Source organism: Stenotrophomonas sp. FR012 (genome assembly GCF_047520565.2).
GTDB classification, from domain to species: Bacteria; Pseudomonadota; Gammaproteobacteria; order Xanthomonadales; family Xanthomonadaceae; genus Stenotrophomonas; species Stenotrophomonas sepilia.
Window position 1 is genome coordinate 84244 of record NZ_JAXBQL020000005.1, and the last position, 57095, is coordinate 141338.

The window sequence follows — 57095 nt, forward strand, 5'->3', positions numbered from 1 at the left end:
AACGGCAGGATGGCCGAGGTTGCCGGCCAGCGGCCGGCACTACCTGCATGCGCTCAGCGCGGATCGCGCGAGGCGCGACGGCCGAACCACCAGCCGGCCAGCAGTTGCAACGGCAGCGACGCCAGCAGTGAAATGACGAACCAGAACGGGAAATCCGCACCCGCCGTCCACATGGCGTAGCCACAGCCCAGCGCGACCAGCGACCAGATCGAGAAGCCGTGCGATCGCGGCCAGCAGGGCGCGTAATAGGTGGCAAAGGAAACCCCGGCGATGCCACCGAGCACGCTGAAGGTGAGATCCCAGCCCAGCTGCACGCTGTTGTTGTCCGGCGACAGGCCCAGCAACGGTGGCAGCCAGCTGGCGACGCTGCTGACCAGCGCAAGCGACAGCACACCGCCGATCAGGGCAACGAGGGACAGCAACAGGGTCTTGAGCACGCCAGGCATGCGCGCATTGTACGGCTGCGGCGGAGAACCCGGCATGCCGGCCAGCGGCCGGCACTACCGAAATGTGTGTGGATCCGATCCGATGAATCGGCATGGCCGCCGCGTCCGTGGGAGAGGGGGACGGAGCGACGGCGGCCATGCACAGGCGGTCAGGCGGCGAAGTCGAGCACCACGCGGCCTTCGATGGTGCCCGCATGCATGCGCGCGAACACGTCGTTGATGTTTTCCAGGCGGTCGGTGCTGACCGTGGCCGCGACCTTGCCCTCGGCGGCGAACTGCAGCGATTCCTGCAGGTCCAGGCGGGTACCGACGATCGAGCCGCGCACGGTAATGCCGTTGAGCACCATGCCGAAGATGTCCAGCGGGAAGTTGCCGGGCGGCAGGCCATTGAGCGAGACAGTGCCGCCACGGCGCACCATGCCCAGTGCCTGCTCGAACGCCTTCGGCGATACCGCGGTGACCAGCGCACCGTGGGCGCCGCCGATTTCCTTCCTGAGGAACGCGGCCGGGTCGGTGGTGCGCGCGTTGACGGTGACCTGCGCGCCCAGCTGGCGGGCCAGTGCCAGCTTGGCGTCGTCCACGTCCACTGCGGCCACGTTCAGGCCCATCGCACGGGCGTACTGCACGGCCATGTGGCCCAGGCCACCGATGCCGGAAATCGCCACCCAGTCACCGGGCTTGGTGTCGGTGACCTTCAGGCCCTTGTAGACGGTCACGCCGGCGCACAGCACCGGCGCGATCTCGACGAAGCCCACCTCCTTCGGAAGCAGGCCGACATAGTTGGCATCGGCCAGTGCGTACTCGGCGAAGCCGCCGTTGACCGAGTAGCCGGTATTGCGCTGCGTCTCGCACAGCGTTTCCCAGCCACCCAGGCAGTGTTCGCAATGACCACACGCCGAGTACAACCAGGGGATGCCGACCCTGTCGCCTTCCTTGACGTGCCCTACCCCGCCTCCCACGGCCACGACGTGCCCCACGCCCTCGTGGCCGGGGATGAACGGCGGGTTCGGTTTCACCGGCCAGTCGCCCTCGGCGGCGTGCAGGTCGGTATGGCAGACGCCACAAGCCTCGATCCTGACCAGCACCTCGCCCGCCCCCGGGCGCGGTACCACGACTTCCTCGATGACCAGTGGCTTGCCGAACTCACGGACGACGGCGGCCTTCATGGTTCTGTTCATGCATGCTTCTCCGTAGTGCGCTTGCAGACAGGATGGCGCCGGCCCCATGCCTGCGCCTTGATCCCGATCAATCCATCAGAAGAAGCCGAGCTTCTTCGGCGAATAGCTGACCAGCAGGTTCTTGGTCTGCTGGTAGTGGTCGAGCATCATCCGGTGGTTCTCGCGGCCGATGCCCGACTGCTTGTAGCCACCGAATGCGGCGTGCGCCGGGTAGGCGTGATAGCAGTTGGTCCACACGCGCCCGGCCTGGATGGCACGGCCCATGCGGTAGAGGCGCGCGGCGTCCCGGCTCCACACGCCGGCACCCAGGCCGTACAGCGTGTCGTTGGCGATCTGCAGAGCTTCTTCCTCGGTCTTGAAGGTGGTCACCGCTACCACCGGCCCGAAGATCTCCTCCTGGAAGATGCGCATGCGGTTGTGGCCCCTGAATACGGTGGGTTTCACGTAGTAACCACCGGCCAGGTCGCCACCCAGGGTGTTCTGCTCGCCACCGATCAGCACTTCGGCCCCTTCCTGCTTGCCGATGTCGATGTAGGAGAGGATCTTGTCCAGCTGTTCGGCGGAGGCCTGTGCGCCGATCATGGTGTCCGGGTCCAGCGGATCACCCTGCCTGATCGCGGCCACGCGCCTGAGCACCCGTTCCATGAAACGCTCGTAGATGGATTCCTGTACCAGCGCACGCGACGGGCAGGTGCACACTTCGCCCTGGTTCAGCGCGAACAGCACGAAGCCCTCCACGGCCTTGTCGAGGAAATCATCGTCCTCGGCCATCACGTCGGCGAAGAAGATGTTGGGCGACTTGCCGCCCAGTTCCAGCGTCACCGGAATCAGGTTCTGGCTGGCGTACTGCATGATCAGGCGGCCGGTGCTGGTCTCGCCGGTGAAGGCGATCTTGGCGATGCGTGGGCTGCTGGCCAGCGGCTTGCCTGCTTCCAGGCCAAAGCCGTTGACGATGTTGAGCACGCCCGGGGGCAGCAGGTCACCGATGATCTCCATCAGCACCAAGATCGAGGCCGGGGTCTGCTCGGCCGGCTTGAGCACCACGCAGTTGCCGGCGGCGAGCGCCGGGGCCAGCTTCCAGGCCGCCATCAGCAACGGGAAGTTCCACGGGATGATCTGGCCGACCACACCCAGCGGTTCGTGGAAATGATAGGCCACGGTGTCCTTGTCGATCTCCGACAGGCTGCCTTCCTGCGCGCGCACCACGCCTGCGAAATAGCGGAAGTGGTCGACCATCAGCGGGATGTCGGCGTTGAGGGTTTCGCGGATCGGCTTGCCGTTGTCCCAGGTCTCGGCGCGCGCGATCAGTTCCAGGTTCTGCTCGATGCGGTCAGCGATGCGGTTGAGGAGGTTGGCGCGCTCGGCGGTGGAGCGCCTGCCCCAGTCTTCCTTGGCGGCATGGGCCGCATCCAGCGCGGCCTCGATGTCGTCGGCGTTGGAGCGCGCCACCGAGGTGAGCACCCTGCCGGTGATCGGCGTGATGTTGTCGAAGTACTGGCCGCTGCGCGGTGCCACCCACTGGCCACCGATGTAGTTGTCGTAGCGGGGTTTGAACAGCGTGCCGGGACCGGCCGGGTCGGTTGAGGGCGAGGGCGGGATTGAAGCAACGGCATTCATCGGGGGCACTCCTTGGATGGCCCGGACAACCCGGGACCTGCCCGGCTACCGCAACGAGCGTGCCAATCCCGCTGGTGCTGCGGCGCATCACGCGGCGCGGCGGCATCAGTGTTGGCGGTCCCCTGGCGGAATGCCGCAGCGCACCAGTGGACGTCATGGCACTTGAAGGCGGGATGTGCTTTTAATCGAAACAGTGCCCGCAACAGCTGTCGCAGAATGCGACAAGGAGCGAGAGGGTGTCCCAGCCGATTCTTCCCGAGCGCGTCGGCGGCGCGCGCCGTGCCTTCTTCGAGCGCGGTGCAGTGCCGGCTGGCGTGGTACCCGACGCCATCCTGCAGTCGTGGCGGCGCTGCCAGCGCCAGGGCCTATCGGTGGATGCACGGCCCGACGTGGCGCCGGTGCCCGAACCCTCCCTGCGCGAACTGCGCCAGCGCCGCGAGCGCCTATGGCGGCTGGCCCGGCCCGAGCTGGAAGGCCTGGCCGGCTCGCTGGCCAGCAGTGATGGCATCGTGCTGCTCACCGATGAGGAAGGCTGGGTGCTGGATGCCGAGGGCAGCAACAGCTTCCTGGACCGTGCCGGCCAGGTCGCGCTGATGCCCGGCGTGCGCTGGGACGAAGGCACCGTCGGCACCAATGCCATCGGCACCGCCATCGTCGAAGGCCGCGCCCTGCAGGTACGCGGCGGCGAGCATTTCTTCGCCCCGCACGGCATCCTCACCTGCTCGGCCACACCGATCTTCGATCCCTTCGGCCAGCGCGTGGGCGTGCTCGACATTTCCGGTGACGCGCGCCACGCCCATCTGCATGCGCTGGCGCTGGGTCGCCAGGCCGTGGACCAGATCGAGCACCGTTACTTTGCCGACGGACTGGACGACTGCGAACTGCTGCACCTGCATGCCCAGCCGTTGCTGCTGGGCAGCCCGCGCGAAGCGCTGCTCGGCTTCCGCAACGGCCGCCTGGTGGCTGCCAACCGCGTTGGCCTGGGGCTGTTCGGGCTGGACCGGCACGACATCGGCCACGCCTCCTACGAGGCCCTGTTCGACCAGCCACTCGCGCGGCTGCACGACGACGGCATGCTGCTGGACCGGCAGGGACGCGCGCTGTACGGCCACAGTGAAAGCAAGCGCCGCGCACGCGCCGGCAGCGTCGTGCCCGCACGCGCTCCGCGCGTGGTCCCCGTGGCTCCCGTGCCGGCGGCGCCCGGCACGGTGCTGGCCACGCCGGTGCAGCAGCAGTTGCACCGGGCCGTGCGCGTGCTCGATGCCGGCCTGCCGGTGCTGGTGCAGGGGGAGACGGGCACCGGCAAGGAAGTATTCGCACGCGAGCTGCACCGCCGCAGTACGCGCGCCGGCCAGCCGCTGGTGGCGGTGAACTGCGCGGCCCTGCCAGAGGGGCTGATCGAAGCGGAGTTGTTCGGCTACGAGGAAGGGGCCTTCACCGGCGCGCGCCGGCAGGGCAGTACCGGCCTGCTGAGGCAGGCCCAGGGGGGTGTGCTGTTCCTCGATGAGATCGGCGACATGCCGTTGGCCCTGCAGCCGCGACTGCTGCGCGTACTGCAGGAACGCGAACTGTCACCGCTCGGCGGTGGCCGTCCGGTAAAGCTGGACTTCGCCCTCGTCTGCGCCAGCCACCGCGACCTGCAGCAGGCCGTGGCCGACGGACGCTTCCGCGCGGACCTGTACTACCGCATCGCCGATCATGTGGTGCACCTGCCCACCCTGCGCGAACTGGACGAGCGCGGCGCCCTGCTGCAGGCGCTGTGGGCACCGATGGCCCAAGGCCGCGTACTGCAGGCCGAGGTGCTGGAGCTGCTGCAACGGCAGCGCTGGCCGGGCAACCTGCGGCAGCTGCAGGCCTGCCTGCGCACCCTGGTGGCGTTGAGCGACCCCGGCGAGCCGATCACTGCAGCACACCTGCCGGCGGACCTGATGAGCACGCCGCTGTCGCCGCAGGTGACGGCCGCAGACAGCGCCTGCGCTGTCCGCGGTGGGCTGCGCGATATCGCCGAGGAGGTGATGCGTCAGGCCCTGCAGGCCGCCGACGGCAACATCTCCGCGGCGGCCAAGCAGCTGGGCATCAGCCGCAGCACGCTGTACCGGCGCCTGGGCCGGCCCGCCACGCGCTGAGCGCGCGCGACGGTGCCCGGTGCAATGCAGCAGCGGCCTCAGCCGGCCAGCACCGCGGCCTCGCGGGCCAGGCGTTCGATGGCATCCCAGTCGCGGGTCTGCAGCAGCGCCGGGGTGGTCAGCCACGAACCGCCCACGCACAGCACGTTGGGCAGGTGCAGGAACTGTGGTGCGGTCTGCACGCTGATCCCGCCCGTCGGGCAGAAGCGGACATCGGCGAACGGCCCGTGCCAGGCCGACAGCAGCGCGGCGCCGCCAGCCTGCACGGCAGGGAAGAATTTGAACGTATCCAGGCCGTGCTCCAGGCCCAGGATCAATTCCGACCCGGTGGCCACGCCCGGCAGGTAGGGCAGGTCGGCATCGCGGGCGGCTGCATACAGGGCCGGCGTAGCGCCGGGCGACACGGCGAAACGCGCGCCCGCCACCCGGGCCGCCTGCATCTGCGCGGGCGTGAGGACGGTGCCGGCACCGACCACGGCATCGGGTACCGCCTCCCGCATCGCCCTGATGGCGTCCATCGCCTGCGGCGTGCGCAGCGTGACTTCGATTACCGGCAGGCCACCACGGAACAGCGCCTGTGCGACCTGCACGGCCTCCTCCACCGAGCCGGGGGTATACACCGGAATCACCGGTGCCAGTTTCAGCACCGCGCGCACGCGCGGATCAGCGGCGGACATCGAATCGCTCCTCGCCCATCAGGGCCAGCACGTCAGCTTCGCTGACAGGATTGAAATCACCGGGGATGGAATGCTTCAGGGCCCCGGCGGCCAGGCCGAAGCGCACAGTGGCGTCGGCATCAAGGCCGGACAGGATGCCATGCAGGATGCCGGCCGCGAAGGCATCGCCACCGCCGATGCGATCGACGATGCCCTGCAGCTGGCGCACGGGCGCCTGCGCGCGTGTTCCGTCGCGGCCCAGCAACAGTGCACCCATCGCATGGTGGTCGACGCTTATCACCTGCCGCTGCGTGCACGCCATCCACTGCAGCTGTGGAAACGCTGCGAACGCAGCGACGGCGGCGGCCTCGACGCGGGCGACCGGCTCCTGTTGCGTGAACGGCCGGTCCAGCACCACCTCCATGTCACGGTGGTCGGCGAAGACGATGTCGGCCTGGGCGAACAGCTCGTGCAGCACGGCCTGGGCGTCACCACCCCAGCGCTGCCAGAGCCTGGGGCGGAAGTTGCCGTCAAAGGAAACACGAACCCCGGCCTGCCGCGCCGCGCGTGCGGCATCCAGCGTCGCTGCGGCGACCTCCGGCCCCAGTGCCGGGCTGACCCCGGACAGGTGCAGCCAGTGCGCGCCCTGCAGCAACGCCGGCCAGTCATGGTCGCCCGCAGTGCTGCGCGCGAACGCCGAGTCCGCGCGGTCATAGACCACTTCGCTGGCACGCTGGACCGCCCCGGTGGTGAGGAAATACAGCCCCATCCGAGCGCCCGGCACCTCGTGAACGTGGCGGGTGTCCACGCCGTGCCGGCGCAGTTCTGCCAGCGCGTGGGCACCGAGCGGGTTGCCTGCGACCGCGCCGACCATCGAGACCTGGTGTCCCAGCCGGGACAGCGAGACACCCACGTTGGCTTCCGCTCCGCCCACGTGCACCTGCAACTGCGGAGACTGCAGCAGCAGCTCGCGGCCGGGCGCACCCAGGCGCAGCAGCAGCTCCCCGAAACACACGATACGACCCATCTCCGCTCCTTCGTGCTTGCCGCCAGCGTGGGACACTGCGCGGCATGGTTGTGGACCACGTGGGGGTGTGGCGTTGACTAGCGGTGTCATTCTAGACCGAAGTTGCGCTGCGGATGCTCGGTTCGTATGTCGAAACCATTGTCCTGCAAGCGTCTTGGAGACATTGCGGATCTGTTGCGCTGCAAGATGCCCGATTCGAGGCGTGCTGTTAACGTCGGCTTTGACCAGCGGTGTCATTCCGCTGCACAGCTGCGATACCAGACCTTTGGGAGAGGGGAAAGGCATGCAATCTCGGATCCACGGAAAAAAGACACCGGTTACCTTGCTGGCAATGGGCGTGGCGCTGGCCCTGTCCACCACGGCGGCTGCCCAGCAGCAGGCCGCCACCGATCTGGACACGGTTACCGTCACCGGCTACCGCGCCAGCGTTGAAAAGGCGCTGGACATCAAGCGCGGCGAAGCCGGCGTGGTCGACGCCATCGTTGCCGAGGACATCGGCAAGTTCCCCGACCTGAATCTGGCCGAATCACTGCAGCGCATCCCGGGCGTGGTCATCACCCGCGAGGCCGGCGAAGGCCGCAACATCTCCGTGCGCGGCCTGGGCCCGGATTTCACCCGCGTGCGCATCAACGGCATGGAGGCGCTGACCACCGTCGGCGCCGGTGACCAGAGCGGTGGCACCAACCGCGGCCGTGGCTTCGACTTCAATGTGTTCGCCTCGGACCTGTTCTCGCAGCTGCTGGTGCGCAAGACCGCCTCGGCCGACGTTGAAGAAGGCTCGCTGGGTGCCACGGTCGATCTGCGTACCGCGCGGCCGTTCGACTATGAGGGCTTCACCTTCGCCGCCAGTGGCCAGGCCAGCTACAACGCCATGGTCGAGAAGGCCGACCCGCGGGTCGCGGCGCTGGTATCCAATACCTTCGCCGATGGCACCTTCGGCGCCCTGCTTTCGGTGGCCTACTCCGAGCGCCAGGCGCTGGAGGAAGGCTCCAACACCGGGCGCTGGGCCAACGGCCCGAGCAACGGCAATTTCGCGGCCTCTTCGCCGTTCGCCGCAGCGCGTGGTGCCAACGTGTTCCATCCGCGTTTCCCGCGCTACGTGCAGATGGAGCATGAGCAGAAGCGCCTGGGCGTGACCGGCTCGCTGCAGTGGAAACCCGGCGATGCCACTGAAATCTCGCTCGACGCGCTGTACTCGAAGATCGATGCCACCCGCGATGAAAACTACATCGAGGCGATCTCCTTCAGCCGCGGCACCAGCAGCACGCCGCGCCTGGTCGGCAAGCCGGCCATGGTGGTCCGCAACGGCGTGATCGAGAACAACGCCCTGGTCCAGGGCGAGTTCGACAATGTCGACATCCGTTCCGAAAGCCGCCATGACGAATGGAGTACCGAGTTCAAGCAGATCGCACTGAACGGCCAGCATCGCTTCGGAGATGATTTCACCCTGTCCGGCAAGATCGGCATCTCGCGCTCCAGGCATGAGAACCCCGTGCAGACCACGGTGATCATGGACAAGTATGACGTCGATGGTTACAGCTACGACTATCGTGGCAACAACCGCGCGCCGGTCCTCAACTATGGCATCGACCCGACCAACCCCAACGGCTGGGAGCTGGCGGAAATCCGACTGCGGCCGCAGTACGTGGACAATGACTTCGATACCGGCCAGATCGACTTCAACTGGAATCTCGGCCCGGGCTTCCGCCTGAAGGGCGGCGTGCTGGCCAAGGACTACACGTTCAGCACCACCGAGCTGCGCCGTGCCAGCGAGCTGGCCGTACCCGGCTTTGCCGATGGCACGAAGGTCGTGCCGGCGGGCATGACCACGCCCGCAGGGCTGAAGGGCATCAACGGCAGCCCCGCCAGCTGGGTCGTCCCCGACCTCGGGGCGATTGCCGAGCAGTTCGACATCTACAGCAACAGCGGCAGCTTCGCGGTGGCGCCGCGTGCCAACAATGTGCGCAGCGTGGAAGAAAAGGACCGCGGTGCCTACTTGATGGGCGAGTTCTCCACCGAACTGGGCGGCCTGCCCCTGTCGGGCAACGTGGGCGTGCGGTACGTGCGCACCAAGCAGTCCTCCACCGGCCTGTCCACGCTGGCCAACGGCACGGTGCAGACCACGGCCAACCGCACCTATGACGACACCCTGCCCTCGTTCAACCTGGTGGCGGAAGTCACGCCGGACTTCCTGATCCGGCTCGGCGCGGCCAAGGTGATGAGCCGGCCGGGACTGGGCAGCCTGACGCCCGGTGCGACCGTGGCTGTGGCCGGCGGCGCGCGCACCATCTCCAGCGGCAATCCTGACCTGGATCCGATCCGCGCGACCAATGTCGATCTCGGCTTCGAATGGTACTTCGCCGAGGGTGCGATGGCCGGCATCGGCCTGTTCTACAAGGACATCGAGAGCTTCATCCAGACCACCCGCGAAGTGCGTCCCTACAGCGACAGCGGCCTGCCCGCCTCGCTGCTGGAAGGCACCGGAGCCTCGGCCAGCGATGACTTCACCTACAGCAAGCCGGTCAACACGCCCGGTGGCGAACTGCACGGCGTGGAAGTCAACTACACGCAGCCTTTCACCTTCCTGCCCGGCAAGTGGGCCAACCTCGGCATACAGCTGAACTACACCTGGGTGGAATCGAAGATCCAGTACCTCAACTCGGCAGGTCAGCCGGTCATGAAGACCGATCTCACCGGCCTGTCGAAGTCATCGTGGAACGCGACGCTGTTCTACGAAGGGGAGCGGTTTGCCGGCCGCATCTCGGCGACCAACCGCGATGACTACCTGACCCAGGCCCCTGGCCAGGAGACCGGCTTCAATCTGGATGGCTACCACGGCATGACCGGCACCACGGTGTTCGATGCCTCCGTCCGCTACAAGATCAGCGACCAGCTGGAACTGAGCCTGGAAGGCATCAACCTGACCAACGAGGCGTCCGACGAGTGGGTCTACTCGCCGCTGACCGGCCGACTGCCGTTGCAGTACACCGAAACCGGCCGCCAGTTCCTGCTGGGCGTGCGCTACAAGTTCTGAGCAACGCCGGCGGCGCGTGCCGATACGCGCCGCGGTTCGCCATGACCGCTGCTGCGCCGCAAGGTGCCGCTGCGGCGTGGCCTTGCTACGGTCCGGCGGCCCGCCGCCGGCCGTCGCCCGTTGAAAGGAAATGTCTCCATGCCGCACCGCACGACCGTGTTCCGCTGCCTGCTGCTGGCAGTCGCCCTGGCCGCAGGCCCCGCGACGGCCGCCGCCGATGTCCCCACCCTGCTCTTCCATGTGGATGCCAATCACGGCCTGCAGGCCGTGACCGCTCACGGTGAGGCCGTAGCGAACTTTCGCGACAAGGTGGCGGCGGTCGACGACGGCAAGCATGGCAAGGCCATCCAATGGGAAGACGACGGCGTGCTTGCCTGGGATGCGCCGGGCAACATCCTGGCCCAGCGCGGCACGCTGGCCTTCGACTGGCGTTCACGCTACGCGGTGGGTGAAGCGCCGTTCGTGATCTTCCGCGTCGGCTACGCCGACCACAGCAGCTGGGACATGGCCTGGCTGCGCATCGACTGGAACGGGCACGGCTTCGATGCCTTCGTCACCGACGCCAACCTGGCACGCACCCGCGTGTCGTTCCGCATGGATGCACTGCCGCGTCCCGACCAGTGGTTGCACCTGGCCTTCGCCTGGGACGAGGACCAGGGCGTGCGCCTGTTCATCGATGGCCGCGAAGTCGCGCGCGCGCAGGCCACCGGCGATTACGATGCCGCGCTGGACCAGCTTGGCCTGGCCGGTCGGGTGATGGCGCCGTACCAGGTGCAGAGCCGCTACAACTTCCTGCGTGGCAGCGATTTCCAGCACATCCGGGTCTACGACCGCATGCTGGATGTGCCAGCGGTGGCAGCGCTGGCTCGCGGGCGCGAACCGGCCAGCGCCGTGGGGGTTGCCGATAGCACGCGCGCCTGGCGCCACCGCTTCGGCTGGGATGGGGCTGCACCCCCAGCGGTGGCGGCGGGCGGCGCCCGCATCCGCAAGATCGAATTTGCCGACACCCGTGACCTGAAGGCGTGGATGTGGAAGGCCACCGATGGCATCGCCGAAACCACCTGGCCGGGCGTCTACAACCGCTCGTGCCTGCCCGGCCGCAATGACTACTTCCAGCTTCCGGACTGGAACACCTATGTGGAAGGCGGCCAGCACCTGGACCTGACCCTGCCGGCCACCGAAACGGTGAATCGGGTGGAGATCCGTGGTGCGGCCTTCGGCACCCTCTCCCACGGGCCCGACGCCGAACATGCCACCGACGTGCTGGTCACGCGCCCGCGCGGCGTGGTGCGCAGCGTCGACAACATTGCCGCACAGCGCGGCGGCGTGCTGCGCTTCAGCAACGTCGAGCAGGAAACACCGATCCAGGAAATCTGGGCCTACCACGTGAGCGAGGGCGGCGAGCCGGAAGGCACGGTGAAGCAGACTTACATCATCGACAGCCACGCGCTGCCCGACTACACCAACCTGGACGCATTGCGCCGCTACATCGATGGACGTTTCCCGGCCGCCGAACGCAGCACGGTGATGGCGCTGCCGAAGGGCGCCGGTTCCCGCCGCCGGGATGCCGGCACCCTGCCTGCGCATCCGCGGCCCATCGTGCACGTGCTGATCCCTTCCGGGGTGGGCGATGCACCCGCCAACCAGCCGCTGATCCGCAGCTGGGCCTACAGCTGGGAGAACATGCACGACGGCCTGGACGGCGTGGCCATCGACCTTCCTGCGCTCAACCTGCCGCCCACCCACGATGGGCTGATCCCGCTGAACATCCGCATCAAGGATCCGATCTGGCCGGCGCGCGACATGATCGACGTATCGGTGTCGGTGCCACCAGGGCAGAAACGCACGCTGTGGCTGGACCTGCGCGATCGCATCCTCACCCCGGACAGCCTGTGGCTGAGCATCGCCTCGGCCGCACCGGGCTTCGATGCCGATGCCCTCGACGGTGCGCAGGTCCGGCTGGTGTTCAAGCCGCGTGCCGACGCGCTGAGGGAGCACGTGGCCGACCGCTTCAACCAGGTCCGCGACAACTGGGGTTTCCTGGTGGAGGAGCACACCACGTCCAAGCGCCAGCGACTGTACGCGCGCGTGTATGCGGACCTGAGCGACCTGCTGCGGGTGGACCCGGACCATGAACTCGGCCGCCTGTACTGGAACTACATCAGCTACAACAGCCAGGGCCGCCCGCCCTACACGGCGCCTGCCGTGCCCAGGGGCGTGCCGGCGTGGGCATTCAACCAGGTGCAGGACCTGGCGCAGGTGCGGCAGTTCGTCGACTGGTGGATCGATGAACGGCAGGTGGCCTACGGGGATTTCGGCGGTGGCATCTCCGACGATTCCGACCTGACCCAGCAGTGGCCGGGGCTGGCCCTGATGGGTGTGCAGCCGGACCGATTGAACGCCTCGCTGACCGCGCTGTCCGATGCGGTGTACCGCAACGGCATGTTCAGCAACGGCTTGAGCACCATCGAGACCGACGAGCTGCATTCCTATGAGGAAGGCATCAACACCAACAGCGCCATGCTCTACCTCAACTGGGGCGATCCGCTGACGCTGGAACGCCTGATGGAAACGGTGAAGGCCTTCGACGAGCGCATCATCCTGCGCAACCCGCAGGGCCACCTGCTGTTTTCCAGCAACTGGTTCGGTGGCAACAAGGTCTACCGCGAACCGAACTGGCAGTGGCAGAAGCCGTATTCTTTCCCGGTGCTGCACCCGGCGTTCCTGCTGGGCCAGTACAACGCCGATCCCACCGGCCGCGCGCTGGTGATCGGCCTGGCCGATGGCTATCTGGCCCACGCAGGCAAGGACGACAAGGGACGCTTCACCCTGCCCAACGAGATCAACTGGGCCAGCGGTGCCACCCGCGGCGGCGAGTTGAACAACGGCTCCGGCAGCGGTGACACGATGCACACCTTCTGGGCGGCGTGGCGCTGGAGCGGCGATGCGAAGTACCTGCAGGCACTGGACTACCGCGTGGCCCGTGGCGGCCCGGGCGCACTGGCCAACCTGGGCGAGAACGTCGTGGACGTACTGGGCCGGCAACAGGACTGGTACCCGCTGCTGCGCGCCGAGGCCGACGCGGGAAAAACCGGTTTCGCCAGCCTGATGGCGTGGCAGGCCAGCGGCGACAGGTCATACATCGCCGCCCTGCATGCCGACGGCCTGCAGGCGAAAGTGCAGCGCGCATACATGAACACCGAGGGCCACTGGTGGTCCGACCGCGTGGAAGCGCCCAGTGAATTCCTGCAGCGCGCACGCCTGGGTGGCATTGCGCTGAAGCGCAACCAGAGTTGGCCCGGCCATACCGTCAGCTGGCGCTTCGACCGCGAGGGAGCGGCCGAACAGGTCGCCCTGCTGGTGCATGCGCCGTCGCGTGAACGTTTCACCGTTACCAGCTACAACCTGGGCACGCGCACCATCGGCGCCGACATGACCGGCTGGAACGTGGCCAGCGGGACCTGGCGGATACGCAGCGGCGTGGATGCCGATGGCGATGGCCACATCGACGGCACGCCCGCCGAACGCCGCGTGCAGCTGGAAACCAGCGCTTCGGTAGCGCTGCAGTTCCGTCCCGGGCGTACCGAGGTGTTCGAGTTCGAACGCGTGTCCGAGGGAACACCGGTGGAAACACGGCCGGACCTGGGCGTGGGTCGCGGCGACGTACGCATCGACGGCAGCCAGCTGCAGGTGACCGTGCACAGCCTGGGGCATGTCGGCACCGGCGTGGGCGTAGCAATGCTGGAAGACGCGCGCGGTCGCGAGATCGCCCGCACGGACGTGCCGGCGCTGGGGGCACCGAGTGACCTGCAGCCGAAGACCGTGCAGGTCTGGTTGCCATTGCCGGCCGGCGACCGCAGCGGCCTGCGCGTGCGCGTGGCGTTGGCCGACGGTGGCGAGGAAGTGACCCGGCTCAACAACGTGGTCGGCGTGCCACGATGATGCCTGCATTACGCCCGGCTTGATCCGGCGCGGGTCAGGACGCCTCGGTCTCCAGCCGCTTCATCCGGCGCTGGTACCAGCCATCATCCAACGGCTCGAACACCGCGCTGCGTTCCATCACGCCCTCGTAGACGTGCAGCGACACGGCCACGTCTGCGTCGCTGGCGTTGCACAGCGTGTGGTACTCGTGCGGCGGAATCAGGCTGCCGGCGCTACCGCGGTGGCCGTACAGCGTGGGCTGGGCGGCAAAGCGATGACGTTCGCCATCCTGTTCAATCAGCGCATAGGGAGTGACGATCAGTTCGCCCTGCCAGACACCCTCCACGCACCACATGGCATCGTGGTCATGCAGGGGCGTGCCCTGGCCTGGGCCCCAGCACATGGCGATGACGCTGTAGCCCAGGGTCGGGCTGCGGTGCAGTTCACGGCGTGCGTAATGCCCTTCGACCGGGCGCCGCACGCAGGGGGGCAGCTGGATGGACGGATCGACGATGGCCTCGCGCAGCACCCGCTGCAGCGCACCGGTGATGGCCTCCGGCGTACCCAGCATCACCGCGGCATCGATCGCAGCGAACAGCCGCTCCCGGCCGGTGAATGACGGTGGCAAGGACATCGTTCCCATGTCCCGACTCTAGCCGAGAGGGGTTAACAGAATGTTTGCACCGCGGTGTCATCACTGCGTACCGCGCTGCACGAACGGTACTTTCGCGTACAGCGCACGTTCGCCGGCACGAGGATCGTCCACCACGCCGCTCTGGCGATCGAACAGCATGGTCTGCCGCCGGGGCAGCGCGTAGGGTGGCCATTGCGGCATTCCGCGATGATTGGGGTCGCCGTTGCGCGCGAAGGCGATCAGTGCGTCGCTCATTGCCGCCGCCAGCGTATGCGCATCCGCGCCGCCACCAGTGCGTGCGCCGGGCAGGCCGGCGTTGTCGAACACCAGTGGGATGTCCAGCGTGTGGAAGGCGCGCAGCCGGCCTTGCTCCACCGGTGAGCCCCAGTCCAGCTGGTAGGCCCAGGTGGGCGCGGCCCCACTGGGCTGGCGCGCACGCGCTTCCAGTTCCTCCACTGCGCCGCGCCAGGAACGGCCTGCGGTAGTGGCCGCGAAGAACACCTCCGAAGGCGTGTAATGCGGGTACAGGCGCCGGTACTCGGCGATCACCGTCTGCGGCAGCAGATCCACGAACTGCTGGCGTTGCAGCTGTGCCGGCAGCGTGTCCCAGGTCAAGGTGAAGTTGGCCGGATCGTTGCCGAGGAAGGCGCGGGTCTCGTCGCGCGTATTGCCGATCACCATCGGAATGCTGGCCGACTGCCGCGGTGCCTGCGGCCAGAACGGATGCACCGGAAGGGAGACTTCGTCCAGTACCGGCCCGAAGTACAGCGATGTGCTTTCCACCCGCGATGGATCGCGGGCACGGGTGGCTGCAAGCAGATCGGCGGCCGGGAGCCGCAGCAGGGCAGACAGGTCCTTTGCACCCACTGCCTCCATTGCAATGGCGGCGCGCTGTGCGGCGGCACGCGGGCCGGCCGCGGTGACCTGCTGCCCGCTCATCGTCCACGCGCGCTGGAACAGGCCGCGTGCCGCGGGCATCGCCATCAGCGTGGCGATCTTGGCGCCGCCCCCGGACTGGCCGAACACGGTGATGTTTCCAGCGTCACCGCCGAAGATCGCCGCGTGTTCGCGTACCCACTGCAGCGCCTGTACCAGGTCGAGCTGGCCGACATTCCCCGACGCGGCGTAGCGTGCGTCGCCAAGTGCGCCCAGGTACAGGTAACCGAAGGTGTTCAGCCGATGATTGAGGGTCACTACCACCACATCGCCGCGGCGGCACAGCGCACTGCCGTCGTACAGCGGATCGCTGCCGGAGCCGTTGTTGAACCCACCCCCGTGCATGTAGACCAGCACCGGGCGGCGGCCGCCATCCCCCAGTGCGGGGGTCCAGACGTTGAGGAACAGGCAGTCTTCGCTGCCGGGGCCTTCCGCGCCGCCCTGCGGTGCGGCCGCGCCATAGTCCAGTGCGTCGGCGATCCCGTTCCATGCCGCTTCCCGGCGTGGTGGCTGGAAGCGATGGGTGCCGGTATCGGCGCCGTAGCGCATGCCGCGGAATACCAGCACGCCTTGTTCATGCTGGCCGCGCACGCGCCCCCCGCGCACGCGGACGATCGGCAGGCGTTCGTCGCGTGCACCGGGCAACGCCGCTGCCGGCAGTGCCACCAGCGTGGCCGTGGCCAACGCCCAGCGCGCGCTGTCGCGCAGGAAACGGCGGCGCTGCAGATCGTCGGGTGCTCCCGTCATCGGCTGCCCTCCGCACCCTTTCCTGCTGTCAGCCATGCCTGTGCCAGCGCTGGCCACTGCGCCAGGGTGGAGCCGGGCTGCAGGCGCATGCCGAAGCCGTGGCCACCATGGGCGAACACATGCAGTTCGTGCTCGACACCTGCCCTGGCCAGCGCCTGCGCCATCACCTCGCTGTTGTGCACGCTGACCACGCGATCGTCGTTGGCATGGATCAGCATGGTCGGTGGCATGTCCGCGCGCACGTGCTCCTGCACCGAGTACTGGGCCGCCAATGCGGGGTCAGGGTGCTCGCCCAGCAATCGCCCGCGCGAACCGCTGTGCGCATGCGCGCCCATGTCGATGACCGGGTAGACCAGCACCGCCCGTGCCGGGCGCGCGCTCAGCTGATCGATCGCATCGCGTGCGGGATAGACCGGAGCATCGAAGCCGGTGGCCAGCCGCGCAGCCACGTGGCCGCCGGCGGAAAAGCCCATGACCGCCACATTGTCAGCCTCCAGGCCGCGGCGTGCGGCCTGGTCGCGCACGACCCGCAGCGCACGCTGGGCATCGGCCAGCGCCGCCTGGCGGTCCCTGCCCGGCTGCGGCAGGCGGTAGCGAAGCACGAACAGGGTGAAGCCTGCCCGCTGCGCCCAGTCCGGCACCAGCGCGCTGCCCTCCTTGTCGATTACCACCCGCTGGTAGCCGCCGCCCGGAATGACCAGCACCGCCTGCCCGTTCGGACGTGGCGGCGCGTGCACGATCATGTATGGCGCATCGATCCCGTCCACGAACCGGTCCGGATGGGCCGGATCGGGGCTGCGCTCAACCACCCGCGCCTTCCGTGCCGGAGCGCTCTGGCCCGGTACCTGGCCGTCCGGCCACAGCGGCAGGCGTTCGCCCGCCACCTCCCCGGCAAGCCGCTGGCCGTCGCGCAGCGGGACGTCGGCGGCACGTGCCGGGGCAAGCGTCAACAGAACGCACAGGAACAGCACAAGAGGGGGCAAACGCATGGCGGACCGGGCTCCAGCGAAGGGTGGGCAGCGTGCCGCAAGCGCCCCGGAAGCGGGTGTGATGCGCTGCGGCTTGCGCGATGACACCGGTTTACCATATACACCTCCTGCAGACGCTGTCGATGGGCAGTGCAACAACGCAGAGGGAGACCGTTCTTGAGCAACGAACACGGCACACAGGGGCAGAGGCCGGCGCCGGACGGTGCAGCCGCCATCGCCCGCGCCTTCACCGATGCACGCCGCGCAGGCAAGGCCCTGCCCGCGTTCCCCGGAGATATCCCCGGCGATCTGGTGGCTGCCTACCACGTGCAGGACCAGGCCATCGGTCTGTGGAGCGATACGGTGGTCGGCTGGAAGGTGGGTTACATCGCTGCCGAGCGCCGCGACGGTTCCGGCGATGAGCGCCTGCTGGGGCCGATCTTCAAACGTCAGCTCTGGAATGATACCGGTGGAACAAGCGACATCCCGGTCTTCGTCGGGGGCTTCGGCGCAGTGGAAGCAGAGTACGTGCTGGAGCTGTTGGAGGACGCGCCGGCCGGACAGCTGCACTGGTCCCCGGAACAGGCCGAAGCGCTGCCTGCGCGCCTCTACATCGGCGTGGAAGTGGCCAGCAGTCCGCTCGCCACCATCAACGAACTCGGTCCGCGCGTGGTGGTGGCCGACTTTGGCAACAACAATGGCCTGGTGCTGGGCCCGGAGATCGTCGACTGGACCGCACGCGACGAAAACTCGCTGCGTGCCGAGACACTGATCGAAGGTGAGGTGGTCGGCACCGGTGGCGCCACCCGCCTGCCCGGTGGCCTGCGGGCGGCCTATGCCTTTGCGCTGTCCCGTTCGGCCCTGCGTGGCCGGCCGCTGCGCAAGGGCGACCTGATCGCCACCGGCAATGCCACCGGCATCCACGATATCGAGGCAGGACAAACGGCGCTGGTGCGCTTTGCCGGCTTCGGTGACATTGCCTGCCGGGCCGTGCCCGCGGGATGACCGCGGGGCTGCCCTGGTGAACACGCGCGGGAGGGCGCAGATGATCACACGACGTAACTTCCTGGCCGGTGGCGCTGCTGCCCTGGCCACCCCGATGCTCGCCGCCTGTGGCCGCGGGCCGGGCAGCGATATGGCCGGTGGCGCGCTGTTGACCGCCACCGACGTGCATGTGGCCGACTACCCTACCGTCAGCGCGGTGAAGTGGATCGGCGAAACGCTGCAGCGCGAAACCAACGGCCGCCTGCGCCTGCGCCAGTACCACTCCGGCCAGCTGGGCCGCGAATCCGAGGCGATCGACATGGCGCGCTTCGGTGCCATCGATATCACCCGCGTCTATGCCGGTGCGCTGAACAATGCCTTTCCGCTGACCCAGGCGCTGTGCCTGCCCTACGTGTTCACGTCGGTGGCGCACCAGCGTGCCGTGTTGGATGACGGCGTGGCCGAAGCCGTGCTGCGCGGCTTCCAGGGCCGCGGCCTGGTCGGCCTGGCGATCTACGATTCCGGTGCACGCTGCTTCTACAACACCAAGCACCCCATCGTTTCGCCCAAGGACCTGCACGGCCTGAAGCTGCGCGTCGCCTCATCGGACATCTTCATCCAGCTGATGCGCCTGCTCGGCGCCAACCCGACGCCGATGTCGCTGGGCGACACGTTCTCCGGCATGGAAACCCACATGATAGATGGCGCCGAGAACAACATGCGCAGCTTCCATTCCAGCCGCCATTTCGAAGCGGCGCACTACTGGTCGCAGAGCGACCATTCGTACGCGCCGGACGTGTTGCTGATGTCGCGTGCCAGCTTCGAACGCCTGTCGCCTGACGACCGCCAGCTGCTGCTGCAGACCGCGCGCGCATCGGTGAAGGTGATGCGCGAGCAGTGGGATGCGTCGGAGGACGCCGCACGCCGCGCCGTGCTGGCCTATGGGGTGAAAGCCAACGAGGTGGACATGCCCGCCTTCCGCACCGCCGCCCAGCCGCTGCTGCAGCAGTACCTGCAGCAGCCGGAGATCGCCGCGCTGGTCGACCGCATCCGCGCCGCCTGAGGACACTGCCATGACCGAGACGACGACGCCCGCCACCGGGCCTGGCCAGCGCCTGCTGGACCGCATCGCCGACATCGCCATCTACGGCGCCGTTGCTGCCCTGCTGGGGCTGGTGGTGGTGCAGGGCTGGCAGGTGTTCGCGCGCTACGTGATCAACGATTCGCCCAGCTGGACCGAGCCGGTCACGCTGCTGCTGCTGGCCACGGCGATGAGCCTGGGTGCCGCCTGCGGTGTGCACACCAACCGCCACTTCGGCTTCTTCCTGCTGCACGCCTGCATGGGCCCCGGCCTGCGCCGTGCGGTGGACGTGCTGGTGCAGCTGGTTGTGGCGGTGCTGGGAGGCTTCATCGCCTTCTGGTCGGGTGATCTGCTGCTCGACGGCCTGGACATCAAGACCGCCGGCGCCGATCTGCCGCAGAGCATCAACTACCTGCCACTGGCGGTGGGCGGCGGGCTGATGCTGCTGTTCGCGCTGAACCGTGCGTGGAACGCGCTGCAGGCCCGCGCCACCGGCGCCGAAGACGCTGAAGGAGATCGTTGATCCATGGGTATCACCATCCTGTTCTCCGTGTTTGCCGTGTTGCTGCTGCTCGGCGTGCCGGTGGCTTACGCGCTGGCCGCAGCCGCGCTGGCCACCCTGCTCTACCTGGATATTCCCAGCATCGTGCTGGTGCAGCAGATCTCGGCCGGTACCGGCTCGGCCTCGCTGATCGCCATTCCGTTGTTCATCTTCGCGGGCGAGATCATGATGCGCGGCGGCATCTCGGAGCGCCTGATCGCCCTGGCCTCGTCGCTGGTTGGCCGCTTGCGCGGTGGCCTCGGCCAGGTCTCGATCCTGTCCTCGCTGTTCTTCGGTGGCGTGTCCGGCTCGGCCATCGCCGATGTCTCGGCGGTGGGCGGCACGATGATCCCGCAGATGGTCAAGCGCGGCTATGACCGCGACTTCGCGGTGAACGTCAGCATCACCGCCGCGCTGGTGGCGCTGCTGGTGCCGCCGTCGCACAACCTGATCCTGTTCTCGGCCGCTGCTGGCGGGGGCCTGTCCATCGCCGACCTGTTCGCCGCCGGCATTGTCCCCGCGCTGCTGATGACGCTGGCGCTGATGGTCACCGGCTATGCGGTGGCGCGCCGCCGCGGCTATGGCGTGGAGGTCTTTCCCGGCTGGCGCGCCGTGGCCCTGCGCATCGTCTCCGCCCTGCCCGGCCTGGGCTTGGTCGCGCTGATCTTCATCGGCATCCGTGCCGGCATCTTCACCGCGGTGGAAAGCGCAGCCATCGCCGTGGTTTACGCCTTGCTGGTGACCACCGTGCTGTACCGGCAACTGCGCTGGCGCGAGTTCTTCGACACCGTCATCCATGCCGCGCGCAGCACGGGCGTGATCCTGTTCGTGATTGCCACCGCCGCCGTGTTTGGCTGGCTGCTGGCCTACCTGCAGGTGCCCGCGGCCGCCGTCGAGTTCCTGCAGTCGTTCGCGCACAGCCAGTTCATGGTGCTGCTGATGATCGTGGTGATGCTGCTGCTGCTGGGCACCTTCATGGACCTGGCGCCGATGATCCTGATCTGCACGCCGATCTTCCTGCCGGTGGCCCGCGCCTACGGCATCGATCCGATCCACTTCGGCCTGGTGCTGGTGCTCACCGGTGGCCTGGGTCTGGTCACGCCCCCGGTAGGCTCGGTGCTGTTCATCGGCACGGCCATCGGCAAGATCAGCGTGGGCCAGAGCATGCGCACCATCTGGCCGTTCTGGTTCGCCGCGCTCGCCGTGCTGCTGGTCGTGGCCTTCTTCCCCTCACTGTCGCTGTGGCTGCCCGCCGCGCTGCGCGGCTGAGCCACAAGGAGACTGCCATGCGTGCACTGCGTATCGCCGCCACCGCCACTCTGCTCGTGCTGTTGCTGCCGGCACGGCCTGCACCCGCGGCGGAGGCCGCGCGCGCCCCGGCGCAGTGGGCGCGGGGGCTGGAACACCAGCGCCAGGCGGACCGTGGCGATGGCACGTTCCTCAATCCGGTGCTGGCCGGCGACCATCCGGATCCCTCGGTGCTCAAGGACGGAGACGATTACTACCTCACGCTGTCGTCGTTCGACGCCTATCCCGGCCTGCCGATCTGGCACTCGCGCGACCTGGTGAACTGGCAGCCGCTGGGCCATGCGATCACCCGCAACGTGGGGGCGATCTGGGCGCCGGACATCGTCAAGCACCGGGGGCGCTACTTCATCTACTTCCCGGCCCGCACCGGCGAGCGCCGCAGCAACTTCGTGGTCTGGGCCGATGACATCAAGGGCCCGTGGAGCGCGCCGATCGACATCGGCCTGGGCGGCTACATCGATCCCGGCCATGCAGTGGGTGAAGACGGCAAGCGCTACCTGTTCCTCAGTGGCGGTGATTACGTGCAGCTGGCCGACGACGGGTTGAGCGTGGTCGGTACGCCGAAACACGTCTATGACGGCTGGCGCTACCCGCAGGACTGGGACGTTGAGGCCTACGCGCAGGAAGGCCCGAAGATCCACGTCCGCGACGGCTGGTACTACATGACCACGGCAGTGGGTGGCACCGCCGGTCCGCCGACCGGGCACATGGTGATTACGGCGCGCTCGCGTTCGATCCACGGACCATGGCAGAACGCGCCCAACAACCCGATCACGCGCACGCAGTCGGCGGCCGAGCCCTGGTGGTCACGCGGCCACGCGACGGTGATCGAAGGGACCGATGGGCGCTGGTGGATGATGTACCACGGGTACGAGAACGGCTTCTGGACGCTGGGTCGGCAGGCCCTGCTCGAACCGATCGAATGGACCGCTGACGGCTGGTTCCGGGCCAACGGCGGCGACCTCGGCCAGCCACTGCGCAAGCCGGCAGGACAGGCGCTGTCGCCTCATGGCATGGCGCTGTCGGATGATTTCCGCGGCAGCACGCTTGGCCCACAGTGGGCGTTCTTCAACCCGGCGCAGGACGAGTACCGCCGGCTGGGTTTCAGTGGCAACGGCCTGGTCCTGCAGGGCAAGGGCAGCACGCCGCGCGATGCCTCGCCGCTGACCACCATCGCCGGCGACCGGGCCTACCAGTTCGAGGTGGAGATGGAGATCGCCCCCGGTGCCGTGGGTGGCGCGCTGCTGTTCTACAGCGACCGGCTGTACGTGGGCGTGGGCAGCAACGGCGAGTCGTTCATCATGCATCGCTACGGCGAGGAGCGCCCTGCCAGGCCGGCGCCGGGCCGCGGCGGCCGGCTGTGGTTGCGGGTGACCAACAACCGCCACATCGTCACCTTCCACTCCAGCACCGACGGGCACACTTGGCAGAAGTATCCGGTTCAGATGGAAGTGTCCGGATACCATCACAATGTCGCGGGCAGGTTCCTGGCGCTGAAGCCGGCGCTGTATGCGGCCGGCGACGGTGCGGTAACCTTCCGCAACTTCCGCTACCGCGCGCTGGACTGAGCGCGGAGCCGGAATCCCCAGACTTACCGGGTTCAAAACATGTCAGTGCGCAACAAGAACGATGCCGCTACGCCGGCATTGGCGAAGGGCAAGGTAGCCACCATCAACGACATCGCGCGACTGTCGGGTGTATCCAAGAAAACGGTTTCAAGAATCATCAACAACTCGCCACTGGTGCGCAAGGACACTCGCGACAAGGTGGAAGCGCTGATGCGTGAAGTGGGCTATACGCCCGATCCACTGGCCCGCGGGCTGGCGTTCCGCCGCTCCTTCCTGATCGGCATGGTCTACGACAACCCCACCGCGCAGTACATCGTGGACATGCAGTACGGCGCGCTGGATGCATTGCGTGGATCCAGCTTCGAGCTGGTGGTGCATCCCTGTGATAGCCGCAGCCCCGGCTACATCGAAGGCGTGCGTCGCTTCGTGCAGCAGCAGAAGCTGCACGGCGTGATCCTGGTGCCGCGTGCCTCGGAAGACCAGGCGCTGGCGGACATGCTGGATGAGATCGGCTGCCGGTTTACCCGCGTGGCAGCGCTGCCGCTGGACGAAAGCTCGCAGATGGTGGTCACCCATGACCGCGATGGTGCGGCCGAAGCCGCCGACTACCTGCTCTCGCTCGGCCACCGTGACATTGCCCTGGTGACCGGTCCCAGCGCCTACCGTTCGGCCCATGAACGTACCGCCGGCTTCATCGACGCACTGTTGCAACGCGGTATCGAGCTGCCGAAGGACCGCATCATCGAGGCCGGCTACACCTTCGAATCCGGTGTAGCCGCTGCCGAGAAACTGCTGCTGGGCAAGCGCCGCCCGACCGCCATCTTCACCGGCAACGATGAAATGGCTGCCGGTATCTACAAGGTGGCGCTGCGAGCGGGCATCAACATTCCGCGCCAGCTGTCCATCGTCGGCTATGACGACAGCCCGCTGGCCTCGCGCCTGTGGCCCTCGCTGACCTCGGTGCGCCGGCACACGCGCGATACCGGGCGCACCGCCGCGGCGATGCTGATCCAGCCCGAAGGCCAGGCCGCGCTGCCCATTGCCAGCGTGCGGCCGCACCTGATCGTCCGCGATTCCTGCCAGCCGCCGGAGGATTGATCCCCCAGGGATCAATCCTGCAGGTCATGACCTCTGGTCGTAACACGCCCCTGCCCCATCCACCCGATCCACCGCGCCTGCGGGCCATCCGGCATCGTGCGACGCAAAATGACACCGGTTTCCTGTCTGGCTAGAATCGACCGTGAACCGCGCCGGGGCCGACCCGTCGGCCCGCCCCCCGCTCTGGAGACGCCATGTACAGCAAGACCCATTACGCCACCCATCCCGATGCCATCCACGGTGCCAGCAACGACCAGCTGCGTGACCTGTACCTGCTCGATGGCCTGTTCAACGCCGGTGCGGTGACCCTCAAGTACACCCACTACGAGCGCTTCGTGATTGGTGGCGCCGCCCCGGTGGACGCACCGCTTGCGCTGCCGACCCAGACCGAACCCGCTTCGGCCGCAGGCCACCCATTCCTGGAGCGCCGGGAACTGGGCGTGATCAACGTCGGCAGCGGCACCGGTACGGTCACCGTGGATGGCACCGTCTACACGCTGGGTCCGAAGGACGGTCTGTACGTGGCCATGGGCAGCAAGGAGGTCGTATTCGCCTCGCAGGACGCCGCCAACCCCGCCCAGTTCTATCTGGCCTCGACCCCGGCCCATGCCCGCTTCGAAACCAAGCAGCTGTCCATCAAGGACGCCGTTGCACTGGACCGCGGCGCGCTGGAAACCAGCAACGAGCGCACCATCTACCAGTACATCGTGCCAGCCACCTGCCAGTCCTCGCAGCTGCTGCTGGGCCTGACCGTGCTCAAGCCGGGCAGCGTATGGAACACCATGCCGCCGCACCTGCACGACCGTCGCAGCGAGGTCTACTTCTACTTCGACCTGGGCGACAGCGACCGCGTCTACCACTTCATGGGCGAACCGGACGCGCAGCGCCACATCGTGATCCAGAACAACGAAGCGGTCGTGTCGCCGCCGTGGTCGATCCACATGGGTGCCGGTACCAGCAACTACGCCTTCATCTGGGCGATGGGTGGCGAGAACCTGGACTACACCGACATGCACGTGCTGGACATCTGCCAGCTCAAGTAAGCCCGCCTGGCCGCCGCGCACCGTGTGCCGGCGGCCGTAGCGCTGACCCCGCTCGCCCCAATCAAGGAACGCATACGCAATGGCTAATCCCTTCAGCCTGGAAGGCAAGGTCGCTCTGGTAACCGGTGGCAACACCGGTCTGGGCCAGGGCATCGCCGTGGCACTGGCCGCCGCTGGCGCCGACGTCGCCGTGGCCGGCATCGCCCCGCCCACCGACACCATCGAAAAGATCACCGCGCTGGGCCGCCGCTGCCTGGCCATCGAAGCCAACCTGATCAGCATCGAGCCGGTGGCGCGTGTGGTCCGCGAGACCATCGAAGGGCTGGGCGGGTTGGACATCCTGGTCAACAACGCCGGCCTGATCCGACGCGCCGATGCGGTGGACTTCAGCGAGCAGGACTGGGACGACGTGATGAACGTCAACCTCAAGTCCGCGTTCTTCATTTCGCAGGCCGCCGGCCGCCACTTCATCGAACAGGGCCACGGCAAGATCATCAACATCGCTTCGATGCTGTCCTTCCAGGGCGGTATCCGCGTGCCGTCGTACACCGCCAGCAAGAGCGGCATCGCCGGGATCACCCGGCTGCTGGCCAACGAGTGGGCGGGCAAGGGCATCAACATCAATGCCATCGCCCCGGGCTACATGGCTACCGACAATACCGCCCAGCTGCGCGCCGATGAAGCGCGCAACAAGGCGATCCTGGAGCGCATCCCGGCCGGCCGCTGGGGTACGCCGGATGACCTGGCCGGTGCGGCCGTGTTCCTGGCCTCGTCCGCGTCGGATTACATCAACGGTGCCGTGCTGCCGGTCGATGGTGGCTGGCTGGCGCGCTGACGGCAAGGCGACGAACGGTGGGTGCGGACCTTGGTCCGCACCGCTTTCCCAAAGCAGCCGAGCACGGCTCGGCTCTACAAGGGCCTGGTCATGCGCAAGCTGTTGCTGCTGTTGCTGCTGTCGTGCACCACCGCACAGGCGGCGCCCGTGCGGGTCTTCATTGCCGGCGACTCCACTGCGGCCGCATACGGCCCCGAGCGCGCGCCGCAGGCCGGCTGGGGCCAGGCGCTGCAGAGCTACCTGGACCCGGCGCGCTTGGAGGTGCACAACCACGCCAAGGGCGGGCGCAGCACGCGCAGTTTCATCGACGAAGGGCGCCTGGATGCCATCGCCGCCGAGCTGCGCCAAGGCGACGTGCTGCTGATCCAGTTCGGCCACAACGATGCGAAGTTCGAAGACCGCACGCGTTATACCGACCCGGACAGCGACTATCCGCGCCTGCTGATGCGCTACGTACAGGTCGCGCGCGGAAAGGGCGCCACGCCGGTGCTGGTCACGCCGGTGGCGCGGCTGCTGTACGACTTCGGTTCACTGCTGGACACGCATGGCCGCTACACACAGTCGATGAAGGCGCTGGCCGCGCGCGAGCAGATTGCGCTGATCGATCTGAATGATCGCAGCATGCGCTGGATCCGCGCGCTGGGTGAGGAGGGCGCGCGACCCTACTTCCTGTTCGTGCCCGAACAGAACAAGGCCGACGGCACCCATTTCAGCGTGGCCGGCGCCCATGCGGTGGCCTGCCTGGTATTGCGCGAGGCGGTGCCGCTGCTACCCGCGCTGCAGCCGGCGCTGGTGCGGGACATCGACTGCGACGTGATGGATGCAGGGCAGGGCGCCGGTGCGACGGGAGATTCGCAGGTCGTGCACGAAGGCACGATTGCGCGCATGCAGCCCGGCCCGCACGGCGGCGGCGGGCCCACCACCGCGTATCCGTTCTTTGCCGGCGCGGCGGACCTGCCCTTCGTGCTGCGCAAGCGCGTGCTGCACAAGGGCGCGGGTATCGGCCTGCATCCGCAGCACAAGGATGAGATCTACTACATCGTCAGTGGGCAGGGCAGCTACGTGCTGGACGGCAGGCAGTACGACGTGCACGCCGGGCACGCGCTGCTGACCCGCAAGGGCAGCCGCCATGCGCTGCAGCAGGTGGGTGACGAGGACCTGGTGCTGCTGCTGGCGTACCCGCGCTGATCCTGTAGAGCCGAGCCTGCGCTCGGCTGTCTTGCATCCGGTTGATCGCAGCCGAGCATGGGCTCGGCTCTACGGGCTGCTACAGCCGCTCTGCACCGAAGTGCAGCAGGCCCAGCCGGGCAAGGTCTTCCGGGCGTTCGAAATAGGCTTCCTCGAACGCCTCCAGCGCTTGCTGTTCGTCTTCGCTCAGCGCGTCGTACAGGTCAGCCAGTTCTTCGATCGCCGGGTCGTCCTCCAGCCGATCCAGCAGCCCGCGCATGCCGGCCAGGATCGCGTGCGTCTGCACTGCGCCCATCGCCTGCAGCGCGCGCAGCGCCAGCTGGCAGGTCGGGTCGCCCCAGTTGCACAGGAACTGCATGAAGCCGCCGTTGTTGATGTCCGCTTCCATGCGCCACAGCGCTACCAGCTGCTGGTCCTCATCGGACAGCGCATCCAGCGTCCATCCGGCGTCCTTCAGCCGCGCCATCGCCGCGTCGTAGCGGTCTTCCCAGACCTGGTTGGGGATATCGACCACGCCCGCCTCGCGTGCCGGCAGCAGTGCCGGCCAGTTCACGCCCAGGCCATCGGCGGTGGCGACCCACTGCGCGCGTTGCCCGGCATCGGCTTCGAACAGCGCGGGTGCCCAGCGCAGCGGCTGTCGGGTGCGCCGGCCATCGGCCAGGGCCAGCAGGATGAAGTCGTCGTCGAAAGCGACGTCGGTCACGCGCAGGGCGGCAAACACATCGGTCATGCCGTGCAGGATACCCGCAGGCCAGCGCGTCTCACACGTCGCCGCCGTCGGCCCAGCCTTCGCCGGTGCCCTTCTGGAACACGCGGTCATCGCCCTGCACTTCACCGGCCGGCAGATGCGCCTGGTTGGCCAGTGCCGCGTAGATCGGGGTGAAGTCCGGCGAGGTCGCCTGCATGAGCTGTTCGAAGCTGTCGATGACGAAGTAGGTCTTCTGGAAGGTGTCGATGCGGTACTTCGTGCGCATGATGCGCTGCAGGTCGAAGCCGATGCGGTTGGGCGCGGCCGATTCCAGCGAGTACAGCGACTCGCCCTTCGACGACACGATGCCCGCACCGTAGATGCGCAGGCCCTCGGGCGTGTCGATCAGGCCGAACTCCACGGTGTACCAGTACAGGCGGGTCAGGTTCTGCAGCGCATCCGGACCGATCGCATGCGCTTTGACGCCGCCGCGGCCGTACGCCTCCATGTAGTCGGCGAACACCGGGTTCATCAGCAGCGGCACGTGGCCGAACAGATCGTGGAACAGGTCCGGCTCGGCGATGTAGTCGATCTGGTCCGGGCGACGGATCCACCAGGTCACCGGGAAACGGCGGTTGGCCAGATGGTCGAAGAAATCCAGTTCCGGCAACAAGCCTTCGACGCCGACCAGGGTCCACCCGGTGGCCGCGCCCAGTACTTCGTTGAGCTGGTCGAATCGCGGAATCATGTGCGCGTTCATGCCCATCTCGTCCTGCGCATCCAGGAACTCCTGGCAGGCGCGGCCGACCAGCAGCTCGCGCTGGCGCTGGTACAGCGTGCTCCAGGTCGCGTGGTCGTCGGCGCTGTAAGTGTCCCATGGCTGCTCGACGAGCGCGGTGGTATATACCGGCACGTAGCCCTTGTCGGTCTGCTGGTGTTCGACGCGGCGGGGCTGGGCGAGGTCCATGCGGCACTCCTGGATGGGATACCCATGATGCTAGGGCAGGGGACGCGCAACAGGGTTGCAAAAGTTGCGCCGATTGGCCTTGTTGGCGCAATATCCTTGCGTACTCACCATGTTGCGGGGCAACAATGGCCGGAGAAGTCCAGTTCGATCGCACGGATATACGCCTGCTGGCCGAAATCCAGCGGGATGGGCGCGCCACCAACGCCGAGCTGGCGGCGCGGGTGAATCTCTCTCCTTCGGCCTGCCTGCGGCGGTTGCAGCGGCTGGAAAGCGAGGGCGTGATCGTCGGCTATGGCGCGCGGCTGGAGCCACGGCAGCTGCGGCTGGGCCTGCAGGCCTTCGTGCGCGTGCAGCTGGAAAAGCACGACCAGGCCGCCATCGGCCACTTCGTGGACAGCGTGCAGGCGTGGGACGAGGTGGTGGCCTGCCACGCGCTGACGGGTGACATGGACTACCTGCTGCACGTCTACGTGCGCGACCTGGAGCACTTCTCGCGCTTCCTGCTGGATCGGCTGCTCAATGCCGGTGGCGTGGCCGATGCCAATTCCAGCTTCGTGCTGCGCACGGTGAAGGGCTTCCAGGCGTTGCCGCTGTCGCAGCTGGAGTCCTGAGCAACCACCGGGCGGGCCCGGTGGCCTGGCTTCAATGGATCAGCACTTGTCCTTGCGGCCCATCAGCTTGCCCAGGCGCGAGGCTTCCTCGCACTTCGGCGCGGCCACCGGTGCCGGTGCGGCAGCTGCGGCGCGCGCGCGCTGCAGCTGCTGGATCCTGGCGCGGATCTGCGGCATCGCTGCCATCGCAGCCTTTTCGCCTTCCAGGATCGCGGTGCCACGCTGGCTGAAATCGGCGGCACCGATGTCCAGTACCTTCGGGCGGATGACGATGTCGGCGCGCGCCAGTTCCTGCTCGCCCAGGCGCTGGCCCATGATCGAGATGGACTGGTTGACGATGCCCAGCATGTCGGTCGGCGCCTTGCCGCTGGCCTTGCTGGAGATGTCCACGGCGATCACGAAGTCGGCGCCGAGCTGGCGTGCGGCATCCACCGGCACCGGGCTGACCACGCCACCATCGATGTAGTTGCGGCCGCCGATCTTCACCGGCTCGAACACACCGGGAATGCTGCTCGACGCGCGCACTGCCTGGCCGACGTTGCCGCGCACGAAGATTGCGCGCTCGCCGGTTTCGAGCTGGGTGGCGACGGCGGCGAACGGCTTCTTCAGGCGCTCGGCGGGACGGTTGGCGACCTGCTCGTTGACGTAGTCCTGCAGCTTCTGGCCCTGCACCAGGCCACCGGAGAACAGGCGCACATCGCGGATGCTGGCTTCGTCCAGCGCGACGGCCTTGCTCTGCATCTGGAAGGCATCCATGCCGCTGGCATACAGGGCGCCGACCACGCTGCCGGCGCTGGTGCCGGCGACCACGGCTGGCTCGAAGCCGTTGGCCTCCAGCATCTTGATCACGCCGATATGGGCAAAGCCTTTGGCCGCGCCGCCGCCCAGGGCGATGCCGATCTTCACCGGCTTGGCCTGCGGGACCACGGTCGGCGCAGGCGGTGGCGTGGGGCGGACCGGATCGCCACCGCAGCCGGCCAGCAGGCCGATCAGGGCGACGGACAGCAGCATGCGGGGGCGGAACAGGCTCATCGGCAGTGCGCGCGCGGCGCCGGATTCAGGAAAGGGCGCCAGCATACCGAAGCCGCGGCGGGGCGGGCAGGGTGGGAAATATCGCCCATTCATAAAGGTAGTGCCGGCCGCTGGCCGGCAACCATAGGGAAACTGGCAACGGTCCACGGGGCTGCCGGCCAGCGGCCGGCACTACCGGGATGCGCGCCAAGGTCCATGAGGTTGCCGGCCAGCGGCCGGCACGACCGGAGGCGGTCAGAAGCGGTTATCGCCATCCAGCATCCGGCCCAGGCCGCCCAGCACCGAGCCTTCGCCGCGGCCTTGGCCGCCGCCCTGCGGTGCGGCCATCCACATGCGGCCGGCCAGGCGTGAGAACGGCAGCGACTGCAGCCAGACCTTGCCGGGGCCGGTCAACGTGGCCAGGAACACCCCTTCGCCGCCGAACAGCATGCTCTTGATGCCGGCCACCCGACGCACGTCCATGTCCACCGTCGGGTGGTAGGCCACCACGCAGCCGGTATCCACGTCCAGGCGTTCGCCGGCGGCCAGCTCGCGCTCCACCACGCAGCCGCCGGCGTGGATGAACACCCAGCCGTCGCCCTCCAGTTTCTGCATGATGAAACCCTCGCCCCCGAACAGGCCGGTCATGATCTTGCGCTGGAACTGCACGCCGATCTGCACGCCGCGCGCGCCGGCCAGGAAACTGTCCTTCTGGCAGATCAGGCGGCCGCCGTGCTGGTCCAGCTTCATCGCCAGCACCGTCCCAGGGTAGGGCGCAGCGAAGGCGACCTTGCCCTTGCCATGGCCGCTCTGGGTGTAGACGGTGGCGAACAGGCTTTCGCCGGTCAGTACGCGCTTGCCGGCAGCCATCACCTTGCCCATGAAGCCGCCGCCCTGGTCGCCATCGGCGGCGCCGAACACGGTATCCATCTGCACCGTGGCGTCCTTGAACATCAGCGCGCCGGCCTCGGCAATGGCGCTCTCGCCGGGATCAAGCTCGATTTCCACGAACTGCATTTCATGGCCGACGATGCGGAATTCGATGTCGTCGGCGCGGCCGCTGGCGGCGGCGGGGACCGGGGGTGGGGTGTGGGGCATGCCCGGGGCCGCGGATTGCAGTTCAGGCACTTCGGCAATCGAGGTCCATCCGCTCATGCCCTGGCACCAGGCCAGCGCGCGCGGGTTGGCCTGCGCGTAACGGCGCGCGGCCGGGTCATCGAGCGGTCCGATTCGGTCGGCCTGGGCCGAGGCATGGAAGTACCACTGGGTCATTGCGGCGGCTCCGCGGCGCTGGAAAATCCCGAGTCTAGCGAGCGCCCCGGGGGCAGGGCGACGGGGCCATGAACGGCCGGCATTTGCGGGGCAGGTGCTGTATTGCAACAATTATCTGGTAGCGCCGTTTTACCACCCCTCCAAACACAGCCTACCGCCATGTCCCCGACCCGCACTTCCCGTGGCCGCCTTCCGGTCGCGCGCCCTCTCGTTGCCGCTCTTTCCGCCCTGCTGCCGCTGGTAGCAGCCGCCCAGGAAACCCCTGCCGCCAAGGATCCGGTTGCCCTCGACACCCTGCAGGTAACCGCGCAGCGCCGTGTCGAGAACGCCAAGGACGTACCGGTCGCAGTCAGCGCGATCCAGGGCGAGAAGCTGGATGTGCTCGGTTCGGCCGGCGATGACATCCGCTTCCTGGCCGCACGCGTGCCGAGCCTCAACATCGAGTCGTCCTACGGTCGTGCCTTCCCGCGCTTCTACATCCGCGGCCTGGGCAACACCGATTTCGATCTCAATGCCTCGCAGCCGGTGTCGCTGGTATACGACGACGTCGTGCAGGAAAGCCCGCTGCTGAAGGGCTTCCCGCTGTTCGACCTGGCCAACGTGGAAGTGCTGCGTGGCCCGCAGGGCACCCTGTTCGGCCGCAACACGCCGGCCGGCGTGGTCAAGTTCGACTCGGCGCGCCCGTCGCAGGATGCCGATGGCTACCTCCGCGTCGGCTATGGCAGCTACAACAGCTGGAACGTGCAGGGCGCCTACGGCGGCCCGCTGACCGACCGCTGGTCGGCGCGCGTCTCGGCGATCTACCAGCGCCGCGACGACTGGGTCGACAACACCCGTGTGGGCGCGCCCAACAGCGGCTTCGAAGGCTACGACGAAGCCGCCGGCCGCGTGCAGTTCCTGTACGAAGGCGATGACTTCGAAGCGCTGTTCAACCTGCACAAGCGCAAGCTCAACGGCACCGCCCGCCTGTTCCGCGCCAACATCATCCAGAAGGGTGGCAATTCGCTGGTCGAGAACTTCGACCGCGACAAGGTGGCCAACGACGGCGTCAACTTCTCCGACCTGGAGACCTGGGGTGGCAGCGCGCGCCTGCAGTGGAACCTCGGCTCGGTGACCCTGCACTCGATCACCGGCTACGAGACCGCCGAATCGCTCAACCGCGGTGACATCGACGGTGGCTACGGTGCGGCCTTCCTCGGTGCCGGCAACTACGGCCCGGGCCTGATTCCGTTCTCCTCGGAGTCGGCTGATGGCCTGCCGCACCATCGCCAGTGGACGCAGGAATTCCGCGTCGAGTCCAACGAGTGGGGCCGCTTCGACTGGCAGGCCGGCGTCTTCTACTTCGATGAAGACGTGACCATCAACAACTTCAACTACGACTCGCTGGCCCCGGGCAATCCGCAGACCGGCCACGTGGTGCAGAACCAGCGCAACAAGGCCTGGGCAGTGTTCGCCTCGGGTGACTTCGACGTCACCGACCGCTTCAAGCTGCGTGCCGGCGTGCGCTACACCCAGGACAAGAAGGACTTCAGCGCCAGCGTGCTGCAGGCGGTTCCGTTCGGCACCCCGGTCAGTGGCCCGTACCTGGCCAACACCGACGTCAACGACGTCAGCTGGGACCTGAGCGGCGTCTACAAGCTCACCGACGAAATCAACGCCTACGCCCGCGTGGCCAAGGGCTTCCGCGCGCCATCGATCCAGGGCCGCCTGGCCTTTGCGCCGGGTCTGTCGCAGGCCAATTCGGAGAAGGTCATCTCGTACGAGGCCGGCATCAAGGCCGACCTGTTCGAGCGCCGCGCGCGCCTGGGCCTGAGCGTGTTCCGCTACGACGTCGATGGCCAGCAGCTGATCGCCGTGGGCGGCTCCAACAACACCGCCACCCTGCTCAACGCCGACAAGACCATCGGCCAGGGCGTCGAGCTGGACCTGGAGGCCTACCTGGCCGACAACGTCCTGCTGACCTTTGGCAGCAGCTACAACGACACCGAGATCAAGGACAAGAACCTGGCGGTGGCGATCTGCGGCGGCGGCTGCACCATCACCGACCCGACCACGGTGATCAACGGCCAGACCTACGCGCTGGTGAACGGCAACCCGCTGCCGCAGGCGCCGAAGTGGATCCACAACGCGACCCTGCGCGTGGGCTTCCCGCTCAGCGATGGCAGCGAGCTGTACGCCTACACCGACTGGGCCTACCGCAGCGCGGTGAACTTCTTCATCTACGAGTCGCCGGAATTCCGCGGCCGTAGTTCGCTGGAAGGCGGCCTGCGCCTGGGCTACAACTGGGAGTATGGCCAGTACGACGTGGCGGTGTTCGGCCGCAACCTGACCAACCAGACCCGCGTGGTCGGTGCGATCGACTTCAACAACCTGACCGGCTTCCTCAACGAGCCGCGCACCTGGGGCGTGGAGTTCACCGCGAAGTTCTGATGCGGTCGCTGCGGTAGTGCAATGAAGAAGGGCCGGCGCACTGCCGGCCCTTCTGCTTCGCACCCACCGGTAGTGCCGGCCGCTGGCCGGCAATGACCGATCGCGCAGGCGCCTACAGCGCGCTCTGCGGGCGCACCTTCAGTACCGCGTTCTCGGTGGTGCAGTCGCGGCTGGAGTGCAGGCCGGCCGTGCGCGCGGCAGCGATCTCCTTGCGTGCGGCCAGCAGGTCCTTGTTGAACGCGGCGTTGTCGTGCAGGCGGGCCACGGCGGCGGCACCCATGAAGCGGCCTTCGAGGATGTCGCTCTGCCAGTGCACGTTGCATACCAGGCGGCTCTCGCCGTAGTTGCGGCCGCGGGCCTGGATGGCATCGGCGCGGTCCGGCACGATCTCCGACAGGATCAGTGCCCAGGCCCAGCCGATCGAGGTGTGGCCGGATGGATAGGAACCATTCTTGCGCAGGCCATCCTCGTCCTTCGGCGAGCAGGTCGGCTCACCGTTGACCATGAACGGGCGCGGGCGCTGGTAGTGGTTCTTGGCTGCCTTGGTAGCGGCGCTGGCGTCGATCCGGCTGCGCTCCAGCAGTCGATACAGCGCCGGAGTCTTCACCGCATCGACGTCGATGTCGGCGGCGCAGGAGAAGTGGTTTGCACCTTCGGGGAAGCCGAGTTCCGCATCGATGCCGGCCTGGGCGAAACGCGGGCTGCCTCGCAGCGCGCGGGCTTCACGGCTGACCTGTTCGTCCAGGGCGAGGGCGGCCGAACCGGCCACCGGCGGTGCCGGCACCAGATCGAGGCTGGCCGGAACAGCGCTCTTGTCCAGATAGCCCACGGCCTTGGTGGTGATGTTGGCTTCGACGGCGGTCGGCTTGGTGGCCGTGGCAGCACAGCCGGCCAGGGCCACGGCAACGGCGAGGCCGAGCAGCGGGCGGGCAGGGTGGGAAATCAGCGACATGGACGGGCTCCGGAGGAAAAACATCGCGTCATGATCGCAGCCCGTGCGCGGCACCGCAGTGGCCATCGGTCATACGGCCAGACCCGGCATGGTCATCACAGGAGATGAAGAACGTCATCGAAGGGTGCCAGTCTGCTGAATCCGGGCGCAGCGCACGGACTTTCACGCGGCCGCACCGTGAGCATCGGCACATCGGCAGTCACCAGGGGCCGTCCAGTTCCAGCCGGGTCGGGGGGATCCGAAGACAGAGGGAGAGAAGCGATGCGCAGCACCGCAACAGGAAGTACCGTCCTGGCCCTGCTTCTGGGGCTGGCAGCAGCACCGGCGCAGGCCGCCGACGTGGTCGGCGTGGCCTTCGTGCATGGCACCGGCGCGCAGACCAATGCCACCCAGGACTACTGGCAGCCGGCGATCATCGACACCGTGCGCCAGGGCCTGCCGAACAGCAGCAACTATGTGGTCATCAACTGTGACTTCACCCAGTACATGTGGAAACCGGAGGCCGCCGGCTGCCTGGCCAACCAGCTGACCAGTTTCATCGACAGCCGTGGCATCACCCAGCTGGTGGTGATTACCCATTCCAACGGCGGCAACGTGATGCGCTGGATCCTGTCCAATCCGACCTACGACAGCCGCTATCCGAAGATCATCCGCACGGTGCGCAAGGTCAACGCACTGGCACCGTCTTCGGCGGGCACGCCACTGGCCGATGCGGTGCTCAACGGCAATACCTTCGAAACGTCGCTGGGCTGGCTGCTGGGCTACAAGAACGACGCGGTACGCCAGCAGCAGGTGGCCAGCATGGCCACCTACAACGCGCAGAACCTGTACGGCACGGCCGGTCGCCCGGCGCTGCCCAGGCCGTTCCGCGCGGTGGTCGGCAGTGACGTGGAATCGGCGGTGTGGGACAACAACAGCTACTGCGGTGGCTATGCCGCCAACGTCGGCCTGGAGTTCACCCAGAACTGGTTGTCGTCCTGCTCCGATGGCTTCCTGGAGTGCAGCAGCCAGAAGGCGGCCGGCACCACCTGGTTCACCGACAAAGCGCGCACCCAGGGCGCAGAACCGCTCAGCCACAACCAGAGCCGGCGCGAGTGCTTCGGCCTCGGCACCCTGCTGCGCAACGACCTGACCCAGTGAGGGAGATGACCATGACGACCCATTCCACCCTGCTGGCCAGTGCGGTGCTGGCAGTACTGTCCCTTTCCGCCGCGCAGGCCGCGCAGCCTCTGCAGGCGGCCCGCGCGGGCGATCAGGTGCCTGCCGCATTGGTGGCCGCGCCGCTGCCTGCCGATGAAAGCGAACACGCGCCATTGTCGTTTGCCTGGGCGCTGGACCCGGCGCAGCCGCTGCAGGCGGCCACGCCATATGCCTCGGTCAGCCGCAGTTACTGGCAGCAGGTCGATGGCACGCAGCTGCAGCGCGGCCTGGACCTGCCGCTGACGGCGCCCGATGCGGTGATCCAGCTGAGTCCGGCCGCAGGAGCCCGCGCGCTGCCGGCCAATACCCTGCAGGTGCGCGACCCGGCTGGCCGCAGCAGCGTGGCCCGCAGTGTCGATGCGCGCGCGCTTCAGGATGCCGGCATGCCGGTGAGTGATGGCAGCAGCATGCTGCGCACCGGCGCGACCAGTGCCGCCGGTGCGTACACCCTGCAGAGCACGCAGGCGCAGGGCCGCTATGTGGTGCAGGTGCTGGAGCCGAACAGCCCGCTGCGGTTGGAAGTCCAGGCCAACCAAGCGCAGGTGCTGGCCGGTGGCAACGTGCAGCTGCAGGCACGCCTGCTGGAAGACGGCGCCACCACCGCGCAGCTGGCATCGCGTCGTGGCGGCCTGGGGGGTGAAGCCCTGCTGGTCGCACCGGATGGCCGCAGCTGGCCGCAGCGCCTGCTGCGCACCACCGATGGCAGCCTGCGCGCGCAGGTGCGGATCCCGACCGACATCGGCACCGTGCAGGGGCTGTGGGAGCTGCAGGTGTTCGCCCAGGCCGATGGCGTGCTGCGCGATGGCAAGGTGGCCTTCGCGGTGGCACGGCCGACCGCGCGTTTCAGTGGCCAGGCAGCACCGGACCCGTCCAGCCGCCAGGTGGCGCTGCCGCTGCAGGTGGCTGCGGCAGGCCGCTACGAGGCACGCGGCACGCTGTATGCCACGGCCCGCGATGGCCGGATGAAGCCGGTCGCGCAGGCACATGCAGCCGCGTGGTTCGATGGCCCAGGCGCCGGCCAGCTGGTGCTGCCGTTCGGCGAGGCCGCGTTGCCGGCCGGTTTTGGCGCACCGTACGAGCTGCGCGACCTGCAGCTGCAGGACCAGAGCCGGATGGCACCGATCGAGTCGCGCGCGCTGCCGTTGCGGTTCTGAGGTTGCGTGCAGCGGGCCGGGGTCCGGCCCGCTGCTCCTGTGTAGAGGCGAGCCCATGCTCGGCGGCCGTTTGCCGTGATCAGGAGCAGCCGAGCATCGGCTCGGCTCTACAACGGCATGCCGATCACCCCGCGTATGCGGTCAGCCGGCCTTCCTGCTCGCAGACGGTGATCGCGCCGCCGAACACCGCCGACAGCGGTTCGTTGCGCAGCAGCTCGGCGCGGGTGCCGTCGGCCAGCACGCGGCCATCGCGCAGCAGTACCACGCGCTCGATCTCGGGAATGATCTCTTCGATGTGGTGGGTCACCAGCACCAGGGTGATGCCCTGCTGCGCCAGCACCCGCATGGTCGCCACCAGCTGCTCGCGGGCGACCAGGTCCAGCCCGGTGGAGGGTTCGTCCAGCAGCAGTGCCTGCGGCCGGTTGACCAGCGCGCGGGCGATCAGCACGCGGCGGGTCTCGCCAGCGGACAACTCGGCGTAGGCGCGGTCGCGCAGGGACAGGGCGCCGGTCATCGCCAGTGTCTCGCCCACACGTGCGCGCATATCGGCGGTCACTTCGCGGAAGGCCGGCACCACGTAGCTGGCGAAGAAGCCGGACAGCACTGCCTGTTCCACGGTCAGGCCCGGCATGTCGGCCAGATTGCTGCTGAGATCGCCGGTGACGATGCCGAGCTGCGATCGCAGCCGGTCCACCTGCCAGCGGTTCTGCCCCAGCACCCTTACCGCCACGGAGCCGTCGACCTGCGCCAGCGGGTACAGCTCGCGGGTGATCAGCTTGATGAAGGTCGACTTGCCGCAGCCGTTGGGGCCGAGCAGGGCGGTGTGCTGGCCCTGCGCGATGCGCAGGCTGAGCCCGTGCAGCACCTTCACCTGGCCGCGCACCACGGTGGCGCGGTCCAGTTCGATCAAGGGGGGCAGCTCCGCAACGGGCGGGGCGGCAGTCATGGTGCTGGCGCGTGGATCAAGGCTCGACAACTCAGGTCCCCAACTGTGAACGGTGCCACGGATGGCGATGCGATACATCGCCGCAGGGATGCAGTTTGCAACGCAAGCGCCCATCATGTCTGCCATCCCCGCGTCGATCCGGAGAGCTGCCATGTCTGATGCCCTGATGTCCCTGTTGACCGGTGGTGTGCTCGGCCTGGGAGGGTGGGCCATGCTGGCGGTGTTGCTGGTCTTCACCCAGATCACCATCTTCTCGGTAACCCTGTACCTGCACCGCAGCCAGGCCCATCGCGGGGTCGATTTCCATCCGGCGCTGGCGCACGTGTTCCGCTTCTGGCTGTGGCTGACCACGTCGATGATCACCCGCGAGTGGGTGGCCATCCATCGCAAGCACCACGCCAAGGTGGAGACCGAGGACGATCCGCACAGCCCGGTCACCCGCGGCATCGGCAAGGTGTTCTGGCATGGCGTGGAGCTGTACCGCGAAGCGCGCGGCATGCGCGCGGACATCGAGCAGTACGGGCGCGGCACGCCGGACGACGCGATCGAGCGCCACCTGTATACCCCGCACGCCACGCTGGGGCCGGTAGTGCTGCTGGCGATCAACAGTGTGCTGTTCGGCCTGTCCGGCGTGGCGCTGTGGGCGATCCAGATGGCGTGGATCCCGTTCTGGGCGGCGGGCGTAGTCAATGGCCTGGGCCACTGGTGGGGGTACCGCAACTACGAGTCGGCCGATACCTCCACCAATCTCACGCCGTGGGGGTTCTGGATCGGTGGCGAGGAGCTGCACAACAACCACCATGCCTTCCCCAGTTCGGCGCGCTTCGCGATGCGGCGCTGGGAGTTCGATATCGGCTGGAGTGCGATCCGCCTGCTGCAGGCGCTGCGCCTGGCCAGGGTGCTGCGGGTGGCGCCGGCCATGGACGTGCGCCCGAACATCGCCGTGCCCGATGCCGAAACGCTGAAGGCGCTGCTGTCGCACCGCTTCCAGGCGATGACCGATTACCAGCGCAACGTGTTCATGCCGGCCCTGCGCGAGGAGGCCGCGCAGGCCGGGGCCAAGCTGCGCCGCCTGCTGCCACGCCGGTTGCGCCGTGGCCTGGTCAACGATGGCCGCTGGCTGAAGCCGGACAGCCGCGCCCAGCTCAGCGCATGGGTGGCGCAGCGGCCGCGCATCCGCACCCTGGTCGAGTACCGCGGGCGATTGGCTGCGCTGCTGGAAGCCCGTGGCCACGACGCCGCCGAGCGCCTGCATCAGCTGCAGGCGTGGTGCCGCGAGGCCGAGGAAAGCGGTATCGCGGCGTTGCAGGCCTACGCCGCACGCTTGAAGGGCTACAGCCTGGTGGGCGCGTGAGGGCAGGGTACGGGCTTCTGCTGGCGGCGCTGCTGCCGGGTGCGGCGCTGGCCCAGGTCACCGACACCGCCAGCTATCTGCAGCGGATGGACAGCGATGGCGACGGCAGGGTCAGCGAGGCCGAGTACGTACAGTGGATGCTGTATGCCTTCGATCGCATGGACCGCAACGGTGATGGCGTGCTGAGCGCCGACGAGCTGCCCGGCGGCAAGGGCAGGGCAATCAGCCGCGAGCAGCAGCGGCAGGTGATCGTGCAGCGCTTTCACAAGCAGGATGCCAACGGTGATGGCTTCCTGGATGCCCGCGAGCTGTCCGCGCCGCCGCGTTGAGCGGGCGTAGAATCGCCCCATGCCTGAACTGCCCGAAGTCGAAACCACCCGCCGCGGCCTGGCGCCGCACCTGCAGGGCCGCCGTGTGCATGGCGTGATCCTGCGCCGCGCCGATCTGCGCTGGCCGATTCCGCCGGAAGTGGCCGAGCTGCTGCCGGGGCAACGCATCGAGGACATCCGCCGGCGAGCCAAGTACCTGCTGCTGGATACCGCCATCGGCAGCGCCGTACTGCACCTGGGCATGTCCGGCAGCCTGCGCGTGCTGCCCGGTGATACCCCGCTGCGGGCGCATGACCACGTCGACATCAGCCTGGACAACGGCCGCCTGCTGCGCTTCAACGACCCGCGCCGCTTCGGCAGCCTGCTCTGGCAGCCGGCTGGGGAGATCCACCCGCTGCTGCAGGGGCTGGGCCCGGAGCCCCTGGACGACGCGTTCGACGGCGACTACCTGTTCGCCCGCAGCCGGGGCCGCAGCGCGCCGGTGAAGACCTTCCTGATGGACCAGGCGGTGGTGGTGGGCGTGGGCAACATCTACGCCGCCGAGAGCCTGTTCAAGGCCGGCATCAGTCCGTTGCGCGAGGCAGGAAAGATCTCGCGAGAACGCTACCAGCGGCTGGCCGACGCGGTGAAGGAGATCCTGGGCTACGCCATCACCCGCGGCGGCACCACCCTGCGCGATTTCATCAGCCCCGACGGTGCGCCGGGCTACTTCGAGCAGGAGCTGCTGGTGTACGGCCGCGACGGGCTGCCGTGCCCGAACTGCGGGCGCGCGCTGAAGCACGCCACCATCGGCCAGCGCGCCAGCGTCTGGTGCAGCCACTGCCAGCGCTGAGCCGGCGACCAGCGGCAGCTGAACGGGCAGGGCGCGTCTCCGCTGCCCGTTAACGTTTGTCTGCCTATGATGGCCGACCTTCCTCCCTGTGCCTGACGCGCCTGCATGCAACGACGCGACTTCATCCGCAATGCCTCCCTCGCCCTGGCTGCATTCGGCCTTCCGTCCCTGCCCGCGTGCGCGGCCAGCAGGAGCGGCCAGATGGGCCTGCGCCGCCTCGGCCAACCGCAGCCGTTCGACTTCGCCACCCTGAAGGGCCAGGCGCGCGCGCTGGCACAGGCACCCTACAAGAGCCACAAGCGGGTGCTGCCGGGCCGCCTGGAAGGCTTGGACTGGGACCAGTACCAGTCGATTGGCTACCGCCAGGACCATGCGCTGTGGGCCGACCAGCCCGGCAAGTTCCAGGCCAAGTTCTTCCACCTGGGCCTGTACTTCCATTCGCCGGTGCGCATGTTCGACGTGGTCGACGGCAAGGCGCAGGAACTGGCGTATGACGGCGCGGCGTTCAACTACGGCAAGAGCGGCATCAAGGATGGCGAGCTGCCGGCCGATCTGGGCTTCGCCGGGTTCCGCCTGAACACCCGCAAGGACACCGACCGCGACTTCGCCGCCTTCCTGGGCGCCAGCTACTTCCGCGCGGTCGGCAAGGAAGGCCAGTACGGCCAGTCCGCGCGTGGCCTGGCGATCGACACCGGCATGGGCAAGCCGGAGGAATTCCCGGATTTCATCGCCTACTACCTGGAACAGCCGTCGGCTGATTCGGAGACGATCGTGGTCTATGGCCTGCTGGATTCGCCCAGCGTGGCCGGTGCCTATCGCTTCGCGATCACCAACGGTGACGTGCTGCTGATGGACATCGACAGCGCGCTGTACCCGCGCAAGGCGATCGAGCGGTTGGGCATCGCCCCGTGCACCAGCATGTACCAGGTGGGCGAGAACGACCGCCGCATGGGCTGGGACTGGCGCCCGGAGATCCACGATACCGATGGCCTGTCGCTGTGGACCGGTGCCGGCGAATGGATCTGGCGCCCGCTGCTGAACCCGCGCAACCTGCGCTTCAACATGTTCGTGGACCGCAACCCGCGCGGCTTCGGCCTGCTGCAACGCGACCGCAACTTCGACCATTACCAGGACGACGGCGTGTTCTACGAGAAGCGCCCGTGCCTGTGGGTGGAGCCGAAGGGCGAATGGGGCGAGGGCTCGGTGCAGCTGGTGGAGATTCCCACCGTGGACGAGACGTTCGACAACATCGTGGCGTTCTGGAACCCGAAGGAAAAGCCGCAGCCGGGCCAGGAGCTGCTGGTCGGCTACCGCTTGTACTGGGGCGCCGAACCGCCGGCGCGCCCGCCGCTGGCGCACTGCGTGGCCAGCCGCACCGGCCTGGGCGGTGTGGTCGGCAAGAAGCGTGAGTACTTCAGCTGGCGCTTCGCGGTGGACTTCGAAGGTGGCGAACTGGCCAGGCTGATCGACAAGGCCGAGGTCGAAGCGGTGGTGGAAGCCAGCCGTGGCCGGGTCGAGATCGTGTCGGCGCGCCCGCTGCGCGAGATCAACGGCTATCGCGCGATGTTCGACCTGGTGCCGCCGGAAGGCAGTACCGAGCAGATCGACATCCGCCTGTTCCTGCGCAGTGGTGGCAAGACCCTCACCGAGACCTGGCTGTACCAGTACACCCCGCCGCCGGCCGGTGCGCCGGAGCGCACGCTGTACTAAGTGGGGATTGGGTTTGCAGGGCTTGCAGCCCTGCACCTGCAGAGGCCAGAGCCGAAGCAACGGCAGAAGCTGGTTTCCTGTAGGAAGGCGGGGTGGGTCCGGTTGAGGGGGACGGCGCAAGTACGTCCATGTAGCCTCGGTCGCGCCATCCATGGCGCTCACGCCCCCGCAACCGGACCCACCCCGCCTTCGACAGATCTCCGCGATCTGTCGGAACAGCTCATGGGGTCAGATCCGTTTTCCGAAGGAAAACGGATCTGACCCCGGAATTTCATTCGATATCTGACAGATGTGTCGACCAAGGTCGACACCCACCAACAGCTGCGGGATTGTGTCAGAGGTGGGGCGGTGTCGGAGTGCGGGGTGTCAGCCGCATGGATGCGGCTGCCAAGCTTACAGGGACGTACTTGCAGCGTCCCCGCACTCCGACACCGCCCCGCCATTCCACGGAATGCCCGCCGTTGCCGTTGCTTCGGCTTGAAGCAGGTGCAGGGCTGCAAGCCCTGCAAAAGAACACCCCTTACAGCGGCAGGGGCGCCTGCGCCGGATCGATCCGGCCTTCGCCGCGGGTGATCTTCTTGAACTCCGCGCGGCTGACCGACACGTAGCGCTCGTTGCCACCGATCTCCACCTGCGGGCCGTCCTGCACGGCGTGGCCATGCTCGTCCACGCGCACGGTCATCGTCGCCTTCTTGCCGCTGTGGCAGATGGTCTTGATCTCCTGCATCTCGTCGGCCCAGGCCAGCAGGTACTGGCTGCCTTCGAACAGCTCGCCGCGGAAGTCGGTACGCAGGCCGTAGCACAGCACCGGAATGCGCAGCTGGTCGACGACCTCGCTGAGCTGCCAGACCTGGGCGCGGGTCAGGAACTGCGCCTCGTCCACCAGCACGCAGCCCATCGGGCCGTTGGCTGCCAGATCCTGCTCCACCCAGCGCTGCAGGTCGGTATCGCGGTCGAAGGCCATGCCGTCAGCGCGCAGTCCGATCCGCGAGGCAACCACGCCGGCGCCGGCACGATCGTCCAGGCGTGGGGTCAGGATCGCCACCCGCATGCCGCGCTCGCGGTAGTTGTGCGCGCTCTGCAGCAGGGTGGTGGTCTTGCCGGCGTTCATCGCCGAGTAGTAGAAGTAGAGCTTGGCCATCGGCCAATTCTAGTCGCCACCCGGCCCGCCGTCGCGGATCGGCCGTGGCCGGGCGATCACGTGCCGGCTGTCGCGTACCTCGGTGCCAGCAGCGCCGAGGCAACGATGGCCTGGCAGGCGTGGCTCATCGCCCCGATCTGGCCAGCTCCTCGTCCTGCCATTGCCGGTAGGCCACCGGGTCCCAGTAGCGCGCCAACTGGTGCTTTTCCGGTTGCAGCACACGGGCCCCCGCATCGCCACGGCCCTGGCTGCGCATGGCGCCGTTCCAGCCGGCGCGGCTGCCGGTCTGCCGCATGCTGCCGGCCCGCAGTTCACGTTCCAGCCGCGGCGTCGCGGCCGGGTCGCCGAACTCGGCATACAGCGCGCGGCCCTCGCGTACCGCGCGCTCGCGCTCGTCGGCGGACAGCGCCTCCCAGAAGCGTTCGCGCTGTACCACCAGCCACTCGGTGCCGCGCTCGGCCGCCAGGTCCATCCATGCATAGCCCAGGGCGCGGTCGACCGGACCGCCCTGCCCGTTCCAGAGCATGTCGGCCAGCGCTGCCTGTGAGAGCTTGTCGCCGTAGCGCGCGGCATTGCGGAAGTCGTTGCGGGCCTCTTCGTGGCGGCCCCGCTCGCGGGCCTGCATGCCGAGCCCACGGAAGCGCAGGTCCGGATGGTAGACGAGGAACTCGTGCGACTGCAGCACGATCGTTTCATAGGCGTCGGCAGGCGGTGCCGGGCTGGACCCGGCCGCAGGCACGGCCAGCAGGCCCAGCAGGGTAGCCACCAGCGGGCGGGCGATGATGTTCAAGGACATGGACCACGCTCCTGTGTTCCGGAGTCGACTCAATACCTTAGGGCCAGGCGTCATGCAAGTCAGGTCGGCCCGCCGGCACCCCGCTACAATCCTGTCCCCATGCACGGTCTCAATCCCCCCCAAGCCGCCGCCGTCCTGCACATCGAAGGCCCCTTGCTGGTGCTCGCCGGCGCCGGCAGCGGCAAGACGCGGGTGATCGTGGAGAAGATCGCCCACCTGATCGGCAGTGGCCGCTATCCGGCGCGCCGCATCGCGGCGATCACCTTCACCAACAAATCGGCCAAGGAAATGCGCGAGCGCGTGGCCAAGCGCCTGCGCGAGCAGGACGCCGACGAGGTGACCATCTGCACCTTCCATGCGCTGGGCCTGAAGTTCCTGCAGATCGAACATGCCGCCGTGGGCCTGAAGCGCGGCTTCTCGATCTTCGATGCCGATGATGCCGCCGCGCAGATCAAGGACCTGATGCACGGCGCCAAGCCCGATGACATCGAGGACATGAAGAACCTGGTGTCGCGCGCGAAGAACGCCGGGCTGTCGCCCGAGCAGGCGATGGCCGCCGCACGCAGCAACCGCGAGAAGGAAGCGGCCAGCGTCTACGAGCGCTACCAGCTGCGGCTGACCGCGTTCAATGCGGTCGATTTCGATGACCTGATCCGCCTGCCGGTGCAGATCCTGGAAGAGAACCCCGAGATCGCCCTGGCCTGGCGCGAGCGCATCGGCTACCTGCTGGTGGACGAATGCCAGGACACCAACGACGCGCAATACCGCCTGCTCAAGCAGCTGGCTGGTGAGAAGGGCAATTTCACCTGCGTGGGAGACGATGACCAGTCGATCTACGCCTGGCGTGGCGCCAACCCGGAGAACCTGCAGCAGATGGGGCGTGACTACCCCACGCTGGAAATCATCAAGCTGGAGCAGAACTACCGCTGCTCCAACCGCGTGCTGCGTGCAGCCAATGCGCTGATCGCCAACAACCCGCACGAACACCTGAAGAAGCTGTGGAGCGACCAGGCCGACGGTGAGCGCATCCGCGTGTGGGAGTGCCGCAACAGTGAGCACGAAGCGGAAAAGGTCGCCGCCGAAATCGCCTTCGTGGCGCAGTCGCGCAACGTGCCGTGGAGTGATTTCTGCATCCTGTTCCGTGGCAACTTCCAGTCGCGGCCGCTGGAAAAGGCGATGCAGCTGCTGCGCATCCCCTACCACCTGACCGGCGGCACGATGTTCCTGGAACGCCAGGAAGTGAAGGACACGCTGGCCTGGCTGCGGCTGCTGGTGAACCCGGACGATGACACCGCGTTCATGCGGGCGGTGCAGTCGCCCAAGCGCGATGTGGGTGCCGGTACGCTGGCCAGGCTGGCCGAGCTGGCGCAGGAAAAGGACATGCCGATGGCGCATGTGGCCGAGACCATCGGCGCCCTGCAGCAGTTGCCGCCGCGCGCGGCCAACAGCCTGGCGCGCTTCACCGACATCCTGCGCGACCTGCGGGCGCAGATGCGCCAGGTGACGTCCGGCGACATGATCCGCAAGGTGGCCAAGGAATCGGGGTTGCTGAGCGAGCTGCGCCAGCAGGCCAAGGAAGAGGCCAGCTACCAGCGCCGGGCGAACAACATCGAGGAACTGGCGCAGTGGTTCGAGGGCGGCCCGCGCGGTGCCACCGCCGCCGACCTGGCCGGCCAGCTGGCGCTGCTCTCGCGCAGCGACAAGGACGAGGGCGGCAACCAGGTGCGCATGATGACCCTGCACGCTTCCAAGGGCCTGGAGTTCCCGTACGTGTTCATCGTCGGCTGCGAGGACGGCGTGTTGCCGCACCAGGTCAGCCTGGATGAGGGCAACCTGCAGGAAGAACGTCGCCTGCTGTACGTGGGCATCACCCGCGCCAAGATCCAGCTGTGGATGAGTTACAGCAAGCTCACGCGCAAGTTCGGCGAGCATGTGCGGCTGAAGCCGAGCCGGTTCTTCGATGAGATCCCGGCCGAGGAGATCCAGCGCGACGGTGCCGATCCGGTGGCCGATGCAGCGCGGAAGAAGGAACGGGCGAGCGCGGGGTTGGCGGCGATCGAGGCGTTGTTCGACTGATCGGCGAACGGCGCGGCCCCTCGTGGTTGGCGCCGTTCGCAATGCACTCGTGGGGGGCCGGGCGGGTGGGCCGGTCGCGACACGCCGTAAACCCATCCATGGGGGCTCGGCCGCGGCATCCATGCCGCGGACGGTCCCGCCCAGCCCACCCGCCCGGCCCCTGACAGTTTCCGTGCGCGCCAGCCACGGAAAGAAAAAAGAAAATCAAAAGCAGCAGCCGGGGTTGAGGCAGAATCGGGGTTTCGGCTGGAGGTCTGCCTGTGCAACCGATCGAGAGTGAACGTCTGCGCCTGCGTGCGATCGAGCCTGATCGCGATGCGGTGCCGATGCTGGCGCTGTTGAATGATCCGGGCTTCTTGCGTTTCATCGGCGACCGCAACGTACGCAGCGAGGAGCAGGCGCGGGAGTACATCGCGCTGCGGGTGCTGCACAGCTATGCGTTGAACGGGTTCGGCATGTATGCCATCGAGCGCTTGTCCGATGGCGCGTGGCTGGGCAATGCCGGGCTGGTGCGGCGTGATGGCCTGCCGGGGCCGGACATCGGCTATGCGGTGCTCTCGGAATTTGCCGGGCAGGGCTACGCCGGTGAGGCGGCGCGTGCGGTGTTCGCGCATGCACGCGGAGCGCTGAGCTTGCGGGATCTGTATGGCATTACCGATCTGGACAACGTGGTGTCCGGGAAGATCCTGCTGGGCTTGGGCATGCAGGAGCGCGGAGTGATCCAGCTGCCGGGCGTGGACAGCCCGAGCCGGCTGTATGCCACGCCGGGAGCGGCGGAGGTCTGATCCCTGATGATCGTAGGTGCCGGCCGCTGGCCGGCATCCAGGCATCACCGGGTTGCCGGCCAGCGGCCGGCACTACCGGATGTGGACCTCAACCGCGCAGTTCTGCCAGCTGCGCCTGCAGCTCGGCCACGGCCGTTTCCAGCTGGGCCACGCGCTCGGCCAGGCCCGGATCGGCCGCATCGCTGCTGCCACCGCCACTGCTGGCGTACTTGGCCGCCAGCGCGGCACCATCCACTTCACCGCACAGCAGGTGCATGTAGCGGTCTTCGCGCTGGCCGCTGGCGCGCGGCAGCACCACCAGCAGCGCGCGCTGCTGCAGGCGCTCGATGGCGTGGCGGGCTTCGTCGATATCCGCGAACCGGTACAGACGCTCGCTGCGCGACACCAGCTCGCCCAGGGTCTGTGGGCCGCGCAGCAACAGCAGCGCCAGCAGCACGGTCTGCTGCCGGGTCAGGTCCAGCGCGGCCTGCAGGCGGTGCTCGTAGCGGTCGGCGCGCGAGGAGAAGTGCTGGCGAGCCAGGCCCAGTGCTTCCAGCTGGCGCAGCGCGTGCTGCACGCTGCCGGCGTCGACGTTCATCACCGGCTCCCGGGCGGTCTTCTGGTTGGCGGCCGACTGGGCCGCATTGACCGTCAGCGGGTAGGTGTCCGGTGTGGTTGCCTCCTTCTCCACCAGGCAGCCCAGCAGGCGGGCCTGCACCGCATCGAGCAGGGGGACGTCAGGGGTCTGGGTGGAATCGGTCATGGCGGCCTCCGGAAGAGCAGCGGGTCAACCACCAAGCATAGCCGTCCCAGGGCCGGCTTTGCCGGTAAAATGCGCCGGTATATCTGATTGCCGGTGAATCCATGCGTCGTCCTGTTTCCCTGTCCCTGACCCTGCTCGCCACCGCGGCGCTGGGCCTGTCCGCCTGCAAGCGCGTGGACGCGCCTGCCGCTGAAGCCGCGGCGCCGCAGGCCCCGGCGTCCGCCGCCAAGGCCGATGGCGCGCGTGATGCCACCGCCAACGACAACCTCAACGCCGTGCTGTGGATGCAGCGTGCGCAGGAGTACAGGGCGATCACCGAGCAGACCTACCGCGCCGCCGCCGACCACCTGGACGTGGCGCTGAAGGAAGCCCATTGGGATGCTCTGGTGCCGGAAGAACGCGGCAACGAGGCCAAGGGCCTGAAGCCGGCCGTGGTGCTGGACGTGGACGAGACAGTGCTGGACAACTCGCCCTACCAGGCGCGCCTGGTGCGCGACGGCAAGGAATACGACGAGCTGAGCTGGGACCAGTGGGTGGCCGAAAAGAAGGCCAAGGCGATCCCGGGCGTGGTTGATTTCGCCAAGGCGGCCAACGCCAAGGGCGTGACCCTGCTGTACATCTCCAACCGTGCTGTGCACCTGAAGGACGCGACCCTGGCCAACCTGCGCGAGCAGGGCCTGCCGGTGGCCGATGACAGCGTGTTCCTGGGCCTGGGCACCGTGGTCGAAGGCTGCGAGCAGGCTGGCAGCGAGAAGAACTGCCGCCGCCGCCTGGCCGGGCAGAAGTACCGCGTGCTGATGCAGTTCGGCGACCAGCTGGGTGACTTCGTGGAAGTGACCGCCAACACCAACGAAGGCCGTGACGCCCTGCTGCAGCAGTACCACGACTGGTTCGGCGAGCGCTGGTGGATGCTGCCGAACCCGACCTACGGCGGCTTCGAGCCGGCGCAGTTCAACAACGATTACAGCCAGTCGCGCCAGGCCCGCCACGACGCCAAGCGCGCCGCGCTGGACTACGCACCATGAGCCGCGCACCGCTGCCGCTGCGCGATGACGAGCGCCTGATCTTCGCGCTGGACGTGCCTGACCGCGCGCAGGCGCTGGCGTGGGTCGACCGCCTGGGCGACAGCGTGGCGTTCTACAAGATCGGCATGGAACTGCTCGCCTCCGGCGAGTACTTCCAGGTGCTCGATGAGCTGGCCCGCCGCGACAAGCGCGTGTTCGTCGACCTGAAGTTCTTCGACATTCCGGCCACCGCTGCGGCGGTGATCAAGCGCCTGTCGCAGTGGCCGGTCAGCTACGCCACCATCCATGGTTGGCACCCGGCCATGATGGAGGCGTGCGCGGCCGCCAACAGCGGCGACATGCGCCTGCTGGCAGTGACCGTGCTGACCTCGATGGGGCGCCCCGACCTCGCACAGATGGGCATCGACCGCGAACCGGTGGACGTGGTGGTCGAGCGCGCGCTGGCTGCCCAGGCCGCCGGCATCGATGGCGTGATCGCTTCGGGCCAGGAAGCCGGCCCGATCCGCGCTGCCACCGGCAGCGGATTCTCGATCGTCTGCCCTGGCATCCGCCCCGGTGGCCCGGTCGGCGATGACCAGAAGCGTACCGTTGGCGTAGCGCAGGCCTTTGCCGATGGCGCCGATGCCATCGTGGTCGGTCGCCCGATCCGCCTGGCCGCCGATCCGCAGGCCGCAGCGCGGGCGATCCAGCAGGAAATCGCGTCGGCTCTGGCTGCACGCTGAGCCCACCACCGACGCCGGTCACGCTGGCACCACGAACGCCATCCCGATCCATGCGGGATGGCGTTCGCATTTGTGGGGCTGCATCTGTCGCACGCAGCGCCAGCCACGAGAACTGTGCGCACGTTCGCGCTGCGGGCCTCTCCACTGCTCCCCAATCGATGCACCGGTACGGACCGCGGCCGCACCGGTTCCAACCATCGACAGAGGAGTACAGGGAAATGTATCGCAGCACCTCTTTGTTCATCGGCCTGCTGTTGGCCGCGTCTGCCGTACCCGCCATCGCTGCGCCGCAGCTGCGCGATGCGCCGCGCATCATCGGCGGCGAAGCGGCGCCGGCCGACGAGTACCCGTTCATGGTCAGCATCCAGGGCATCTTCGACGGCGATTCGGACCACGACCGCCACTTCTGCGGGGGCACCCTCATCTCGCCCTCGTGGGTGCTGACGGCCGCGCACTGCATGCAGCGCGAAGCGCCTGGTGGCATCGCCGTTGTCGGCAAGGTCACGACCCTGTCCACCGACGCCGCGCCACGACCGTCCAACGTCAAGGCGATCCACGTCCATCCGGCATTCAACAGCGGCAATTCGCTGGAGCACGACGTCGCCCTGATCCAGCTCAGCGCACCGCTGGACGGCGCACAGCCGGTGGCACTGCGGCTGCGGCCCGACGCCAGCTATCTCAAGCCGGGCCGTGAATTCACGGTGATCGGCTGGGGAGACACCGACATCGGCGATGGCCGGGTCTATCCGACTCAGCTGCAGACCGCGCAGGTGCCGTTCGTTTCCTTCACCGAATGCCAGCAGGCCTACGGCGGTGAACTGTCACGTGGAAAGGTCATCTGCGCCGGCCGCGAGGGCATCGACAGCTGCCAGGGGGATTCCGGAGGCCCCCTGCTGCTGCGCCTGCGTGAAGGCTGGACCCAGTTCGGTGTCGTCAGCTGGGGCGAGGGCTGTGCGCTGGCCGGCTATCCGGGGATTTATGCCCGAATCGCCGAAAAACACGCCGTAGATTTCATCGAAGCGGTTTGGCAACGCGATTGATACAATAAAATCAAATACATACATGGCATTACGTGAAGTGTTGCCTTAACTTGAACGGCAGCGTAGGATCGCCGCCATCCGGTCCTCGGGCCGGACATGTGCCACAACACTGTCCTCCGGCCCCGCGCCGGCTTGAAGAGCCTGTGATCCCCGTGATCCGGGCTCTTTTTTTATCCCGGTGGCGGCGCTGGGGTCAGATCCCTTCTGCCGCAGCAGAGGAGATCTGACCCCCCTCGGCTGGAAACCGTGACGTCCCGGCTTGCCGCTGTCACGTCGCAGGCCGCAAGATGCGGGCCGGTCCGGGGAGTCCGAGTGCATGAGCGTGGCGGTGCGAGGAAAGTCTGCGCGTGGATGGGGGCTGGCGGCCATGCTGCTGCTGGCCGTGGCGGGGTGTCGCGAGTCTGCCAACGATCCGGCCAGGCCGGCGGCCGAGCCGGTGGCTGCAGTACAGGCGATGGCGTTGCGCCTGGCCGAAGATGATCTGGTCGGCTACGCAAAGCTGTCGGTGCCGCCGGGCCAGTACCAGCGCCTGCAGCAGGCGTGGGTGGAGGGCCACAGCCAGTGGCCGCTGACCGAGCTGCCACTGGGCGACCAGCTGCTGCCGATGCTGGCCGCACTGCGCAAGCCCGGTGCCAGCGCCGAACTGCAGCGCAGCTTCGATCGCCAGCTGGCTGGCCAGGCCGGCGCCGTGCGCCAGGCCGCACAGTCGATGGGCAACTTCGGCGTGCAGTACCTGCGCCACCAGAAGGGCTACACGCCCAGCCAGCAGGCCCACTACATCGCCCTGGTCGAGACCCTGGCGGGGTGGGCGCAGGCTGCCCCGATCAGCGACCGCGCACGTGCCCGCAGCACCATCGCCGCGCTGGTCGGCGCCGCCAGCAAGGTCGGCTTCGATGACGAAGCCGGCCTGCAGGCGGCCGGCATGGAAGGCAGCCTGCAGCAGCTGGCGCCGTTCATCCACACCCTCAAGGCGGTGCTCGGCAGTTACGGGCTGGGCGTGGACGACGCGCTGCGCAGCGTGCGCGGCGAGCTGCTCTCGGTAGAGGGCGACAATGCGCTGGTGCGCCTGCACTACGACCTGGCCGGTCGCGAGATGACCCTGCAGCTGCCACTGAGCCGGCGCGAGGGCGACTGGTACCTGACCCGCACCCTGGCCGATACCGATGCGCTGCTGCGCAAGGCCGATGCGGCCCGCGCGGCTGCGTCGCCAGCACCGGCTGAAGCCCCCGCCGAGGGTGGGGAAGCGGCAACACCGCCGGCTAAGCCATAATGGCGCCGATGTCGAAACAGAACCCGCTGCCGTTCCCCGGCGAAGAATCCCAGTCGACGCCCGCCGATACGGTGCCGGCGTCCCCCTCGACCGGTACCGGCCCGAACCCGGTACCGCCGCCCGCGCACGCGCGTCCGGCTGGCCGCCGCCCGCTGTGGGCGCGGTTGCTGGGCCGCCTGATCGAGCCGTGGCTGTCGCTGAAGATCGAGCCGGAAGACCCGGGCCAGTACAACGATGGCCGCCCGGTCATGTACGTGCTGGAAGACTACGGCCTGTCCAACGCGCTGATCCTGGACAAGGCCTGCCGCCAGGCCGGCCTGCCGTCGCCGCTGGTGCCGCTGGCCGGTGATCCGACCGGCCGCAAGCGCGCCTATCTGGCGCTGTCGCGGCGCAGCTCCAGCAACTCGCTGATTCCCGAGCAGCGCGGCGCCAAGACCCACTCCGATTCGCTGGCCAAGGTCCTGCAGGCGCACCGCGTGCGCGATGACCTGGATGTGCACCTGGTGCCGGTGTCGATCTTCGTCGGCCGCGCGCCGGACAAGCAGAGCGGCTGGTTCGCGGTGTTGTTCTCGGAAAACTGGGCGCTGGTGGGCCGCTTCCGCCGCCTGCTGGGGCTGCTGCTGAACGGGCGCAATACCATCGTGCGCTTCGCCCCGCCGATCTCGCTGCGCAGCACCGTCGACGAAGGCCTGGAGCCGGAGCGCACGGTGCGCAAGCTGCAGCGCGTGCTGCGCACCCATTTCCGCCGCATCCGTGAATCGGTGATCGGCCCGGACCTGTCGACCCGGCGCCTGCTGGTGGACCAGGTGCTGGCCGCCGAGCCGGTCCGCGAAGCGATCGCCGCACAGGCCAAGCGCGACAACTCGAAGCCGGCCGATGCCTGGAAGAAGGCGCACGCCTACGCCTGGGAAATCGCTGCGGACTATTCCAGCCCGGTGGTGCGCTCGGCCAGCTTCATGCTCAGCCACGTGTGGAACCGCATCTATGCGGGCGTGCTGGTGCACCACCTGGACAAGTTCAAGGCCGCCGCGCCGGGCCACGAAGTGGTCTACGTGCCCAGCCACCGCAGCCACATGGACTACCTGCTGCTGTCCTACCTGCTGTACGACCGTGGCATCGTGCCGCCGCACATCGTGGCCGGCATCAACCTGAACCTGCCGGTGGTCGGCACCCTGCTGCGCAAGGGCGGTGCTTTCTTCATCCGCCGTTCGATCCGTGGCAATGCGCTGTACTCTGCGGTGCTCAGTGAGTACGTCGCGCAGCTGGTGGCCGGTGGCTATTCGCTGGAGTACTTCGTCGAAGGCGGCCGCTCGCGTACCGGGCGCCTGCTGCAGCCCAAGGGCGGCATGATCTCGATGACGCTGCGTGCATTCCTGCGCCAGCCGCGCAAGCCGGTCCTGTTCCAGCCCATCTACATCGGCTACGAGAAGCTGATGGAGGGCGGCAGCTACCTGGACGAACTGTCCGGCCGGCCGAAGGAAAAGGAGTCGATCTGGTCGCTGCTGTGGGGCATCCCCAAGGTGCTCAAGCAGAACTACGGCCAGGTGGTGGTGAATTTCGGCGAGCCGATCGCGCTGAACGATGTGCTGGCCGAGAAGGCCCCGGAGTGGAAGGGCGAGGCGGTGCCCGAGGACGAGAAGCCGGCCTGGCTGTCGACCACGGTGGATACGCTGGCCGAACGCATCCAGGTACGCATCAACGGCGCTGCCGACGTCAACCCGATCAACCTGCTGGCGCTGGCCCTGCTGTCCACGCCGAAGCACGCGATGGGCGAGGCCGACCTGATCGCGCAGATCGAGCTGTGCAAGACGCTGCTGGTCGAGATGCCGTACTCGGACCGGGTGACGGTGACCCCGCACTCGCCGGAGCGGATCATCGCCCATGCCGAGGAGATCAACGTCCTCACCCGCATCAAGCATCCGCTCGGCGATGTGCTCAGCGTCAGCGGCGACACCGCGGTGCTGCTGAGCTACTTCCGCAACAACGTGGTGCACCTGTTCACCGCATCGTCGTGGGTGGCCTGCTGCTTCCAGAACAACCGCCGCATGAGCCGTACCGGCCTGGTCCAGCTGGGCCGCACGGTGTACCCGTTCCTGCAGGCCGAGCTGTTCCTGCCGTGGAGCGAGGACGAGTTTGCGCAGCGCATTGACCGCACCATCGACGTGTTCGTGCGCGAAGGCCTGCTGCAGAACGTCAACGATGACGACGGCGGCATCCTGGCGCGCAACACCGGGCAGACCGACGAGGTGTTCCGCCTGCGGGCGATCGGCCATTCGCTGCAGCAGGCGTTCGAGCGCTACTACATCGCCATCTCGGTGCTGGTGAAGAACGGCCCGGGCGTGCTCGGTGCGGCCGAGCTGGAAAGCCTGTGCCAGCAGGCCGCGCAGCGCCTGAGCCTGCTCTATGCGCCGGCCGCTCCCGAGTTCTTCGACAAGGCCCTGTTCCGCGGCTTCATCCAGAAGCTGCGCGAACTGCGCCTGGTGTGGCCGGACGAGAACAGCAAGCTGCTGTTCGACGAACGCCTGGATGCCTGGGCCAAGGACGCCAAGTTCATCCTGGGGCGCGAGCTGCGCCACACCATCGAGCGGGTCAGCCCGGAAGCAGCGCGCCCGGACGAGCCTGCGCCGCAGGATTGAAGGTCGCGCCGGACAATGCGGTGGGTGCGGACCTTGGTCCGCACACTTCCACCCGTGCCAACCAAGGTTGGCACCTACCGGAGAGGGAGGCCAACCAAGGTTGGCACCCACCCGGACCCGGCTCAGGCCGGCTCGTCGGGAATCTGCAGGCTTTCCAGCCTGGCGATGCAGTCCTTCAGCTGCAGCTTGCGCCGCTTCAGGCGCTTGGCTTCCAGTTCGTCCTCGCCGTTGGCCGCCATGCGGGTGATCTGTTCATCCAGCAGGCGGTGCTCGGCGCGCAGGGCGGCGAGGTGCTCGACGATCTCGGCGGGGCTGTAGGTATCCACAGCCTCCGAGCATACACAGCGTTGATGACTGCCGGGAGAGGGGAAACCCGATCCCCGGCCGGGGCGGCTCCGAGCCGTTAGAATGGAACCCATGAGTGCCGTGATTTCCCTTCCCGATCCCCAGCCGCGCGCCGCCCGCGATCCACGCGTGGCCGAGCGCGAGCAGCACAAGCTGGCCAAGCGCCTGCGCCGCCAGGTCGGCGAGGCGATTGCCGACTTCGGCATGATCGAGGCCGGCGACAAGGTCATGGTCTGCCTGTCCGGCGGCAAGGACAGCTACACCCTGCTGGACGTACTGCTGCAGCTGCAGAAGAAGGCGCCGGTGCCGTTCGAGCTGGTGGCGGTGAACCTGGACCAGAAGCAGCCGGGCTTCCCCGAGCACATCCTGCCGGAGTACCTGGCAGGGCTGGGCGTGCCGTACCACATCATCGAGCAGGACACCTATTCGGTGGTCAGCCGGGTCATCCCGGAGGGCAAGACGATGTGTTCGCTGTGCTCGCGCCTGCGTCGTGGCGCGCTGTACAACTACGCCGAGACCCACGGTTTCACCAAGATCGCGCTGGGCCACCACCGCGACGACATGGTGGCCACGTTCTTCATGAACCTGTTCCACCATGCCAAGCTGGCGGGCATGCCGCCGAAGCTGCGCAGCGACGACGGCAGGCACGTGGTGATCCGGCCGCTGGCCTACGTGCGCGAGCGCGACATCGTCGACTACGCGCAGGCACGCCAGTTCCCGATCATTCCCTGCAACCTGTGCGGCAGCCAGGAGAACCTGCAGCGCCGCCAGGTCGGCCTGATGCTCAAGCAGTGGGAAAAGGACCATCCGGGCCGCATCGAGCAGATCGCGCGCGCCATGGGTGAAGTCCGGCCCTCGCAGCTGGCCGACACCACCCTGTTCGACTTCATGGCGCTGGGCCGTCGCGACGACACGCCGCTGCCCGACGCCCATGCCTGGCTGGCCGGCTCCCCGGCCGATGCCGACGCAGATCCCGAGACGCCCACCGTTTAAGGTCGGTCGCCCTTCCTCTTCGCCATCCGGAATTCCATGTTCTTTCGCAACCTGACGTTCTTCCGTTTCCCGACCACCACCGATTTTTCCGAAGTCGATACCCTGCTGCCGCACGCCGTGCTCAAGCCTGTTGGCGCGCTGGAAATGAATTCGCGCGGCTTCATTTCGCCGTTCGGCCGCGAGGAGAAGGAACTGCTGTCCCACCGCATCGCCGAACACCTGTGGCTGACCGTGGGCGGCGAGGACAAGATCCTGCCGGCGGCGGTGGTCAACGACCTGCTCGAGCGCAAGCTGGAAGAGATCGAGGAGAAGGAAGGGCGGCGCCCGGGTGGCCGCGAGCGCAAGCGCATGAAGGACGACCTGCTGCATGAACTGCTGCCGCGCGCCTTCGTGAAGTCCTCGCGCAACGACGCCTTCATCGACCTGCAGCACGGCTACGTGGCGGTGGATACCTCCAGCCGCAAGACCGGCGAATACTTCATGTCCGACATCCGCGGGTTGCTCGGCAGCTTCCCGGCGATGCCGCTGAACGCCGAAGTCGCGCCGCGCTCGATCCTGACCGGCTGGATCGCCGGAGAGCCGCTGCCGACCGGGCTGAGCCTGGGCGAAGAGTGCGAGATGAAGGATCCGGTCGAAGGCGGCGCGGTGGTCAAGTGCCAGCACCAGGAACTGCGCTGCGACGAGATTGACAAGCACCTGGACGCCGGCAAGCAGGTGACCAAGCTGGCGCTGATCTTCGAGGACAACCTGTCCTTCGTGATCGGCGACGACCTGATCGTGCGCAAGCTGAAGTTCCTCGACGGCGCCCTGGACCAGCTGGAGCATGCCGACGAAGACGGCCGCCGTGCCGAGTTCGATGCCCGCTTCGCCCTGCAGAGCGCCGAGATCCGCCGCCTGTTCCTGTTGCTGGAAGAAGCGTTCAAGCTCAGCAAGGCTGACTGAACAGGCAGCTCGACGGTCGCCGGTCATCCGGCGGCCCGAAGCAGCGCTATGCTGGGCGCATGAGCCGTCTGCTGCGCCGCCTGATCACGCCGCCCCCGCCCGCCACCGTACAGCGCGACACCGTTCGCCTGCGCCTGGAGGATGCCGAGATCGAGGTGCTGCGCGTGCGCGATCCGCGCGCGCGCCGCAT

48 protein-coding genes (1 of these 48 running past the window's edge) are annotated in these 57095 nt (G+C 67.9%); 30 read left to right on the top strand and 18 right to left on the bottom strand.

The window, feature by feature from the left end; genetic code table 11:
- Positions 1-53: 53 nt before the first annotated feature.
- The 3 genes from ACM0O9_RS10470 to adh all read right to left on the bottom strand — a co-directional run bounded on the left by ACM0O9_RS10470 (position 54) and on the right by adh (position 3241).
- Positions 54-446, bottom strand: coding sequence for a hypothetical protein (locus ACM0O9_RS10470; RefSeq protein WP_235649666.1), 393 nt, complete (start codon positions 444-446; stop codon positions 54-56).
- A 149-nt stretch (positions 447-595) separates the two neighbouring features.
- Positions 596-1624 carry an alcohol dehydrogenase AdhP gene (gene adhP, locus ACM0O9_RS10475; protein WP_095379123.1) on the bottom strand — a complete coding sequence of 343 codons (1029 nt, stop codon included), beginning with the start codon at positions 1622-1624 and terminating at the stop codon, positions 596-598.
- A gap of 75 nt (positions 1625-1699) precedes the next feature.
- Entirely contained in the window at positions 1700-3241 is a 1542-nt protein-coding gene (gene adh, locus ACM0O9_RS10480) for an aldehyde dehydrogenase (RefSeq protein ID WP_005421161.1), read from the bottom strand.
- 236 nt (positions 3242-3477) lie between these two features.
- Here adh and ACM0O9_RS10485 point away from each other — a divergent pair, with 236 nt between their 5' ends.
- The gene (locus ACM0O9_RS10485) at positions 3478-5367 is read left to right on the top strand and encodes a sigma-54-dependent Fis family transcriptional regulator (protein ID WP_049413388.1); all 1890 of its coding nucleotides are present in this window, start codon (positions 3478-3480) and stop codon (positions 5365-5367) included.
- Positions 5368-5405: 38 nt separating this feature from the next.
- On the opposite strand, the gene eda is transcribed toward ACM0O9_RS10485, so the two are convergent.
- Together eda and ACM0O9_RS10495 are read right to left on the bottom strand one after the other, a co-directional pair.
- Positions 5406-6044, bottom strand: a complete 639-nt coding sequence (gene eda / locus ACM0O9_RS10490) for a bifunctional 4-hydroxy-2-oxoglutarate aldolase/2-dehydro-3-deoxy-phosphogluconate aldolase (RefSeq protein ID WP_414604164.1) — start codon at positions 6042-6044, stop codon at positions 5406-5408.
- A complete protein-coding gene (locus ACM0O9_RS10495) occupies positions 6031-7050 on the bottom strand; it encodes a sugar kinase (RefSeq protein ID WP_005421153.1) in 1020 nt (339 codons plus the stop codon). The genes eda and ACM0O9_RS10495 overlap by 14 nt, the downstream gene beginning before the upstream one ends.
- Positions 7051-7333: 283 nt before the next feature.
- Here ACM0O9_RS10495 and ACM0O9_RS10500 point away from each other — a divergent pair, with 283 nt between their 5' ends.
- Both ACM0O9_RS10500 and ACM0O9_RS10505 read left to right on the top strand, forming a co-directional pair.
- Entirely contained in the window at positions 7334-10084 is a 2751-nt protein-coding gene (locus tag ACM0O9_RS10500) for a TonB-dependent receptor (protein WP_414604163.1), read from the top strand.
- A 138-nt stretch (positions 10085-10222) separates the two neighbouring features.
- On the top strand, positions 10223-14026 hold the full coding sequence (locus tag ACM0O9_RS10505) for a LamG-like jellyroll fold domain-containing protein (RefSeq protein WP_414604162.1): 3804 nt from the start codon (positions 10223-10225) through the stop codon (positions 14024-14026).
- Positions 14027-14060: 34 nt separating this feature from the next.
- On the opposite strand, the gene ACM0O9_RS10510 is transcribed toward ACM0O9_RS10505, so the two are convergent.
- The 3 genes from ACM0O9_RS10510 to ACM0O9_RS10520 are packed head-to-tail and all read right to left on the bottom strand — an operon-like array spanning position 14061 to position 17293.
- Positions 14061-14648, bottom strand: coding sequence for a cysteine dioxygenase family protein (locus ACM0O9_RS10510; protein WP_005421147.1), 588 nt, complete (start codon positions 14646-14648; stop codon positions 14061-14063).
- Positions 14649-14699: 51 nt separating this feature from the next.
- Positions 14700-16322: a carboxylesterase/lipase family protein gene (locus ACM0O9_RS10515; RefSeq protein ID WP_005421145.1), complete on the bottom strand. Its 1623-nt coding sequence runs from the start codon at positions 16320-16322 to the stop codon at positions 14700-14702.
- A complete protein-coding gene (locus tag ACM0O9_RS10520; protein WP_095379115.1) occupies positions 16319-17293 on the bottom strand; it encodes an alpha/beta hydrolase in 975 nt (324 codons plus the stop codon). The genes ACM0O9_RS10515 and ACM0O9_RS10520 overlap by 4 nt, the downstream gene beginning before the upstream one ends.
- A gap of 174 nt (positions 17294-17467) precedes the next feature.
- Here ACM0O9_RS10520 and ACM0O9_RS10525 point away from each other — a divergent pair, with 174 nt between their 5' ends.
- From ACM0O9_RS10525 to ACM0O9_RS10565, 9 genes are all read left to right on the top strand, one after another.
- Complete coding sequence (locus tag ACM0O9_RS10525; protein ID WP_414604161.1) at positions 17468-18295, top strand: 2-keto-4-pentenoate hydratase; 828 nt, start codon at positions 17468-17470, stop codon at positions 18293-18295.
- Positions 18296-18335: 40 nt separating this feature from the next.
- Positions 18336-19337, top strand: a complete 1002-nt coding sequence (locus ACM0O9_RS10530; RefSeq protein ID WP_005421137.1) for a TRAP transporter substrate-binding protein — start codon at positions 18336-18338, stop codon at positions 19335-19337.
- Positions 19338-19347: 10 nt separating this feature from the next.
- A complete protein-coding gene (locus tag ACM0O9_RS10535; protein ID WP_005421135.1) occupies positions 19348-19878 on the top strand; it encodes a TRAP transporter small permease in 531 nt (176 codons plus the stop codon).
- 3 nt (positions 19879-19881) lie between these two features.
- Positions 19882-21165 (top strand): TRAP transporter large permease, encoded by a 1284-nt coding sequence (locus ACM0O9_RS10540; RefSeq protein ID WP_005421133.1) that lies wholly within the window; start codon positions 19882-19884, stop codon positions 21163-21165.
- Between the two features lie 17 nt (positions 21166-21182).
- Positions 21183-22772 carry a family 43 glycosylhydrolase gene (locus ACM0O9_RS10545; RefSeq protein ID WP_005421131.1) on the top strand — a complete coding sequence of 530 codons (1590 nt, stop codon included), beginning with the start codon at positions 21183-21185 and terminating at the stop codon, positions 22770-22772.
- A 39-nt stretch (positions 22773-22811) separates the two neighbouring features.
- On the top strand, positions 22812-23870 hold the full coding sequence (locus ACM0O9_RS10550; RefSeq protein WP_005421130.1) for a LacI family DNA-binding transcriptional regulator: 1059 nt from the start codon (positions 22812-22814) through the stop codon (positions 23868-23870).
- Positions 23871-24064: 194 nt separating this feature from the next.
- Positions 24065-24913, top strand: coding sequence for a 5-dehydro-4-deoxy-D-glucuronate isomerase (gene kduI, locus ACM0O9_RS10555; RefSeq protein ID WP_005421128.1), 849 nt, complete (start codon positions 24065-24067; stop codon positions 24911-24913).
- A gap of 79 nt (positions 24914-24992) precedes the next feature.
- Positions 24993-25748, top strand: coding sequence for a 2-dehydro-3-deoxy-D-gluconate 5-dehydrogenase KduD (gene kduD / locus ACM0O9_RS10560; protein WP_005421125.1), 756 nt, complete (start codon positions 24993-24995; stop codon positions 25746-25748).
- 90 nt (positions 25749-25838) lie between these two features.
- On the top strand, positions 25839-26936 hold the full coding sequence (locus ACM0O9_RS10565) for a GDSL-type esterase/lipase family protein (RefSeq protein WP_005421124.1): 1098 nt from the start codon (positions 25839-25841) through the stop codon (positions 26934-26936).
- A 79-nt stretch (positions 26937-27015) separates the two neighbouring features.
- Here ACM0O9_RS10565 and ACM0O9_RS10570 read toward each other — a convergent pair whose 3' ends face one another.
- Positions 27016-27666: a DMP19 family protein gene (locus tag ACM0O9_RS10570; RefSeq protein WP_005421122.1), complete on the bottom strand. Its 651-nt coding sequence runs from the start codon at positions 27664-27666 to the stop codon at positions 27016-27018.
- A 31-nt stretch (positions 27667-27697) separates the two neighbouring features.
- Positions 27698-28591: a phenylalanine 4-monooxygenase gene (gene phhA, locus ACM0O9_RS10575; RefSeq protein ID WP_414604160.1), complete on the bottom strand. Its 894-nt coding sequence runs from the start codon at positions 28589-28591 to the stop codon at positions 27698-27700.
- A 125-nt stretch (positions 28592-28716) separates the two neighbouring features.
- Here phhA and ACM0O9_RS10580 point away from each other — a divergent pair, with 125 nt between their 5' ends.
- Positions 28717-29202 carry an Lrp/AsnC family transcriptional regulator gene (locus ACM0O9_RS10580; protein WP_005411782.1) on the top strand — a complete coding sequence of 162 codons (486 nt, stop codon included), beginning with the start codon at positions 28717-28719 and terminating at the stop codon, positions 29200-29202.
- A 39-nt stretch (positions 29203-29241) separates the two neighbouring features.
- Here the strand turns inward: ACM0O9_RS10580 and ACM0O9_RS10585 are convergent, their stop codons facing one another.
- Both ACM0O9_RS10585 and ACM0O9_RS10590 read right to left on the bottom strand, forming a co-directional pair.
- Entirely contained in the window at positions 29242-30234 is a 993-nt protein-coding gene (locus ACM0O9_RS10585) for a patatin-like phospholipase family protein (protein ID WP_053496711.1), read from the bottom strand.
- Positions 30235-30468: 234 nt separating this feature from the next.
- Positions 30469-31485 (bottom strand): TIGR00266 family protein, encoded by a 1017-nt coding sequence (locus ACM0O9_RS10590; RefSeq protein WP_235649670.1) that lies wholly within the window; start codon positions 31483-31485, stop codon positions 30469-30471.
- Positions 31486-31644: 159 nt separating this feature from the next.
- Here ACM0O9_RS10590 and ACM0O9_RS10595 point away from each other — a divergent pair, with 159 nt between their 5' ends.
- Positions 31645-33915, top strand: coding sequence for a TonB-dependent receptor (locus ACM0O9_RS10595; RefSeq protein ID WP_414604159.1), 2271 nt, complete (start codon positions 31645-31647; stop codon positions 33913-33915).
- Positions 33916-34027: 112 nt separating this feature from the next.
- On the opposite strand, the gene ACM0O9_RS10600 is transcribed toward ACM0O9_RS10595, so the two are convergent.
- Positions 34028-34867: an acid phosphatase gene (locus ACM0O9_RS10600; protein WP_164230490.1), complete on the bottom strand. Its 840-nt coding sequence runs from the start codon at positions 34865-34867 to the stop codon at positions 34028-34030.
- A 261-nt stretch (positions 34868-35128) separates the two neighbouring features.
- On the opposite strand from ACM0O9_RS10600, the gene ACM0O9_RS10605 reads away from it, so the two are divergent.
- Together ACM0O9_RS10605 and ACM0O9_RS10610 are read left to right on the top strand one after the other, a co-directional pair.
- The gene (locus tag ACM0O9_RS10605) at positions 35129-36007 is read left to right on the top strand and encodes a hypothetical protein (protein ID WP_065179776.1); all 879 of its coding nucleotides are present in this window, start codon (positions 35129-35131) and stop codon (positions 36005-36007) included.
- An 11-nt stretch (positions 36008-36018) separates the two neighbouring features.
- A complete protein-coding gene (locus ACM0O9_RS10610) occupies positions 36019-37221 on the top strand; it encodes a DUF4785 domain-containing protein (RefSeq protein ID WP_414604158.1) in 1203 nt (400 codons plus the stop codon).
- Between the two features lie 124 nt (positions 37222-37345).
- On the opposite strand, the gene ACM0O9_RS10615 is transcribed toward ACM0O9_RS10610, so the two are convergent.
- Positions 37346-38167 carry an ABC transporter ATP-binding protein gene (locus ACM0O9_RS10615; protein ID WP_053496707.1) on the bottom strand — a complete coding sequence of 274 codons (822 nt, stop codon included), beginning with the start codon at positions 38165-38167 and terminating at the stop codon, positions 37346-37348.
- Between the two features lie 151 nt (positions 38168-38318).
- Between ACM0O9_RS10615 and ACM0O9_RS10620 the strand changes: the two genes are divergently transcribed.
- The 4 genes from ACM0O9_RS10620 to ACM0O9_RS10635 all read left to right on the top strand — a co-directional run bounded on the left by ACM0O9_RS10620 (position 38319) and on the right by ACM0O9_RS10635 (position 42392).
- On the top strand, positions 38319-39521 hold the full coding sequence (locus ACM0O9_RS10620) for a DesA family fatty acid desaturase (RefSeq protein WP_065186835.1): 1203 nt from the start codon (positions 38319-38321) through the stop codon (positions 39519-39521).
- Positions 39518-39850, top strand: a complete 333-nt coding sequence (locus ACM0O9_RS10625; protein ID WP_053496705.1) for an EF-hand domain-containing protein — start codon at positions 39518-39520, stop codon at positions 39848-39850. Before ACM0O9_RS10620 ends, ACM0O9_RS10625 begins: the two co-directional genes overlap by 4 nt.
- A 19-nt stretch (positions 39851-39869) precedes the next feature.
- Positions 39870-40682: a bifunctional DNA-formamidopyrimidine glycosylase/DNA-(apurinic or apyrimidinic site) lyase gene (mutM, locus tag ACM0O9_RS10630; protein ID WP_005421105.1), complete on the top strand. Its 813-nt coding sequence runs from the start codon at positions 39870-39872 to the stop codon at positions 40680-40682.
- Between the two features lie 105 nt (positions 40683-40787).
- Entirely contained in the window at positions 40788-42392 is a 1605-nt protein-coding gene (locus ACM0O9_RS10635) for an OpgD/OpgG family glucan biosynthesis protein (RefSeq protein ID WP_032954730.1), read from the top strand.
- A gap of 520 nt (positions 42393-42912) precedes the next feature.
- Here ACM0O9_RS10635 and ACM0O9_RS10640 read toward each other — a convergent pair.
- Both ACM0O9_RS10640 and ACM0O9_RS10645 read right to left on the bottom strand, forming a co-directional pair.
- Positions 42913-43533: a thymidine kinase gene (locus tag ACM0O9_RS10640; RefSeq protein ID WP_005421101.1), complete on the bottom strand. Its 621-nt coding sequence runs from the start codon at positions 43531-43533 to the stop codon at positions 42913-42915.
- A 124-nt stretch (positions 43534-43657) separates the two neighbouring features.
- On the bottom strand, positions 43658-44329 hold the full coding sequence (locus ACM0O9_RS10645) for an SEL1-like repeat protein (RefSeq protein ID WP_005421099.1): 672 nt from the start codon (positions 44327-44329) through the stop codon (positions 43658-43660).
- A gap of 99 nt (positions 44330-44428) precedes the next feature.
- Here ACM0O9_RS10645 and ACM0O9_RS10650 point away from each other — a divergent pair, with 99 nt between their 5' ends.
- Both ACM0O9_RS10650 and ACM0O9_RS10655 read left to right on the top strand, forming a co-directional pair.
- On the top strand, positions 44429-46405 hold the full coding sequence (locus tag ACM0O9_RS10650; RefSeq protein WP_053498020.1) for a UvrD-helicase domain-containing protein: 1977 nt from the start codon (positions 44429-44431) through the stop codon (positions 46403-46405).
- Between the two features lie 260 nt (positions 46406-46665).
- Entirely contained in the window at positions 46666-47190 is a 525-nt protein-coding gene (locus tag ACM0O9_RS10655) for a GNAT family N-acetyltransferase (protein ID WP_065185522.1), read from the top strand.
- Positions 47191-47278: 88 nt separating this feature from the next.
- Here ACM0O9_RS10655 and ACM0O9_RS10660 read toward each other — a convergent pair whose 3' ends face one another.
- Positions 47279-47932, bottom strand: coding sequence for a YceH family protein (locus tag ACM0O9_RS10660; RefSeq protein ID WP_061479929.1), 654 nt, complete (start codon positions 47930-47932; stop codon positions 47279-47281).
- 101 nt (positions 47933-48033) lie between these two features.
- On the opposite strand from ACM0O9_RS10660, the gene ACM0O9_RS10665 reads away from it, so the two are divergent.
- From ACM0O9_RS10665 to plsB, 5 genes are all read left to right on the top strand, one after another.
- Entirely contained in the window at positions 48034-48957 is a 924-nt protein-coding gene (locus ACM0O9_RS10665; RefSeq protein WP_005421086.1) for a 5'-nucleotidase, lipoprotein e(P4) family, read from the top strand.
- On the top strand, positions 48954-49679 hold the full coding sequence (pyrF, locus tag ACM0O9_RS10670) for an orotidine-5'-phosphate decarboxylase (protein WP_005421084.1): 726 nt from the start codon (positions 48954-48956) through the stop codon (positions 49677-49679). The genes ACM0O9_RS10665 and pyrF overlap by 4 nt, the downstream gene beginning before the upstream one ends.
- 218 nt (positions 49680-49897) lie before the next feature.
- Positions 49898-50719 (top strand): S1 family peptidase, encoded by an 822-nt coding sequence (locus ACM0O9_RS10675; RefSeq protein ID WP_065185523.1) that lies wholly within the window; start codon positions 49898-49900, stop codon positions 50717-50719.
- A gap of 316 nt (positions 50720-51035) precedes the next feature.
- On the top strand, positions 51036-51989 hold the full coding sequence (locus ACM0O9_RS10680; RefSeq protein ID WP_065185524.1) for a hypothetical protein: 954 nt from the start codon (positions 51036-51038) through the stop codon (positions 51987-51989).
- Positions 51989-54625: a glycerol-3-phosphate 1-O-acyltransferase PlsB gene (gene plsB / locus ACM0O9_RS10685; protein ID WP_032954727.1), complete on the top strand. Its 2637-nt coding sequence runs from the start codon at positions 51989-51991 to the stop codon at positions 54623-54625. The genes ACM0O9_RS10680 and plsB overlap by 1 nt, the downstream gene beginning before the upstream one ends.
- 122 nt (positions 54626-54747) lie before the next feature.
- Here the strand turns inward: plsB and ACM0O9_RS10690 are convergent, their stop codons facing one another.
- Entirely contained in the window at positions 54748-54951 is a 204-nt protein-coding gene (locus ACM0O9_RS10690; RefSeq protein ID WP_005421068.1) for a YdcH family protein, read from the bottom strand.
- Positions 54952-55042: 91 nt separating this feature from the next.
- Between ACM0O9_RS10690 and ttcA the strand changes: the two genes are divergently transcribed.
- The 3 genes in view from ttcA to ACM0O9_RS10705 are tightly spaced (at most 59 nt apart) and all read left to right on the top strand, a layout consistent with a single transcriptional unit that may run on beyond the window.
- A complete protein-coding gene (ttcA, locus tag ACM0O9_RS10695) occupies positions 55043-55963 on the top strand; it encodes a tRNA 2-thiocytidine(32) synthetase TtcA (RefSeq protein ID WP_172412120.1) in 921 nt (306 codons plus the stop codon).
- Between the two features lie 36 nt (positions 55964-55999).
- Complete coding sequence (locus ACM0O9_RS10700; RefSeq protein ID WP_005421064.1) at positions 56000-56905, top strand: recombination-associated protein RdgC; 906 nt, start codon at positions 56000-56002, stop codon at positions 56903-56905.
- 59 nt (positions 56906-56964) lie between these two features.
- Positions 56965-57095 carry the start of a M48 family metallopeptidase gene (locus tag ACM0O9_RS10705; protein WP_065185525.1) on the top strand. It continues 649 nt past the right edge of the window, so 131 of the gene's 780 nt are visible here — the first part of the coding sequence; the start codon lies at positions 56965-56967; its stop codon lies off the right edge, out of view.

Coding starts and splice junctions, on each gene's coding strand:
- ACM0O9_RS10470 (WP_235649666.1), bottom strand. CDS start 446: ATGCCTGGCGTGCTCAAGACCCTGTTGCTGTCCCTCGTTGCCCTGATC.
- ACM0O9_RS10505 (WP_414604162.1), top strand. CDS start 10,223: ATGCCGCACCGCACGACCGTGTTCCGCTGCCTGCTGCTGGCAGTCGCC.
- ACM0O9_RS10530 (WP_005421137.1), top strand. CDS start 18,336: ATGATCACACGACGTAACTTCCTGGCCGGTGGCGCTGCTGCCCTGGCC.
- ACM0O9_RS10665 (WP_005421086.1), top strand. CDS start 48,034: ATGCGTCGTCCTGTTTCCCTGTCCCTGACCCTGCTCGCCACCGCGGCG.
- ACM0O9_RS10660 (WP_061479929.1), bottom strand. CDS start 47,932: ATGACCGATTCCACCCAGACCCCTGACGTCCCCCTGCTCGATGCGGTG.
- ACM0O9_RS10510 (WP_005421147.1), bottom strand. CDS start 14,648: ATGGGAACGATGTCCTTGCCACCGTCATTCACCGGCCGGGAGCGGCTG.
- adhP (WP_095379123.1), bottom strand. CDS start 1,624: ATGAACAGAACCATGAAGGCCGCCGTCGTCCGTGAGTTCGGCAAGCCA.
- ACM0O9_RS10570 (WP_005421122.1), bottom strand. CDS start 27,666: ATGACCGATGTGTTTGCCGCCCTGCGCGTGACCGACGTCGCTTTCGAC.
- ttcA (WP_172412120.1), top strand. CDS start 55,043: ATGAGTGCCGTGATTTCCCTTCCCGATCCCCAGCCGCGCGCCGCCCGC.
- ACM0O9_RS10590 (WP_235649670.1), bottom strand. CDS start 31,485: ATGACCCAGTGGTACTTCCATGCCTCGGCCCAGGCCGACCGAATCGGA.
- ACM0O9_RS10645 (WP_005421099.1), bottom strand. CDS start 44,329: ATGTCCTTGAACATCATCGCCCGCCCGCTGGTGGCTACCCTGCTGGGC.
- ACM0O9_RS10615 (WP_053496707.1), bottom strand. CDS start 38,167: ATGACTGCCGCCCCGCCCGTTGCGGAGCTGCCCCCCTTGATCGAACTG.
- ACM0O9_RS10620 (WP_065186835.1), top strand. CDS start 38,319: ATGTCTGATGCCCTGATGTCCCTGTTGACCGGTGGTGTGCTCGGCCTG.
- pyrF (WP_005421084.1), top strand. CDS start 48,954: ATGAGCCGCGCACCGCTGCCGCTGCGCGATGACGAGCGCCTGATCTTC.
- ACM0O9_RS10565 (WP_005421124.1), top strand. CDS start 25,839: ATGCGCAAGCTGTTGCTGCTGTTGCTGCTGTCGTGCACCACCGCACAG.
- ACM0O9_RS10540 (WP_005421133.1), top strand. CDS start 19,882: ATGGGTATCACCATCCTGTTCTCCGTGTTTGCCGTGTTGCTGCTGCTC.
- phhA (WP_414604160.1), bottom strand. CDS start 28,591: ATGGACCTCGCCCAGCCCCGCCGCGTCGAACACCAGCAGACCGACAAG.
- ACM0O9_RS10500 (WP_414604163.1), top strand. CDS start 7,334: ATGCAATCTCGGATCCACGGAAAAAAGACACCGGTTACCTTGCTGGCA.
- ACM0O9_RS10600 (WP_164230490.1), bottom strand. CDS start 34,867: ATGTCGCTGATTTCCCACCCTGCCCGCCCGCTGCTCGGCCTCGCCGTT.
- ACM0O9_RS10680 (WP_065185524.1), top strand. CDS start 51,036: ATGAGCGTGGCGGTGCGAGGAAAGTCTGCGCGTGGATGGGGGCTGGCG.
- ACM0O9_RS10515 (WP_005421145.1), bottom strand. CDS start 16,322: ATGACGGGAGCACCCGACGATCTGCAGCGCCGCCGTTTCCTGCGCGAC.
- kduI (WP_005421128.1), top strand. CDS start 24,065: ATGTACAGCAAGACCCATTACGCCACCCATCCCGATGCCATCCACGGT.
- ACM0O9_RS10545 (WP_005421131.1), top strand. CDS start 21,183: ATGCGTGCACTGCGTATCGCCGCCACCGCCACTCTGCTCGTGCTGTTG.
- plsB (WP_032954727.1), top strand. CDS start 51,989: ATGGCGCCGATGTCGAAACAGAACCCGCTGCCGTTCCCCGGCGAAGAA.
- ACM0O9_RS10605 (WP_065179776.1), top strand. CDS start 35,129: ATGCGCAGCACCGCAACAGGAAGTACCGTCCTGGCCCTGCTTCTGGGG.
- ACM0O9_RS10585 (WP_053496711.1), bottom strand. CDS start 30,234: ATGAGCCTGTTCCGCCCCCGCATGCTGCTGTCCGTCGCCCTGATCGGC.
- kduD (WP_005421125.1), top strand. CDS start 24,993: ATGGCTAATCCCTTCAGCCTGGAAGGCAAGGTCGCTCTGGTAACCGGT.
- ACM0O9_RS10495 (WP_005421153.1), bottom strand. CDS start 7,050: ATGGGTCGTATCGTGTGTTTCGGGGAGCTGCTGCTGCGCCTGGGTGCG.
- ACM0O9_RS10535 (WP_005421135.1), top strand. CDS start 19,348: ATGACCGAGACGACGACGCCCGCCACCGGGCCTGGCCAGCGCCTGCTG.
- mutM (WP_005421105.1), top strand. CDS start 39,870: ATGCCTGAACTGCCCGAAGTCGAAACCACCCGCCGCGGCCTGGCGCCG.
- eda (WP_414604164.1), bottom strand. CDS start 6,044: ATGTCCGCCGCTGATCCGCGCGTGCGCGCGGTGCTGAAACTGGCACCG.
- ACM0O9_RS10640 (WP_005421101.1), bottom strand. CDS start 43,533: ATGGCCAAGCTCTACTTCTACTACTCGGCGATGAACGCCGGCAAGACC.
- ACM0O9_RS10675 (WP_065185523.1), top strand. CDS start 49,898: ATGTATCGCAGCACCTCTTTGTTCATCGGCCTGCTGTTGGCCGCGTCT.
- ACM0O9_RS10635 (WP_032954730.1), top strand. CDS start 40,788: ATGCAACGACGCGACTTCATCCGCAATGCCTCCCTCGCCCTGGCTGCA.
- ACM0O9_RS10595 (WP_414604159.1), top strand. CDS start 31,645: ATGTCCCCGACCCGCACTTCCCGTGGCCGCCTTCCGGTCGCGCGCCCT.
- ACM0O9_RS10610 (WP_414604158.1), top strand. CDS start 36,019: ATGACGACCCATTCCACCCTGCTGGCCAGTGCGGTGCTGGCAGTACTG.
- adh (WP_005421161.1), bottom strand. CDS start 3,241: ATGAATGCCGTTGCTTCAATCCCGCCCTCGCCCTCAACCGACCCGGCC.
- ACM0O9_RS10580 (WP_005411782.1), top strand. CDS start 28,717: ATGGCCGGAGAAGTCCAGTTCGATCGCACGGATATACGCCTGCTGGCC.
- ACM0O9_RS10700 (WP_005421064.1), top strand. CDS start 56,000: ATGTTCTTTCGCAACCTGACGTTCTTCCGTTTCCCGACCACCACCGAT.
- ACM0O9_RS10650 (WP_053498020.1), top strand. CDS start 44,429: ATGCACGGTCTCAATCCCCCCCAAGCCGCCGCCGTCCTGCACATCGAA.
- ACM0O9_RS10550 (WP_005421130.1), top strand. CDS start 22,812: ATGTCAGTGCGCAACAAGAACGATGCCGCTACGCCGGCATTGGCGAAG.